The organism is Mycobacterium sp. E2327, from assembly GCF_001672675.1.
In the GTDB taxonomy this organism is placed as follows: domain Bacteria; phylum Actinomycetota; class Actinomycetes; order Mycobacteriales; family Mycobacteriaceae; genus Mycobacterium.
In genome coordinates, this window is record NZ_LZKE01000242.1 from 57033 (window position 1) to 112184 (window position 55152).

Sequence of the window (55152 nt, forward strand, 5' to 3'; positions counted from 1 at the left end):
AGACCGATTACAGCAACTTGCTGATCAAGGCCAGCGACATCGGCGGCGACTTCACCACTCCCCAACCGCCGGTGCTCAACCCGAACAACGCCGCGGGCGTCGCGCAACTGTTCGCCAATGCCGACAACAGCCGCCGGATCGGCGACACGATCCTGATCGTCGCCGATCCGAAGGTGGCCGCGGCGGGAGTCGAGAACACCAAGGCCAACTACGCGGGCAAGGTCAGCGGGACCTGGCAGCCGATCGATATCGGCTCCAACGGCGCGATGATCTCCGGCACCGCTCCGGGCAATTCCCAGGCCATCACGGTGCTGCTCTTCAACGAGGGCAAGGCACTCGTCAACCTCGAATTCGACAGCGCGCCCAACGATCCCATCGACCCAGGCGTCGCGACCGATGTCGGCCGCAAGCAGGACGCGGCCATCAAGGGCGGATTGCCCGCCTAACCCGCGCGGAAGGTCTTGCGCGCGGAATGCCTTGCGCGCGAGGCGCTCAGGCCACGACCTGAATGGGGTCGCCGACGTTGACCTGGTTGAAATACCAAGCGGCATTATCCGGGCTGAGGTTGATGCATCCGTGGCTGACGTTCGCGTGGCCCTGCGAATCGACCGACCACGGGGCCGAGTGCACATACACGCCGCTCCAGGTGACCCGGACGGCATACTGCGCCGTGATCTTGTATCCCTCGGGCGAACTCAGCGGGATGCCGATGGTCCGCGAGTCCATCACCACGCTGCGTTCCTTTTCCAGGGCGGTGAAGTTCCCGATCGGAGTGGGACGGCTGGGCTTGCCCATGGATGCCGGCATCGTGCGCAGCACTTCGCCGTTGCGGCTGACGGTAAAGGTGTGCCCGGACAGGCTGGCAACGCCGAGCAACTCGTCACCGGTGTCGAAACCCGTCGTCAGGGCCTGCACACCGACCGAGACGTGGCTATGCGTGGGCCAGTAGTGGTCGGGAACCCACTGGACGACGTTGTTCTCGACCCACTCGAAGTGGCCGGGCATGCCGCTCGGCGACGTGACATGGATGGTCCGTTCGGCGGCGACGCGGTCGGTGGCCGGCGCGGTGAACGTGACCACGACCGGGTGCGCCACCCCCACCAGGGCGCCGTTAGCCGGGGAAACTGAGGCAACCCCCGGGACCGGCTCGGGCAGCGGGACGGCGGCCACGCTGCGGGCGCCACTGCCCAACGCGCCCATGCCGATGATCGCTACCATAACGAACAGATAACGAACCGCTTGACGCATGGCGCTTACCCTTTGCGATGGATGGACGGACACAACGATATTCTACTGGTTGTCGGCGCATTCCGGTTTTCAGCAAACATCGATATGTTCGCTGGACCCGGTTCCCGCCGCCGTCGCCGCCCCGCTGCGGCCCGGATGACGACCCCGCCCTCGCCCGAAAAGCGTGAAACCGTCGGCGGCCGTGCAGAACCGATGACGGCACAACGGCTTTCGCGGTAGCAAAGGCCGAAAACCCCGGCGGGACGCCCGGCGCGCCGTGTTAGCCTCAGCCAGGCCGGTGCCCCCAAGGCCCAGCCCGAACACCGAGGAGCCCGCGGGTGCTTTTCCGTCAACTGGAGTACTTCGTTGCGGTCGCCCAGGAGCGCCACTTCGCCAGGGCGGCTGAGAAGTGCTACGTGTCGCAGCCCGCGCTGTCCGCCGCGATCGGCAAGCTCGAACGCGAGCTCAACGTCACGCTGATCAACCGTGGCCACAGCTTCGAGGGCCTCACGCCCGAGGGTGAGCGACTGGTCGTGTGGGCCAAACGGATTCTCGCCGAACACGACGCGTTCAAGGCCGAGGTGCACGCCGTCCGATCCGGCATCGCGGGGACGCTTCGGCTGGGCACGGTGCCCACTGCCTCGACGACGGCGTCCCTGGTTCTCTCGGCGTTCTGTTCGGCGCATCCGCTGGCGAAGGTGCAGATACTGTCCCGGCTGGCCGCCACCGAGCTGTACCGGCGCCTGCGCGAGTTCGACTTGGACGCCGCAATAGTGCACTCCGCCGCCGACGACGCCCACGACGTGAACCTGGTGCCGCTCTACGAGGAGCACTACGTGCTGCTCTCGACGGCCAGCATGCTGCCCGCCGGGGCGTCGACGCTGACCTGGCCCGAGGCGGCGCAGCTGCCGCTGGCGCTGCTGTCCGCCGACATGCGGGATCGCCAGATCATCGACGAAGCCTTCGCCGGCCAGGGGATCACCGTGACCCCGCAGGTCGAAACCGACTCCGTCGCTTCGCTATTGGCACAGGTGGCCACCGGCAATTGGGCCTGCATCGTGCCGCACACCTGGCTGTGGACGTCCCAGCTGGGTACGGAAACCCGAGACATCCGCGCGGTCGAGATGGTCGAGCCGGCGCTCAAGGCCGAGATCGCGCTGGCCACCAACGCTTCCGGGCCGGGCTCACCGGTCGCGCGTGCGCTCACTGCGTCCGCGCAACAGTTGCAGCTGGGCGAGTTCTTCGACGCGCAACTGTCGGGCATCACGCGCCGGCGCTGACCACCGCCGGCGACGTGGCCGCGCTGCTCGGGTTCAGGCTTGCCAGATGCCCGCTTTCCACGCCGGCCGTCGGGTCGAGTTCGCAGTCGATGACCGACGGCCCCTTGCCGGCGATCGCTTCGGCCAGCGCCGCGCGCAGCTCGGCGGGGGCGGTGACGTGATATCCCTTGCCGCCGAAGGCCTCTGCGATCAGCTCGTGACGCGCCCGCCCGTTCAGCACGGTCGGCGCGGGATCCGGCCCCGTCGCGGCCGAGCCGGCCGGCGCCTCGTCGCCGCGGTAGACGCCGCCATTGTTGAGGATGACGACGGTCACCGGCAGCCGGTAGCGGCAGATCGTCTCGACCTCCATCCCGGAAAACCCGAACGCGCTGTCACCCTCGATCGCGACGACGGGGTCGCCGGTCTCCACCGCCGCGGCGATGGCGTATCCCATGCCGATGCCCATCACCCCCCACGTGCCGGTGTCGAGCCGGTGCCGCGGCGCCTCCATGTCGATGACGTTGCGGGCCAGGTCCAGCGCGTTGGCGCCCTCGTTGACCACATAGACCCCCGGATTTTCCTGCAGCACAGAGCGAATGGCGCCCAGCGCGTTGTAAAACCGCATGGGGTGCGGGTCTTCGGCGAGCCGCTCAACCATCTTTGCCTCGTTGCGGGCTTTGCGCTCGGCCAGCTCGTCGACCCATTCGGTGGGCGCGACGACGGGTTCCGCGGCCACCGCGTCGCACAGGGCCGACATCACCGAGCCGATGTCACCGGCCAGCGGCGCCTCGATCGGCCGGTTGCTGTCGAATTCCGAAGCCGCGATGTCGATCTGGACGAACTTGGCGTCGCGGGACCATTGCGGCGACTCGCCGTGGCCGAGCAGCCAGTTCAGCCGGGCGCCGACCAGCAAGACGGCGTCGGCACGCGCGATCGCCAGCGAACGCGCGGCCGCCGCCGACTGCGGGTGCGAGTCGGGCAGCAGCCCTTTGGCCATCGACATCGGCAGGAACGGAATCCCGGTGTCCGTCACGAACTTCCGGATCGCGTCGTCGGCCCGCGCGTATGCGGCGCCCTTGCCGAGGACGATCAGCGGTCGGCGCGCCCGCCTCAGCACCTGCAGCGCGCGATCGACCGACTCCGGTGCCGGCAGCTGTCGCGGAGCCGGGTCGACCACCCGCCACACGGTCGCCGCCGCCGCGGACGCCTCCAGGGCCCGACCCAGAACATCGGCGGGGATGTCGAGGTAGACGCCGCCCGGCCGACCGGAGACCGCCGTGCGAATTGCGCGCGCCACGCCGCGCCCGATGTCCTCGATCCGGCCGATCCGGTAGGCGGCCTTGGCGAAAGGCCTTGCGGCCTCGAGCTGGTCGAGGTCCTGGTAGTCACCGCGCTGCAGGTCCACCATCGCGCGATTGCTGGAACCCGAGATCTGGATCATCGGGAAACAGTTCGTGGTGGCGTTGGCCAGCGCGGGCAGGGCGTTGAGAAATCCCGGACCCGACGTCGTCAGGCACACGCCTGGGCGGCGGGTGAGGAACCCCGCGGCGGCGGCGGCGTTGCCGGCCGAGGCCTCCTGCCGGAAGCCGATGTAGCGGATGCCCGACGCCTGGGCGGTGCGGGCAAGGTCGGTGATCGGGATGCCGACGATCCCATAGATGGTGTCGACGTCGTTCGCCTTGAGGGCATCGACGACGAGGTGAAAGCCGTCGGTCATACCTGTCATGGTGGCGACCTCCTGGTGAGTTACCTACGGTCAGTCATCACTGTCGTCCCGGTGCGCGCAGGTGTCCAAGACTAAGGCGCTATGCAGCGATTCACGCCGTCTATCGATAGTCGGCGGTTATCGATAGTGAGCGGATCGGTATTGGACGGACACACCGGTCGCGCGGCATGGTTCGAGCAGGAGCTTTCCCATCTACCGAAAGGGGCTTGGCGATGAAGACAGGCACTCACACCATCGCCGATCTGGTCGAGGAGGCGGCGAGCCGGCGACCGGACGCACCGGCGCTCGTCGTCACCGCCGGGCGCACCCCCGTCAGCTACCGCGACCTGGTTCGCCTCGTCGACGACCTGGCCGGACAACTGAATCGGGGCGGGCTGTCCGCAGGAGATCGGGTCGCGCTCCGTGCCGGCAGCAACGCCGAGTTCGTCGTCGGGTTGTTGGCGGCGTCGCGCGCCGGGCTGGTCGTGGTTCCGCTGGACCCGGCCCTGCCCGCCGGCGAGCAGCGCACCCGAAGCGAGGCGGTCGGGGCGCGGGCGGTGCTGGTCGACGGCGTCGGCCCCGGCGACGGGGGGGAGCCGGGGCTGCGCCGGTGGCCGATCGCGGTGACCGTCGAGGCCGGCGCGGCGGCGGTGCATCTCGACGCCGCGACGCCGCCGGGGCAAGACGCTTCGACGCCGCAGGGGCTCTGCGAGGACGACGCGATGATCATGTTCACCGGCGGAACCACAGGCGTGCCGAAGATGGTGCCCTGGACGCAGGAGAACATCGCCGCATCGGTGCAGGCGATCATCGCCGGCTACGGGCTGGGCCCGCAGGACGCGACGGTCGCGGTGATGCCGCTCTACCACGGTCACGGGCTGATCGCCGCGTTGCTGTCGACACTGGCGTCCGGGGGCACCGTGCTGCTGCCGGCGCGAGGGCGGTTCTCCGCGCACACGTTCTGGGACGACATCGACGCCGTCCGGGCCACCTGGTACACCGCCGTCCCGACGATTCACCAGATCCTGTTGGAGCGCAACAAGACCGAACAGGCGAGCAACAAGCCGGCCGCGCTGCGCTTCATCCGCAGCTGCAGCGCGCCGCTCACCGCGGAGACGGCCCAGGCGCTACAAGAGACGTTTTCGGCGCCGGTGGTGTGCGCCTTCGGCATGACCGAGGCCACCCACCAGGTGGCCACGACCGGCGCCGGGCAGAGCGAAAACCCCGCCGCCACACCGGGTCTCGTCGGCCGGTCCACCGGGCCCGAAATCCGGATCACCGGACCGGACGGTCGGCCGCTGCCGGCGGGGTCCGTCGGCGAGGTCTGGCTGCGCGGCACCACCGTGGTGCGCGGCTACCTCGGTGACCCGGCGATCACCGCCGCGAACTTCACCGACGGATGGCTGCGCACCGGCGACCTGGGATCATTGTCGCCCGCGGGCGATTTGACGATCCGGGGCCGGATCAAGGAGCTCATCAACCGCGGCGGCGAGAAGATTTCGCCGGAGCGCGTCGAGGGCGTCCTGGCCACGCATCCCAACGTCCTCGAGGTGGCCGTCTTCGGCGTGCCGGACAAGATGTACGGGGAGACGGTGGCCGCGGTGATCGTGCCCCGGCAATCGCCCGCGCCGGCATCCGCCGAGCTGGCGGAGTTCTGCCGCGAGCGGCTGGCGGCCTTCGAGATTCCCGCCACCTTCGCCGAAGCCGCCGCCCTGCCGCACACCGCGAAGGGCTCGCTGGACCGCCGCGCTGTGGCCGACCAATTCGGCCGCGGGAACTAGCCCTGAGGGGCGCGCCGAGATTGCCGTGAAGGTCGCGATTTTGACGCCAGCACAACCAGGGCGGCAATCTCGGCGAAACTACCTGCGCCGACGACGCGTCACGCCGTGGTCTTCACCCGGGCTGCCGCGGACTCGGGCATGGGTTCGTAGCGGGCGAAAGAACGGGTAAACGACGCGGCCCCATGCGCCAGCGAACGCAGGTCGATCGCATACCGCGTCAGCTCCACCTGCGGCACCTCGGCCCTGACCAGCGTGCGTTCGTTCCCCGCGGCCTCGGTGCCGAGCACGCGCCCGCGGCGCCCCGACAGGTCGCCCATCACCGCGCCGACGAAATCGTCGGGCACCAGCACCGAGATCTCGTCGATCGGCTCGAGCAGGGTCACCTTGGTCGCCGCCGCCGCCTCGCGCAACGCCAGCGCGCCGGCCGCCTGAAACGCGAAGTCCGAGGAGTCGACGCTGTGCGCCTTTCCGTCGAACAAGGTGACGCGGATGTCGACCACGGGGTAACCCGCGTGGACGCCCTTTTCCATCTGCGCGCGCACCCCCTTCTCCACGCTCGGGATGAAGTTGCGCGGCACCGCGCCGCCGACCACCTTGTCGACGAACTCGAAACCGGATCCCTCGGGCAGCGGTTCCACCTCGATGTCGCACACGGCGTACTGGCCGTGCCCGCCGGACTGCTTGATGTGGCGGCCGTGTCCTTTTGCCTTGCCGCTGAAGGTTTCTCGAAGCGGGACACGCAGGTCGACCGTGTCCACGGTGACGCCGTACCGGTTGGCCAGCGCGTCCAGCACGACGCCGGCGTGGGCCTCGCCCATGCACCACAGCACGATCTGGTGCGTTTCCTGGTTCTGTTCGATCCGCAGCGTCGGGTCTTCGGCGGCGAGGCGCCCCAGCCCGACGGACAGTTTGTCCTCGTCGGTCTTGGCGTGCGCCTGAATGGCCACCGGCAGCAGCGGTTCGGGCATCGTCCACGGCCGCAGGACCAACGGCTCCGACTTGTCCGAGAGGGTGTCGCCGGTCTCGGCGCGGCTCAGCTTGCCGATGGCGCAGATGTCGCCGGCCACCACGGCGGCCGCGGGGCGCTGCTGCTTGCCGAGCGGGAACGACAGGACCCCGATGCGTTCGTCCTCGTCGTGATCGGGGTGCGAATGCCCGTTCCCGTTCGCAGCGCCGAAGAACGACGCAAAATGGCCCGACACATGAACCGTCGTGTCGGGCCTGATGGTCCCGGAGAACACCCGGACCAGGCTCACCCGGCCGACGTAGGGGTCCGACGTCGTCTTCACCACCTCCGCGAGCAGGGGCGCGTCGACATCACAGGCCAGCGTCGCGTGCGTCGCGCCGTTCGGCGTGAAGACCTCCGGGAGCGGGTGTTCCATCGGGGACGGGAAGCCGCGGGTGGCGACCTCCAGCAGTTCGAGGGTGCCGACGCCGGTGCCGCTGCAGACCGGGATCACGGGGAAGAACGAGCCCCGCGCGACGGCCTTCTCCAGGTCCTCGATGAGCACCGACTCGTCGATCGATTCGCCGCCGAGATAGCGGTCCATCAGGGACTCGTCCTCGGACTCCTCGATGATGCCCTCGATCAGGCTGCCGCGCGCCTCCTCGATCCGGTCGGCGTCCGCGGGGTCGGGCGGCTGCGTGGTGCGTCTGCCGCCCGAATACAGGTAGCGCGTCTGCGACAGCAGGCCGATCAGGCCTTCGCAGGACGGTGAGCCGATCGGCAGATACAGCGGTAACACCTTGTCGCCGAACGCGTTTTGCGCCGCGGCCAGCGCCTCGGAATAGTTTGCCCGCGCGTGATCGAGCTTGGTGATCACCACGGCGCGTGGCATGCCGACCTGGCTGCACTCCTGCCAGAGCGACTTGGTCGGCTCGTCGACGCCTTCGTTCGCGGCGATCACGAACAGCGCGCAGTCCGCGGCGCGCAACCCGGCACGCAGCTCGCCGACAAAGTCGGCGTACCCGGGCGTGTCGACCAGGTTGATCTTGATGCCGCCGTGCGACAGGGACGCCACGGCGACGCCGACGGAGCGCTGTTGGCGGATCTCGGCGTCGTCGTAGTCGCAGATGGTGCTGCCCTCGGTGACCGACCCCGGCCGGGTCAGCACGCCGGCGGCGACCAGCAGCGCCTCGACCAGGGTGGTCTTGCCGCCGCCGGAGGGCCCGACCAGGACCACGTTGCGAACATCGCCCGGACCGTTCGCCGTGGGAGCGGCCGCCACGCCCAGGGAAGTGTTCGCCTTGTCCGCCATGACTTTCCTCCAGTTCCGCCGCGCTGAGGCGTCCTGCAGCGCGGTGTGGTGCAGACCACAGGACGCCTGTAGGCAACTTTTCCCCCAACTGCCGCCCAACACAAGGCCACCGCCCAGCCACAATTGGGGGCGGGGTTTCCCACCAGATCGGTGCCGACGGCCGTCGGGTCAGGCGTGCCAGCCCGACCAGCGCCGCACCGTGACCGCGATGACCGGGCCGTCCAACGAAACCGATTGATACTGGGGGTATTTGGCGCGCAGCAGCCGCAAGCCGGTGTCCATCGCCGCGCCGTCGCTGTGGATGGAGGCGAGACCGTCGGCGCGGACCCACCACAACCGCGCCCAGTCGTCGGCGTAGTGGTCGACGAGCAGGCTGACCTGTGGGTTGCTTTCGATGTTGGCCAGGCGCCGCAGCCGTCGCGTCATCTTGGGTTTCGCGTCGACGGCCGTGTAGATGACGTCGTGCCCGCCGGGCGCGGCCTCGTCGACGGCGAAGACCACCGGCACCAGGTGCGGCGCGCCGTCGGGCGCGGCGGTGGCCAGGCGGGCTATCGGGGACTGTGTGAATCGGGCCTTCGGGTCGAATTCGCCCACCGCCTCAGATTAGGGCCGGCGCCGCGTTAGGTTAACCGCATGCTGGCCGAGACCCAGATCACCAACCTCCTGTACCGCTACGCCGAATGCATCGACGCCGGTGACCTGGCGGGCGCGGCCACGCTGTTCGAACACGCCCGCATCAGGATCGGCGGCTCGGACGCCGAACCGGACACCGTCGACGCGGCCCGGCTGCTGGGGATCTGGAAATCGCTGATCGTGCTTCATCCGGACGGGACGCCGCGAACCAAGCACGTCACGACCAATCCGATCATCGAGATCGATGAGGGGGCCGGCACCGCGAGTTGCCGCAGCTACTACACGGTGCTGCAGCAGACCGACGAGCTACCGCTGCAGACCATCGTCACCGGCCGCTATCACGACCGATTCGAACGCGTCGACGGCCGGTGGCGGTTTTGCTATCGCGATCTCACGCTCATCGACATGGTCGGCGACGTCAGCCGGCACCTGGCCCACCCCATCGCGCCGGCCCAAGGGGCCTGACCACTGTTGCGAATAGCTATCTGCATTACGGTTATACACATCGAGTCGTGTTACCCAGACCGGGAGGCTGGGCCAAATTCTGGTTCTTACTGCGTCGCAGGAGGTGACGGTATGAGCAAATGGCACCACCGCTCCGTCTGGTGGTCATGGCTGGTCAGCGTGCTGGCCGTGGTGGGGCTGGGCCTGGCCGCGGCGCCGGCGTCGGCGTCGCCGACCCACGACCGGCCCCTCGCACCGCTGGACCCGTCGGGCATCGTCGGCAGGGTCGGGCCCCAGGTCGTCGACATCAGCACCAAGTTCGGCTACAACAACGCCGTCGGAGCCGGGACCGGCATCGTCATCGATCCGGGCGGCGTCATTCTCACCAACAACCACGTGATCTCGGGGGCCACCGACATCAACGCGTTCGCCGTCGGCAACGGCCAGACCTACGCCGTCGACGTCATCGGCTACGACCGGACCGCGGACGTCGCGGTCCTCCAACTCCGTGGGGGCGGCGGCCTGCCCGCCGCCAACATTGGCGGCGGGGTCGCGATCGGCGAGCCGGTCGTCGCGTTGGGCAACGCGGGTGGTCAGGGCGGCACGCCAAGCGCGGTGGCCGGTAAGGTCGTCGGGCTCAACCAGAGCGTGTCCGCGACCGACACGCTGACCGGTGCGGAGGAGAACCTGGGCGGGTTGATCCAGGCCGACGCGGCGATCAGGCCGGGTGACTCGGGCGGCCCGATGGTCAACGAAGCCGGCCAGGTGATCGGGATGAACACCGCGGCCACCGACAGCTACAAGATGTCCGGCGGCCAGGGCTTCGCCATCCCGATCGGCACCGCGATGGCGGTCGCCGGACAGATCCGGTCCGGCGCCGCGTCGAACACCGTGCACATAGGCCCGACGGCCTTCCTGGGCCTGGGCGTGACCGACAACGGTGGCAACGGCGCCCGGGTCGAACGCGTCGTCGGCAGCGGTCCCGCGGCGGCGGCCGGAATCTCGGCCGGCGACGTCATCACCGGGTTCGACAACATCCCGATCACCGGGGCCACCTCGATGACGGATGTGCTCGTCCCGCATCATCCCGGCGACACCGTCACCCTGCACTGGCGCGCCAAGGGGGACGGCGATCGCAGCGGACCGGTGACGCTGGCGGACGGGCCTCCGGCCTGATGCCGCGCGGATAATGACCGCCTTCCGCCGGATTCGCTTGCGGCACATGGGGATTGGTCGCTCGCTTGCGGTCGTGATTCCCGAGTTGCCGTGTCGGGTACACGTGGCATCGTGGAATTGATGAACGACGCAAGAGACGCAGTCGAGCACGATCCCGCGGGGGGCAGTCACGTCGAGGGGGGCGTGGTCGAGCATCCGAACGCCGAAGATTTCGACAATGCTGCCGCGCTGCCCGCCGATCCGACCTGGTTCAAGCACGCCGTCTTCTACGAGGTGCTGGTCCGGGCGTTCTTCGACGCCAACGCCGACGGGTCCGGTGACCTGCGGGGGCTGATGGAACGCCTGGACTACCTGCAGTGGCTCGGCATCGACTGCATCTGGCTGCCCCCTTTTTACGATTCGCCGCTGCGGGACGGCGGCTACGACATCCGGGACTTCTATAAGGTGCTGCCCGAGTTCGGGACGGTCGACGACTTCGTGGCGCTGCTGGACGCCGCCCACGAGCGGGGCATCCGGGTGATCACCGACCTGGTGATGAACCACACCTCCGAGTCGCACCCGTGGTTTCAGGAGTCCCGGCACGACCCCGACGGGCCGTACGGCGATTACTACGTGTGGAGCGACACCAGCGACAAGTACACCGACGCCCGCATCATCTTCGTCGACACCGAGGAATCGAACTGGACCTTCGACCCGGTCCGCCGCCAGTTCTACTGGCACCGGTTCTTCTCCCACCAGCCCGACCTGAACTACGACAACCCGGCCGTCCAGGAGGCCATGATCGACGTGCTGCGGTTCTGGCTCGGCCTGGGCATCGACGGGTTCCGGCTGGACGCGGTGCCCTACCTTTTCGAACGCGAGGGCACCAACTGCGAGAACCTGCCCGAAACCCACGCCTTCCTCAAAAAGGTCCGCAAGGTCGTCGACGACGAATTCCCCGGCCGGGTGCTGCTGGCCGAGGCCAACCAATGGCCGGCCGACGTCGTCGAGTACTTCGGCGACGCCAGCACCGGAGGCGACGAATGCCACATGGCATTCCACTTCCCGCTGATGCCGCGCATCTTCATGGCGGTGCGCCGCGAATCGCGGTTCCCGATCTCGGAGATCCTGGCGCAGACGCCGGACATCCCGGACATGGCGCAGTGGGGGATCTTCCTGCGCAACCACGACGAGCTGACGCTCGAGATGGTCACCGACGAAGAGCGCGACTACATGTACTCCGAGTACGCCAAGGACCCGCGGATGAAAGCCAACGTCGGCATCCGCCGGCGGCTCGCACCGCTGCTGGACAACGACCGCAACCAGATCGAGCTGTTCACCGCGCTGCTGATGTCCCTGCCCGGCTCGCCGGTCCTCTACTACGGCGACGAGATCGGCATGGGCGACGTCATCTGGTTGGGGGACCGCGACGGGGTGCGCACGCCGATGCAGTGGACACCGGACCGCAACGCCGGCTTCTCGAAGGCCAACCCGGGGCGGCTGTACCTCCCGCCCAGCCAGGACTCGGTGTACGGGTATCAGGCGGTCAACGTGGAGGCGCAACGCGACACCTCGACGTCGCTGCTCAACTTCACCCGGGTGATGCTGGCGGTGCGAGGGCGGCACAAGGCTTTTGCGATCGGAAGATTCGAGGAACTGGGTGGGTCGAACCCGTCGGTCCTGGCGTTCGTGCGCCACGCGGCGGACGACGGGGACACCGTGCTGTGCGTGAACAACCTGTCCCGGTTCCCCCAGCCGATCGAACTGAACCTCCAGCAATGGAGCGGCTGCACACCAGTGGAGCTGACGGGGCATGTGGAGTTTCCGCGCATCGGTCACCTGCCCTACCTGCTGACACTGCCGGGACACGGGTTCTACTGGTTCCAGCTGACCGGATGTGAGGAGAACGCATGACGACTCAGCCAGTCAAGCTGCCCTGGTCTGAGTGGCTTCCGCAGCAACGGTGGTACGCGGGACGCAACCGCGAGCTGTCGAGCGCCGAGCCCGGCGTCGTCGTGCCGCTGCGCGAGGACCTCGACCTCGTCCTCGTCGACGCCCGGTACACCGACGGTTCCTCGGAGCGTTACCAGGTGATCGTCCGTTGGGACTCCGCGCCGGTGTCCGAGTACAGCACCGTCGCCACCATCGGCGCCGCCGACGACCGCACCGGTTTCGACGCGCTGTACGACACCGACGCGCCGCGGTTTCTGCTCTCGCTCATCGACGCGGCCGCCGTGCGCGGCTCGTCCGGTGACCAGGTGGCGTTCACCAAAGAGCCCGATGTCGAGCTGCCGCTGGAGGCGCTGCCGCACGTCTCCGACGCCGAGCAGAGCAATACCAGCGTGATCTTCGATCGAGACGCCATGTTCAAGGTCTTTCGGCGGGTCAGCAGCGGCATCAATCCCGACATCGAGCTGAATCGGGTGCTCGCGCGGGCCGGCAACCCGCACGTGGCGCGGTTGCTCGGCACCTACGAGATGGTCCCGTCGGACGGTGACCCGTGGCCCCTGGGCATGGTGACCGAATTCGCGTCGAACGCCGCCGAGGGCTGGGCCATGGCCACCGCCAGCGTGCGCGACCTGTTCGCGGAGGGCGACCTGTACGCCTACGAGGTCGGCGGTGACTTCGCCGCCGAATCCAACCGGCTGGGTGAAGCCGTGGCGTCCGTGCACGCCACCCTGGCGGAGTGCCTTGGCACCGCCGACGCCACGTTCCCGGTCGACACCGTGCTGGCGCGGCTGTCGTCAACCGTCGCGAAGGTGCCCGAACTCGAGGAATACGCGGCGACGATCGAGGAGCGATTCCAAAAGCTCGCGGGCGAGACGATCACCATTCAGCGGGTGCACGGCGACCTGCACCTGGGGCAGGTGCTGCGCACACCGGAAAGCTGGCTGCTGATCGACTTCGAAGGCGAACCGGGACAGCCGCTCGACGAGCGGCGCGCGCCGGATTCGCCGTTGCGCGACGTGGCCGGGGTGTTGCGGTCGTTCGAGTACGCGGCCTACGGGCCGCTGATCGACCAGGGTGCGGACAAGCAACTGGCGGCGCGCGCCCGCGAATGGGTCGAGCGCAACTGCGCCGCGTTCTGCGACGGCTACGCGGCGGTGTCGGGCACCGACCCGCGCGATTCGGCGCAGCTGCTGGCCGCCTACGAGCTCGACAAGGCGGTGTACGAGGCCGGCTACGAGGCGCGACACCGCCCGGGCTGGCTGCCGATCCCGCTGCGATCCATCGCCCGGCTGACCGCGGCGTAGCGCAAACATAGGTATTTCCTATGTGCCACCTGCGATTTGGGTGTGCGTCTGACAGCATGTTTGTGTGGCGAGTGAAACTTTCAACAGTGAGGCACGGTTGTCATGGCTGCTGGCCGGGCTGGCCGGCGTGCTGGGAGCGACGGCATTCACCCATTCGGCCGGATATTTCGTCACCTTCATGACCGGCAATGCCCAGCGCGCCGCGCTGGGCTTTTTCCGCGGTGACGTGGTGCTCTCGGTATCGGCGGCACTGCTGATCGTGTGCTTCGTCGCCGGCGTGGTGATCGCGTCGGTGTGTCGCCGGCATTTCTGGGTCGCGCATCCGCACGGCCCCACCGTCCTGACGACCTTCAGCCTGCTGGCCGCCACCGTGGTAGACGTGCGCGACGAGGGCTGGGAGGAAAATCTCCTCGATTTCGCGCCAATCATGTTGGTCGCCTTTGCTATTGGCGCGTTGAACACGTCGTTCGTCAAGGACGGCGAGGTGTCCGTGCCGCTGAGCTACGTGACCGGGACGCTGGTCAAGATGGGCCAGGGCATCGAACGCCACATCGCCGGCGGAACCGCGGCGGACTGGCTCGGTTACTTCCTGCTGTTCAGCAGCTTCGTCCTGGGCGCCGTGGTGGGTGGCTGCATCAGCCTCGTCGTCAACGGCACCTGGATGCTGGTGGTCGCCACCTCCGTGTGCGCGCTGACGACCGGATACACCTACTTCCACCAGGATCGCCGGGCGCTGTTGAATGACCGGTCAGAAAAGCAGCATCGGCAGCAGCGCTGACCGGTGCGCTACTGCCGATGCCGGCTTTGGGGGTGTCAGGTGGCCGGTTGTGCCGGTTGCGCCGGTTGCGCGGTCGTGTTGACGGCGTTGAGCACCTGGATGATGTCCGGCTTCATGGCAACCAACTGCTGGTTCCAGTAGGGCCACGAGTGCGTCCCGTTGGCCGGGAAGTTGAACACCCCGTTGCGTCCGCCCGCGGCCACGTAGTTGTTCTGGAAGGTTTCGTTGGTGCGCAGCGTGAGGCCTTCCAGGAACTTCGCCGGCATGTTGTCGCCGCCGAGGTCGCTGGGGGTGCCGTTACCGCAGTACACCCAGACCCGCGTGTTGTTGGCGACCAGCCGCGGAATCTGGACCATCGGGTCGTTGCGCTTCCACGCCGGGTCGCTGGACGGACCCCACATGCTGTTGGCGTTGTAGCCGCCGGAGTCGTTCATCGCCAGACCGATCAGGGTGGGCCACCAGCCCTCGGACGGGTTGAGGAAGCCGGATAGCGAAGCGGCATAGGGGAATTGCTGCGGGTAGTAGGCGGCCATGATCAGGGCCGAACCGCCCGACATCGACAGACCCACCGCGGCGTTGCCGAACGGCGACACCTGCTTGTTGGCCTGCAGCCACCCGGGCATCTCCTGGGTCAGGAACGTCTCCCACTTGTAGGTGTAGTTCTGGCCGTTGCCGGACGACGGCTGGTACCAGTTGCTGTAGAAGCTGGACTGCCCGCCGACGGGCATGATCACCGACAACCCGGACTGGTAGAACTCCTCGAAGGCCGGGGTGTTGATGTCCCAGCCGTTGTAATCGTCCTGTGCCCGAAGGCCGTCGAGCAAGTACACGGCGTGCTGTCCACCGGGCTGGAACTGCACCTTGATGTTGCGGCCCATCGACGGCGATGGCACCTGCAGGTATTCCACCGGGAGTCCCGGCTTCGAGAACGCCCCCGCGGTAGCCGCGCCGCCGACGGCGCCGACCAGACCCGACAATAGGGCAGCCCCCACGGCCGCGATGGCCAGCCGGCGTGGCATCCTCGCCGCTGCGCCACGCACCTTCCGCACCTCTTCGATGAACGACATAGCTCCCTACCCATCCCAACTTTCATCGTTTGTTCGATGCCGCACGACTACGGTCGAATCTGTTCGCCTGCGCAGTGAAACACAGGGGGAGGGCGTAATTCGTCTGTCGCGGCCGCGTTCGGAGATCGCGGTTGGCTAACGATTGGGAGTCGGCCGGGAATCGTCACGTTCGGGTCACGAATGGCTCACGAAACCGTGCCGGTGGCGCCCCTACGCGACGAGCCGGCGCAAAAGCGTTGAAGCCGTGGCGATTCCGATCAGCGCCGCCAACACCAGCACGATGAAGTCGGCCGGGTTGTACGGGGTGCCGATCAACAGCGCCCGCAGCGCGTCCACCTCGTAGCTGAGCGGGTTGACCTTGCTCAGCGCGTGCAACCAGGTGGGCATCACGTCGACGGGGTAGAGCGCGTTGGACGCGAAGAACAACGGCATCGTGATGGCCTGGCCGATTCCCATCAGGCGGTCGCGGGACAGGACCAGGCCGGCCAGCGTCATCGACAGGCAGGCGAAGAACGCCGCGCCGAGCATCACCACGGCCATCGCCGCCAGGATCCGCAGCGGATTGATGGTCAGGCCGATGTTCATCAGGTACGCCAGCGCCATCACGCCGACCACCTGGGCGACCGACCGCACCCCGGCCGCGAACGCCTTGCCGGTGATCAGCGCCGACGCGGGCGCCGGCGTCACCATCAGCTTGGCCAGCACGCCGGCGTCGCGGTCCCAAATGATCTGTATGCCATAGAAGATCGAGATGAACAGCGCCGACTGCGCGATGATCCCGGGCGCCAGGAACGCGAGGTAGGACACCGACCCGGTGTGGATGACGTGCAACTTGGAAAACGTCGTGCCGAAGATCAGCAGCCACAGCGCGGGCTGCACCATCCGGGTGACCAGTTCGGTCCGGTCGTGCTGCAGCTTCTGCAGTTCCACGATCGCGAACGCCCCGACCCGCGCCAGCGTCGCCTGGACCCGTTGCCACCCGCGCGGGGCGCGAACCAGGGTGGCCGCCGGGGCTTTGGGTGCGATGTCAACTGGCACGGCTGGCAACCTTTCTGCTGGAACGGATCTCACGGAAGGAGCCCGACGATTCCGCCTGGCCGGACAGGTCCTCCGCCGCGTAGTGGCGGAACACGTCCTCGAGCGTGGCGCCGGGCGACACGGTGGCCTTCAGCTTCGCGGGTGTGCCCACGGCGCGCAGCCGGCCGCGGTGCATCAGTGCGACCCGATCGCACAGCGCGTCGGCCTCCTCCATGTAGTGGGTGGTGAGCAGCACCGTCATGCCGAACTGGGCCTGCATGCTCCGCACCTGCTGCCAGACACCATCGCGGGCGATCGGGTCCAGCCCCACCGTCGGCTCGTCGAGCACCAGCAGCGACGGGCGGTTGACCAGCGCCTGCGCCACCTCCAGGCGGCGCACCATGCCGCCGGAGTACGCCCCGGCCCGCCGGTCGGCCACGTCGAGAAGTTCCATGGCGGCCAGCGCCTGTTCCACCCGTTCGGCCCGGTCGGCGCGCGGCACCCCGTAGAGCCGCGCGAACCACTGCACGTTCTGCCGCCCGGTCAACGCGGGCTCGACCGAAAGTTGTTGGGGCACATAGCCGATGTTGCTGCGAATGTCGATCGTCTGGCGGCGGGTGTCCATGCCGAAGATGCGCAACTCGCCGCGCTGCACCGGCGTCAACGTGGTGAGCATGCGGACCAGCGTCGTCTTTCCGGCGCCGTTGGGTCCCAGCAGGCCCATCGTCTCGCCCGGGCGCACCTGCAACGTCACGTTATCGACGGCGGTGAACTGGTTGTACCGGTAGGTCAGGTTCCGGCCGTCGATCGCCATCGGCAGTCGTTCGCTCATGATTGCCGCTCCTGAAGTAGTCGGGTCATGGTGTCAAGAACCTCCAATCCCTTTGTCAGGGACTCGATTTGATCTTCGTCGAGCTCGCCGAGTACCTCGGTGACCAGTGCCCGGCGCGCGGCCCGAGACGCGTCGACGAGCTGCTGGGTGGGTTCGGCGAGCCGCAGCTGGCCGACGCGGCGGTCCGATTCGCCGACGGTCCGGATCAGCAGTCCGTTGCCGGCCAGCTTGGAGACCAAGGTCGACGCGCTGTTGGGCACCAGGCCGAGCTCCGCCGCGGCGGCGCTGACCGAGATCCCCGGTCGCCGTCCGACCAGCCACAGCAGCTCCGCCTGGGCCTCGGACAGCCGCGCGGAGTCGAACCCGCGGCCGGCCGACCGGCGAAGTTGCCGGCGAAACCTGCCGACGACGCCGAACAGCTCGGCGGCCACATCGGACTTCACTGCCCCCATATACCTCTGTTTACGAGCTAAATATGGGTGTGAGCTGTGTGGGGGCTAGCTCCCAGCTACTTTTCGAGCGAATGCAGGACCACGTCGGTCAACGTCCCGTTGTCGACGCCGGCGGTCATGTAGCTGCAGAACGGTTGCCGGCGACGATCCGTGGGCGAACCCGGATTGAGCAGGCGCAGTCCGGTGTGCGTCGTCGTATCCCACGGGATGTGGCTATGGCCGAACACCAGCACGTCGCGGTCGGGGTAGAGCCGCGACATCCGCGCGTCCCGGCCGGCCGCGGCGCCGGTCTCGTGGACCACGGTCAGGCGCAGACCGTCCAGCGTGGCATCGGCACGCTCGGGCAGCCGGGCCCGCAACGCCGGCCCGTCGTTGTTGCCCCAGCACGCGACCAGCCGCGCGGCCCGGGTTTCCAGCGCGTCGAGCAAGTCGGTCGAAACCCAGTCGCCGGCGTGCACCACCACATCGGCCGCGGTGACCTCGTCCCATATCCGCGCGGGCAGGTCGCGGGCGCGCCGCGGGACGTGGGTGTCGGCAATCAGCAGCAGCCTCACGCCGCCATCTTGCGCTACCGCTCGCCGTCCTGGCTGCGGGCCTCGGCGCCCGTCTCACCCGCGTCGAAGGTGTCGTCGGAACCGGCCGCGCCCACGTACGACCCGTCGTCGCCTTCGGCGGCGCGTGATCGAGCCTCGTGCACTTCGGGCTCGACGTCTTCCTCGGCCCTGTGGCCCTTGTTTTCCGGCATGGGATCCAGGTTTCCCGCGCAGCGGCGCGCGAAACGGCGATGATCGGCTCCGATAGGGTGCATGCGGGCATCGACAGCATCCCGAGGAGGACCAATGCGCACCTTCGAATCAGTAGCGGACCTCGCCGCGGCGGCGGGCGAGACGATCGGGCAGAGCGACTGGGTGACCATCACCCAGGAAGACGTCAACCTGTTCGCCGACGCGACCGGCGATCACCAGTGGATCCACGTAGACCCGGAACGGGCGGCGGCCGGTCCGTTCGGCAAGACCATCGCCCACGGTTTCATGACCCTTTCGCTGCTGCCGCGGCTGCAGCACGAGATGTACACCGTGCAAGGGATCAAGCTCGCAATCAACTACGGCCTCAACAAGGTTCGCTTCCCCGCCCCGGTGCCGGTCGGCTCGCGCGTTCGCGCGCAGAGCTCGCTGGTCAGCGTCGACGACCTGGGTGACGGCGCCGTGCAGGCGACGGTGTCGACCACCATCGAGATCGAGGGCGCGCCCAAGCCGGCGTGCGTCGCCGAAAGCATCGTCCGCTACATCTCCTGAACACAGGCGAGCAGACGCAGAATCGCACCAAAACCGGTGGGCGAGTGCGATTCTGCGTCTGCTCGCGGTTAGAACTCGGCGATCGAGTGTTCTAGGCGCTCGGCCAGCCTGGCTTCGGCCTCGGCCCGCCGGGTCGGGATGTGCGCAGACGGGAAAGGCGTTGTCATGGGCTGGTATTCGCGCAGCGTCCGCCGGGCGACCGTCATCTTGTGCAGCTCGGTGGCGCCGTCGGCGATGCCCAGTGATTCGGCCGCGACCAGCATCTTGACGAACGGCATCTCGTCGGAGACGCCCAGCGCACCGTGCAGGTGCATCGCCCGCTGCGCGACGTCATGCAGCACCTGCGGCATGGCGACCTTGACCGCCGCGATGTCGCGGCGCACCTTCTGGTAGTCGTGGTGCTTGTCGATCAGCCACGCGGTGCGCAGCACCAGCAGCCGGAACTGCTCGATCTGGATCCAGCTGTCGGCGATCTTCTCCTGCGTCATCTGGAAGTCGGACAGGTGGCCGTGCCGGGTCTTGCGTGACACCGCCCGCTCGCACATCATGTCGAATGCCTTGCGCGCCAAGGCGATCGTGCGCATCGCGTGGTGGATGCGGCCACCGCCGAGTCGCGTCTGCGCGATCATGAACGCCTGGCCCTCGCCGCCCAGCACGTGATCGGCCGGCACCCGCACGTCGTTGTAGCGGACGTAGCCGTGCGAGCCGTGCTTTCCCGACTCGCCGCCGACGCCGACGTTGCGGATGATCTCGATGCCGGGCGTCTCGCCGGGAACGATGAACAACGACATCTTGTCGTACGTGCGGGCGTCGGGTTTGGTGACCGCCATCACGATGAAGAACGACGCGTGTTTGGCGTTGCTGGAGAACCACTTCTCCCCGTTGATGACCCAGTCGTCACCGTCCTGGGTCGCCGTTGTCACGAACATCCCCGGATCCGAACCGCCCTGCGGCTCGGTCATCGAGTAGCACGAGGTGATCTCGCCGTCGAGCAGCGGCTGCAGGTAGCGCGCCTTCTGTTCGTCGGTGCCGAACAGCGCGAGGATCTCGGCGTTGCCCGAATCGGGCGCCTGGCAGCCGAAGACCGAAGGTGCCCACCGGGAGCGTCCGAGGATCTCGTTGAGCAGCGCCAGCTTGACCTGACCGAAGCCCTGACCGCCGAGCTCGGGCCGCAGATGCGCGGCCCACAGGCCCTGGTCCTTGACCTGCTGCTGCAGCGGCCTCAGGATCGCCATCATCTCGGCGTTCTTCTTGTCATACGGGTCGAGCGCGACCAGATCGAGCGGTTCCAGCTCGTCGACCATGAACTTTTCGACCCAGTCCAGCTTCGCCTGGTATTCCGGGTCAGTTTCGAAGTCCCACACCGTGGCCAACCGTTCCCCGGCGCAGCGCCGCACCGGACTCGTTGATGAAGCCACACCATCCTAAATGGCGGTGGCGGGGGATCAGCGGTCGCGGCGGGTCTCGATGACGCGCTGCGCGATGTCGACGAGCTTCTCCTGGCTCTCCTGGGAAAGCGCCCGCAGCATCTCGAAGGCGCGCACGTCGTCCACGCCGTAGCGTTCCATGATGATGCCCTTGGCCTGACCGATGCGGTCTCGGCTGGACAGCGCCGATTCCATGTGCTCACCGTGGCGCCCCGCCGTGATCGCCGCGGCCGCATGCGCGGCGAACACCGATCCGATGGTCTCGGCTTCGGTGTCCCACACGCCGGCGCCGAAGCTGAACAAGTTCAGCGCGCCGGCCGTGCGGTCGGCGGTGTACAGCTTGAACGACAGGCTGCCGAGCACACCGTGCGCCACGGCCGCCGGGGCGTAGCGGGGCCACCGGGGCTCGTTGCGCATATCGTCGGCCCGAACCACCGTTTGTTTGAGGGCGGCGTCGGCACACGGCCCCTCGCCCAAGTCGTGCTGCAGCTTGTCAAGCTGGGCGACCAGGCTGTCGGTGTCCGCGAGAGACGCGAAATCCCCACCCTTTTGCACCAGCAATACGCCGGCGATGTCCGCCGCCGGTATCAACTGCACCGCCGCCGCTGTCACATCGGCGAGCACATGCTCGAGCGCTCGAGGCGCGGCCATCTCGCGGGACAGCTGCGCCATGCGCTCGGCCAGCTGGTGTTTGGCGCCCAAGTTCGAAACATTCATTAATCGGGTCCTACCTTCGTCCGCAAGTCGCGGCCATGGTCGGTTACGAGATTTGCTGTCGCCAGCGTTTCGTCACATAGCTCAGGGGTACCCGGCGTCGACCAGGACTATCGCAAATTCCCCGGGAGGCCCAATGTTCGTGCATAACAAAGATCTTCAATTCGAGGTGCGAGTCAGCGAGCCGGATCCCCGGTTTGCCACGCTCCTGCAGGAGCAATTCGGCGGCGCCAATGGCGAGCTCAAAGCCGCAATGCAGTACTTCACCCAGGCCTTTGCCCTCCGGGGCAAAAACCCCAAGATGTACGACCTGTTCATGGACATCGCCACGGAGGAACTCAGCCACTTGGAGATGGTCGGCTCGATGATCACGATGCTGCTCGACGGGCTCAACGACAACTTGAAAATCGCCAACGAGAAATGCGATTGGATGCCCGCGGTGGCCAGCGGCGATGGCCGCGACCAGATCATCCACCAGGTGGCGGTCAACCCGCTGTATTTCGCGCTGAACGGTGGCACGCCCGACGTGAGCAACTCGCAGGGGGTGCCATGGATGGGCTCCTACGTCAACGCCAACGGCGATCCGACGGTGGACCTGCGCAGTAACCTGGCCGCGGAGTCCCGGGCGAAGATCGTCTACGAGTACCTCAAGCAGTTCACCGACGATCCCGGCGTGCAAGACACCTTGACGTTCTTGATGACCCGCGAAGTCACCCACTACCAGCAGTTCACCGCGGCGCTCAACGAGCTGCCGGTGAACTTCCCACCGGGACAGCTGCCGGCAGATCCCCGCTTCCAGAACGTGGCGTTCAACATGTCCAACGGTGGCGGCGAGTCGATCCGCGGGCCGTGGAACCAGGGGCAGGGACCGTGGCCCGAGGGCATGGAATGGGAGTACGTGGAAAAGCCCGAACAGCAATGGCTGGGGGGTACCGGCCGGCAAAACAAGGGCGCCGAGCAGAACCCGTCGGGGTCACCGGCCGTGAACGCCGAGAAGCCGTTCACCCACGAACAGCGCACTCCGACAAGCTGATTCAAACCAACGAAGGCCGGGCGCCGATCCATTCGACGCCCGGCCTTCGAATACCTGGCCTAATGAACCTGCGGATCGGGCGGGTTGTCCTCGGCGCGACCGGTGACGGCATCGCGCACGTGGTCGACGACCGCCGCGCCCATGCCGACCGTCTTCAACACGGCCGGGTTGGGCGGAGTGGCCGGGTGCGGGCGGGTGGGCGCCATTTTCTTTGCGGCCTCTAGCTTTTCGCCGATCTTCTCCAACTCTTCCCGGCTGATCGCCACCTCGACCTGCGGCCAGACCTGTTCTTGCTCATAAGCGATGTGTTCGCGGCCGGCTTTGACGAATTCCTGCAGCGCCTCGTGGTAGTCGGCGTCTCCCGGCTTGCCGTCCTCCAGTCGCTGCAGCAGCTTCTTTCCGGCCTGCTCCTGCTCGATCGCCTTGTCCGCGAGCGAGTCACCGATCGCGCGGCGCACCGCCGGCCAGAAGAACTGTTCCTCGATCGCTTCGTGCTGCGACTCGGCGATGATGAGGTTGTTCACTATGGTCTCGAGGCCACTGCTCTGGGCGCCCGAGCCCGAGGGTGCGCCGTCCAGCGTTTCCAACAGCCCGAGCACGCTCTGATGGTCCTGACGAAGAAAAGTGATCGCGTCCATGCCTTGCCTTCCAGTTGGGCTTGTCACTCGAAGTGGCCTGCGAATACCCGGGATTGGGACCGTCAAACGACTAGCAACGACTAGCGGAGTCTGGGCAAGACGTTGCCGCCGTAAAAGTTGATCGCGGTGACGGGGTCGTCCTGGGGGAAGTGCATAAACGGGATTGCTCCGGCGTCGAGAACCCTTTGCACGGCGCCGATGTGGGCCGCGGGATCGGTGCCGACCGCCCAGTTCGCCAGCACCTTGTCGATGGGATTGGCCTCGGCGGCGCGTTGGATCTCGACGGGGTTCGGTTGGTCGACGGCGCCGGCGGTGAACCGCCACAGCGTCGCGGCGCGGGCGGCCACGTCGTTGTTGCCGACGACCGCGAAAAGTTCGGCGCGCTTACCCAAATTGGCGGCGTCCCGCCCGGAGGCCTGGGCACCCGCGCCAAATGCGGCGAGCAACGTCGGGTTCGTCAAGTCGTGGGCCTGGGTGATCCAGCCGTCGCCGTACTGACCGGCCAGCTTCGCGCTCTTGGGCCCGCTGGCGGCAACGAAGATCGGGGGCGGCGTCGGTGGTGTGTCGTAGAGCTTCAAAGCGTTCGTCTGAAAGTAGCTGCCGGCAAAGGAGATTCGCGAACCACTCCACAGCTGGCGGATCAGCCCGATCGCCTCGACCAGTCGGTCGTGACGCTCGGCGTAATTTCCGAACGCAGTTGTGGTGGCCTGTTCGTTGAGCCGTTCACCGGTGCCCAATCCCAGGAACACCCGTCCGGGGTTAAGGATCGCCAGCGAGGCGAACGCCTGGGCCACCGTGGCGGGCTGATAGCGGTAGGTCGGGCAGGTCACCCCGCTGCCGAACGAGATTCGGCTGGTCGCGCTGCCGACCAGGGCCAGGGTCAACCACGGGAACATCGAGTGGCCCTCGTCGTCCTGCCACGGCTGGATGTGATCGCTGGCCCACACGTACTGAAAGCCGGCTTGCTCGGCCGCCCGGGCCTGCGCGACCAGTTGGTCGGTGCGGAACTGCTCGTGCGAGAGCACCACCCCCACGCCCTTGCCCGCCGCCGGCGGCGGCGCGGTCGGTTTGCCGCGGTCGGACCCGGGCTTCCCACAGGCCTGCGGCACTCCGACAGCGCCCAGCGCGCCCACGCCGGCGGCCATCCGCCCGAGCTTTCGCCGCGAGATGCCGCTCACCGGACCGGCATACCCGTCATGCTGCTCGCCACACCCACTAACGTGGCGTGGGTGGCACCGCAGGCGCGCCCGGCGCGCAAAGCCGACATCCGCGAACTGTCACGCACCCTGGCCCGCGCGTTCTACGACGACCCCGTCACCACCTGGATGCTGCCCGACGAGAACGCGCGGCCCGCGCAGCTGATCCGGGTGTTCGCGACGTTGACGCGCCGCCACCATCTGGCCGGCGGCGGCGTTGAGGTGGCCGGCGACGGGCCCGGCGTCGGCGCCGCGGCCCTGTGGGATCCGCCGGGTCGCTGGCGGCAGTCGCGCTGGGAAGAGCTGGCGATGCTGCCGAGCTTTATTCGGGTCTTCGGGTCGGATTCGGCGAGGGCGCGCACGGTGCAGGAAGTCATGAAGCGGGACCATCCCGAGGAACCGCACTGGTATCTCGCCGTGATCGGGAGCGACCCGGCCGTCCGCGGGCAGGGCTTCGGCCAAGCCCTGATGCGCTCCCGGCTGGACCGCTGCGATGCCGAATACTGCCCGGCCTATCTCGAGTCGAGCAAGCCCGAAAACGTGCCGTACTACGAGCGTTTCGGCTTCACCGTCACCCGCGAGATCCAGTTGCCCGACGGCGGCCCGACGCTGTGGGCGATGTGGCGGGACCCGCGGTAGAACGGTGCCTAAGAAATCGGCACGTTGGTCGGCCCACTGGCCATGTATTGGTATTGCGGGCAGTAGGCGGTGATGGCCGACGCGGTGAATGACGCGCTGTCGGCGTTGGACCAGTTGGTATAACCGGCCACGCCGGCTACGACATCGTTCATCGGTTCGCCCGGGTTGGCGGCGAGCTGGTCGCACACGTAGGCCCTGGCCAGGAACATCGCGTTGTCGACGGTGCCGTATTGGATGCCGTTGCCGTCGAGGGCCTGGAGGAAGGAGTCGTCGGCGGAGTCGGCCAGGACCGGCGGCGCAAACCCGATTCCGCCGATCACCGCCCCGGCCGCCAGGATGGCCGCTGCGACCGGAGATGCGCGGAAGAACATGTGCTGAGACTCTCTCGCTGAGTGAATTTGCCCGGAAGATCGCAGCGTATGCGCCTGCGGGGTCGGTCACATCGGAAATTGCGAAAGTTTAATCGCCGGGGCCAGGGGCAACCGATCCGTATGGCTATCGACAACGGCGACTTTCCCGAGGAGGGCGGTCCCGGCGACACCCTCAACCCGAGCGAAGGCACCGACTCCGACGAGCTGCGCAACGACGACGGCGACATCGTCGTAGACCCGCCCGAGGGCTGGAGCGAAGCCGACCGGTTCGGGATGACGGCCCGCGAGGAGCGGGAGGGCGAATCCCTCGACCAGCGGCTGGCCGAAGAGGAGCCGGACGTATTCACCGGCGCACCGCCGTCGGTCGATGCGACCGATGACGGCGGCCCCGGGCGCGCCCACCGGGCCCAAATCGACGGCACTCCCGAGGACGGCGAATCGCTGTACGAGGTCGTCGACGAACAGACCGATGTTTAGTGCTCGGTTGTTCACTCCGTTGACGAACTGACCGTCGCTAGGGAGCGCTTCGCCAGCCGGCGATGCCGATGGTGATCATCCGCAACTGCTTGACGGCGAGCCGCCGAATGTCTTCCAGTGCCTCGGTGGTCTGAGCGTCCTCGATCGCCTCGGCGATGACGATCATCGCGTTCACGAACAGGGTCGCCAGGACGTTGAGGTCCTCGGTGCTCCACTCGTTGAGCCTGTTGAAGCGGGCCAGGTCGGTGGCCAGTTCGGAGGTGATCAGCCGCAGCTCGGTGCGAATGGCGTAGCGCAGCACGGTGACCCCGCCCGAGCGTTCCCGATAGATGAACCGCCAGTGCTCGCGGCGATCGGTGATGCTGGCGATGACGGTGTCGACCGAGGACTCGATCACCCGGTTCGGATCCAGCCGGCCGGTCCGCGCACCGCGCAAGGTGTCGCGCAGGGTGCGAAACGATTCGTCGATCAGCACCAGCCCGAGGGCCTCCATCGACTCAAAATGACGGTAGAAGGCCGCGGGCACGATCCCGACCTCACGGGTCACCTCGCGGAGGCTCAGGCTGGAAAAGCTGCGGTCCTGCAGCAGCTTGAGGGCCGCGGCGATGATGGCGCGGCGCGTGGCCTCCTTGCGCTCCTCGCGCGACGGGTTCTCGCGTGAGCGCTCTCGACCCGAGCGATGCGGGCGTGAGCTAGGAGTACGGCTGTTCACTATGTGAACCCTACCACAAATGTGCACTAAACCCTTGACTACCTGCGGTGGCCGGACGCACGGTGTACATATGTTCACTCAAACTTCGACCCGGAACCTCGCGCAAACCCTGCGCAAGCGCGTCCTGGGCTCAGACCTGTTAGACCTCCTCACCGGTCCGCACGGTGTGGACCGCTACACCGAGCTGGTGGCGCCGACCTGGACGCTGGGCGAGGCCCGCGCCAAGGTCGTGGACGTGCGCCGCACCACCCCGCGCAGCGTCACCCTCGCGCTCGCCCCTAACGAGGCCTTCGCGTCGACCCACACGCTCAAGGCGGGCCAGTACGTCAACCTCGCCGTCGACATCGACGGTCGGCGCCACACCCGCTGCTACTCGCCGGCCAACGCCGAAGGCAGCGCCAACCTCGAGCTGACGATCGGTCACCACGACGGCGGGGTGGTGTCGAGCTATCTGTACGAACGGGCCCGCCGCGGCATGGTGGTCGGCCTGGCCGGGATCGGCGGTGACTTTGTCCTGCCCGAGGCGCGCCCGCAGCGGATCCTGTTCGTCTCCGGTGGAAGCGGCATCACGCCGGTGATGGCGATGCTGCGCACGCTGATCGCCGAGCACCATCGGGGCGAGGTCGCGTTTGTGCACTACGCCCGCACCCCCGCGGAGGCGTGCTACCGCGAGGAACTCGCCGCCCACGACGATCGGCCCGGCGTGCGCGTGCTGCACGGCTACACCCGCTCGGGCGCCGGCGACCTCGCCGGGCGCTTCGGGCCGGAGCACCTGGCCGCCGCGATGCCCAACCCCGATGTGGTGTTCGCCTGCGGGCCAACGGCTTTGGTCGAGGCGGTGCGGGAGCACTGTGACAACGTGTACACCGAGAGCTTCGTGCCGCCCGTCTTCGACGCACCGGCGAACCCGTCGGGCGGTCGAATCATGTTCGCGGACAGCGGGATCGACGTCGTCGACGACGGTCGCTCGCTTCTGGAGCAGGCCGAATCGGCCGGCCTGACGCCGCAGAACGGCTGCCGGATGGGTATCTGTCACACCTGCACGCGGCGCAAGACCGCCGGAACGGTGCGCAACCTGATCACCGGCGCGGTGTCGACCCAACCCGACGAGGACGTGCAGATCTGCGTGTCCGTGCCCGTCGGTGACGTCGACCTGTCTCTCTAGGTTCCGAACCTTGAAAGGAAGAGCCATGACACAGAACACGATCACCCTGACCCCCGAGCAGGCCGAGGCATTCGGCCGCGAACTCGACGCCATCAAGGAACGCGTGATGGCGGACCTGGGCGAAGCGGACGCCGACTACATCCGCCGGGTCATCAAGACCCAGCGCGCGCTGGAGGTCGGCGGACGCGCGCTGCTGTTCCTGCCGCCGGCGTGGCCGCTGGGCACCGCGATGCTGGGCGTGTCGAAAATCCTCGACAACATGGAAATCGGGCACAACATCATGCACGGCCAGTACGACTGGATGCGCGACCCCGCGATCTCGGGCCGCACGTTCGAGTGGGACACGGCCTGCCCCGCCGATCAGTGGCGGCACTCGCACAACTACATGCATCACACCCACACCAACATCGTGGGGATGGACCGCGACATCGGCTACGGCATCCTGCGGATGAGCGAAGACCAGCGTTGGCACCCTTACTACCTGGGCAACCCGGTCTACGCGTTCCTGCTGATGGTGCTGTTCCAGTACGGCGTCGCGCTGCACGAGCTGGAAACCGAACGCATCCGCTCCGGTGAGATCCGGCTGCGCGACAAGCGTGAGGTGCTGCAGGAGATCTGGAAGAAGACCCGGCGCCAGACGCTCAAGGACTACGTCGCCTTCCCGCTGCTCGCCGGGCCGTTCGCGCCGTTCGTCTTCGCGGGCAACCTCTCGGCGAACCTGATGCGCAATGTGTGGTCGTACATGATCATCTTCTGCGGCCACTTCCCGGACGGCACCCAGGAATTCACCGTCGAGGAGACCAAGGACGAATCCCGCGGCATGTGGTACTTCCGCCAGGTCCTGGGATCGGCAAACCTGACCGGGGGCAAGCTGTTTCACCTGCTGTCCGGCAACCTGTCGCACCAGATCGAGCACCACCTGTTCCCGGACATGCCGGCTCGCCGGTACGCCGAGATCGCACCCGAGGTGCAGGAGATCTGCCGGCGCTACGGCATCCCCTACAACCGCGGCCCGCTGGCGCGGCAGTTCGGCACCGTCGTCCGCAAGATCGTCAAGCTGACCTTCCCGGACTCTTGGGTGCGGAAACCCAGTGGGGACCACCCCGCCGATCGGCTTCCGGTCGCCGCATAACGTATGAGTCCCGTTCGGTCCCGAGGCATTGCCTCGGGACCGTTCGGGGGGACAATGAGGTCCGTGGAATGGACCGGCGCACGCTACGCGGACACCCCCACGGTGGAAGCCTCGACGTGGATCGACGCCGACCCGGAGCGGGTGTGGGATCTGGTCTCCGACATCGAGCTGATGCCGACGTTCAGCAGCGAGCTGAAGGCGGTGGAGTGGGCCGACGGCTCGGACCGGCCCCGAATCGGCGCCCGCTTCGTCGGACACAACGAGCACGACGCGTTCGGCCAGTGGAGCACCACCTCGCAGATCGTCGCGTGCGATGCGCCACGCGTATTCGCCTGGGCCGTGGGCGAACCCGACAATCCCTCAGCGACCTGGCGATTCCGGTTGACGCCCCGCGACGGCGGCACCCTGCTGAGCTTTTGGATGCAGATGGGACCCGGGCGGTCCGGGCTGTCGGTGGCCATCGACTCGATGCCGGACAAAGAGGAAAAGATCGTCTTCGTGCGCATGCGGGAGTTCGAGGGCGCGATCGGCAAGACGCTCGCCGCGCTCAAGAGGCTCGCCGAGCACGGGGTGCGTTGATGCGCACCGCGACGACGGTGGAATTGTCCCGCGCCGCAGCCGAAGTCGTCGAGTTTGCCGTCGAGGCGGAAAGGCTGGGCCTCGACGTGTGCTGGGTGGCCGAGGCCTGGGGCGCCGACGCGCCCTCGGCGCTGGGCTACCTCGCGGCGCGGACCGAGAGGATGCTGCTCGGTTCGGGCGTCCTGCAGCTCGGCGTCCGGTCGCCCGTCATGGTCGCCCAGACCGCGATCGCGCTGTCGAACCTGTCGAACGGGCGGTTCCTGCTCGGGCTGGGGGCCTCGGGTCCGCAGGTGATCGAGGGCCTGCACGGCGTGGCGTTCGACCGACCGCTGGCGCGGATGGCCGAAACCGTCGACATCGTGCGGCAGGTGTTCGCGGGGGACAAGATCTCGCACTCGGGCAAGGAGTTTCAGATTCCCCGGCCCGGCGGTGAGGCGGTGCCCATGCGACTGTCGACCCGCGCCGAGCACGCCATTCCGATCTACCTGGCGGCGCTGTCACCGGCGATGCTGCGGCTGACCGGGCGCATCGCCGACGGATGGCTGGGCACCAGCTTCGTTCCGGAGGGCTCCGACGACGCGTATTTCTCCCACCTCGACGACGGGCTGGCGGCCGCGGGCCGCACGCGCGCCGACGTCGACATCTGCCAGGGAGCCGAGGTCGCCTTCGCCGCCGACGAGGACGAGCTGCGCGGCATGATCGCGGGCCGCAAAAAGGAGCTCGCCTTCAGCCTCGGCGGCATGGGGTCGTCGAGCACCAATTTCTACAACCAGGCCTACAGCCGGCAAGGCTGGGCCGACGTCGCGGCCGAGGTTCGAGAGCGGTGGCAGCGGGGCGACCGAGACGGCGCGGCCGGGTTGGTGACCGATGAGATGGTGCTGGCCACCACGCTGATCGGAACCGAGGAGATGGTCCGCGCGCGGCTCGAGGTCTGGCGCGACGCCGGCGTCGACACTGTGCGGCTGTATCCCGCCGGGGAAACGCTAGAGGCCAAGCTGGGCACTCTGGGCCGAGCCATCGAGCTGGTCCGCGAGGTCGCGTAGTTTCACGAGTTTCACCTCGGGCCGCGCCGGCACACCGTCGGCCAGGAACCACCGGAACGCGAGGTTGCCGCGCGGATAGTCCAGCGTGGTCAGCGAATTCGGGTGGGTTGTCATGCCGCGGGACAACACGATCGTCACTGTGCCATCGCCGTTGAGCACGGCGCTGCTGCCGTTGATGGAACACCGGGCATCGGCCGCGCCATAGGTGGCCATGAACTGGTTCCACACCACCATGTTCCAGAACCGGCAGGCCGGCGGCCGGTGCGTGATGACCAGCGCCTCGTCGTCGTCGAGCACGAAACTGCCGTAGGAATAGCACGCGTCACGTGCCGACCAGCCGAAGTTGGCGTCGGGCACCTGGTAGGGATCGGCGAATTCGTTTGCCGCATGGGCGGTCTCGTGCCCGAACGCGTGCTCCTTGTCCGCTCGAGTGCCGACGGCCAGCGGCACGATGGCGAACATCGTGCGCAGCCAGGTGGCCGCCGCCCGCAGGCTCGCCGCGGTCTCGGCGTCGCCATGCTGGATCGGATCGGGCTCGTCGAGCGCCTCGATGTTCCACACGACCGGGCGGCCGGTCAGCGGGTCGGCCTGGTAGTCGCGGGTCATCAGCACGGCCGCATCCGGTGTCGGGGGGAATTCGAAGCTGAAGTTGCCGTCGGCGTCGACATCGAGGTCGCTGTCGCGGACGATCGCGACGACCCGGTCCGACCACGCTCCGGGCGAGGGTTCGTTGTAGGCCGTCACCGAAAAGTACACGCTGTCACCGCGATTGCCGCTGATGCGGTAGCGCCGCTTCGGGTCGACCGGGCACAAGAAGTAGTAGGCGTCGGTGTTGTCGCCGCCCCACCGACGGTCGCGCCGAAACGGCGTGTTCACCGCGACGAACTGCGGGCGGCCCGGCTCGGGAAACAGGTAGGCGTCGAAGGCCACGCCCAGTGTGGCGGCAAGCATGCGGTAGCCGTCGGCGATGTGGCGATCGTCGGTGACGGCGCGGTCCCCCTCGAGGAAGGAGCGGTCAAGGGTGCCGAGCGCGGCGAGCAGCTCCTGCCACGCGGCCGTCGAGTCGTGCGTCATGTGCTGATTCCCTTCAGTAGCAGCGTGGTGGTGCGGTCGACCCACGCGTCGTCGAGTTCCTTGGCGCGGGTGAGCAGGGCGACCAGAATCAGGCCCGCGACGGCCTCGGCGAGTTCGGCGGCGCTGACGTCGGCCCGCACCTCGCCGCGGGCGGCCGCGGCCTGCAGCCACTCGGCCAGGCCACCGGCGATGACGTCGGCGAACCGCTCCAGCAGCGCCGAATGCAGGGTCGGGTCGGCGGCCATCTCGCCGACCAGCCCCGGCAGCGCCGCGCGGGCTGCCGGCGTCGTCAGGAAAGCCATTGCGCGGCGGACCATTTCGCGCAGGTCGTCGGGCGGCGACCCGGTGTCGGGAATCGCGGTCGCGGCGCCGATCGGGAACACCGCCTCGTGCACCAGGTGCGCCTTGCTTGGCCAGCGCCGGTAGATCGCGGGCTTGCTGGTGCCGGCCCGCTCGGCGATGGCCGAGACCAACAGGCCCGAGTAACCGGTTTCCGCGAGAAGTTCGACGGTCGCGCGCAGCACGGCGGCGTCGATACGCAGGTCACGGGGTCGGCCGAAGTCTATCGTCATTACGAAACTCAGAGTAACATAAGTCGCCGTGACCGAAGCCGTTCGCTCAGTTCCCCTCGACGACCTGGCCCTGCCCCGATTTGGTGCCGAGGCCCAACAGATCCTGGACATGATGGCCACCATGGCCGCGGACTGTCCGCTCAATGCCGGCGCCCTGCACTTGCGCGCCAGTGCCGATACCGGCCTGGACGATTTCGGCGCGGACGACTACCGAGAACGACTCGACGTCTACCTCGCCGACCTGAGGTCCATCGACGGGCTGCATCCGGCCGGGGCGGTCAACTTCTTCGCGCAGTTGGTGCAACTGCTGAAGAACCGGCTGCTGTTCACCGACCTGCTGCGCCGGCATCCCGAGATCGACGACATCGACCTGCAACCGCCGATCGTGATCGCCGGGTTGCCCCGCACCGGCACCACCCACCTGCACAACCTGCTCGCCGCGGCGCCCACGTTTCGCACCATGCCGTACTGGGAAAGCGTCGAACCGTTTCCCTTGCCGGCTGAGGAGGGAATCGAGCCGGATCCACGGCGCACCCGGATGGACGTCGGGGTCTCGGTCATCAACACGGTGATGCCCCACTTCCCGCTGATGCACGAGATGACCACGGACCACGTGCACGAGGAAATCCAGCTGCTCGCCAACGACTTCTCGACGATGCTCTTCGAGACCCTCGCCGAGGCGCCGCGCTGGCGCGGCTACTACCAGGCGCACGATCAGACGCCCCATTACCGCTACCTGGCCAGGCAGCTCAAGGCCATGCAGTTCCTGCGCGGCGGGCGGCGCTGGCTGCTCAAGTCGCCGCAGCATCTCGAGCAGGTGCCGGTGCTGGATCGAGTTTTTCCCGGCAGCATCGTGGTGTTCACGCATCGCGATCCGGTCCCGGTGGCGCTGTCGATGATCGCGATGATCACCTACTCCGCGCGCATGCACCGCTCGCCCGTGCCGGTTGGGCAGATCGCGGAGCAGTGGGTCGACCGCCTGGATCACATGCTGAGCGCGCTGGTCCGCGACCGCGACACGATCGGCCCCGACCGCTCGGTCGACATCCGCTTCGACGACTTCATGGCCGACGAGCTCGGTGTGGCCGAGCGGGTGTACGGGCTGGCCGGCGAACCGTTCACCGACCAGGCACGCGCGGCGGTCGCCGGCTACCTGGCGGGGCATCAGCGCGGCCGGCTGGGCAACGTCGAGACGTCGTACGAGATGTTCGGGTTGACGGAGGACGCCCTGCGACAGCGCTTCGCGCCATACGTCGACCGGTTCTTAAGCTGAGGCGGCGGTCGGCTACGTTTTCAACTCATGGTCGCTATGCCCGCGTTGAACGGTGTCGAACACAGGTACGTGGAACTCGGTGACGGGTTGACGATCCACGTCGCCGACGCGGGCCCGGCAAATGGGCCGGCGGTGATGCTGGTGCACGGCTTCCCCCAAAACTGGTGGGAATGGCACGATTTGATCCCTCCGCTCGCCGCCGACGGCTACCGGGTGCTGTGCCCCGACCTGCGCGGCGCGGGCTGGAGCTCGGCGCCCCGCTCGGACTACCGCAAGAACGACATGGCCGACGACCTCGCCGCGGTGCTGGACCGGCTGGGGGTCGCCACGGTCACGCTCGCCGCCCACGACTGGGGCGGCCCGATCGCGTTCATCATGATGCTGCGCCACCCGGAAAAGGTCACCGGCTTCTTCGGCATGAACACCGCTGCGCCGTACCTGAAGCGCGACATTACGATGCTTCGCAACATCTGGCGGTTCTGGTACCAGATCCCGATCATGCTGCCGGTGATCGGTCCGCGGGTGATCGGCGATCCCAAGGCCAGGTTCTACCGCCTGCTCGCGTCCTGGGTCGGCGGGGGATACCTGGTGCCCGAGGACGACGTCCGCTTCTACATCGAGTGCATGCGCCAGCCGGGGCACGCGGTGGCCGGTTCGAAGTGGTATCGCACTTTCCAGACGAAGGAGGTGCTGGGCTGGATGCGCGGCGAATACGACGACGCCCGCGTCGACGTGCCCGTCCGCTGGCTGTGTGGAACGAAAGACCCGGTGCTGACACCGGACCTGGTGGACGGATACGGCGACCGGATAAGCGATTTCAAGGTCGAGCTGGTCGACGGCGTGGGCCACTGGATCGTCGAGCAGCGACCCGAGCTGGTGCTCGACCGGCTGCGCGCCTTCCTTCGCGGCGAAACGTAAACCGCTGCAGCGCTATTCGACGCCGATAGTGACTTCGGTGGACTTGATGAACACCGTCGCGGGCTGACCGACGGCCAGTCCGAGGTCGACCGCCGCGTCCTTGGTGACCGAGGACGTGACGATCTGATCGCCGCCGTCGAGCTTCACCTTCACGATCGCCATCACGGCGCCGAGGTCGACCTCGGTGATGGTTCCTTTGAGTTGGTTCCGGGTCGATAGCCGCATCGCATCCTCCGTCTGTGGTTTCTGCGAAGAGCCTAGGCCGGCGACGATGCCCGCCGCGGAGTGGCGGGAGGAGGAGGCGGGCAATCGAGCCTAGGCACGCGGCCCGAGCAGGGCTATGGACGCGTCCACTGCCGGCTCGACGATCCCGCGCACCGGTTTGCCGTCCTCGACGGCCAGCGCGGTGAGCTCGCGCAGGCCGCCCAACAGGATCACGGCCAGCGGCGCGGTCAGCGGCGGCAGCTCCGCGCGCCGGAATCCCGGGCTGGCGCTGAGGTCGATCAGCAGGTTGGACAGCAGCTGCACCCCGCGGCGCTGGACCGGGCGGGCGACGGCGCCCAGCGACGGGAGCTCACGAATCAAGCTCAAGGTGATCGCCGGGCGGGCCTCCATGTGCCCGACATAGGCCTCGACGGCCTGGCGAATCTGCAGATGCCAGTCGGCCTCCGGGTCGACGGCCGCGGCGATGTTCTCGCCCAGGCTCTCAATGTCGGCCCGCAGCAGCTCCAGGAAGCACTCTTCCTTGCTCGCGAACTGGTCGTAAAAGGTGCGCTTGGACGTGCGGGCGTGGCGGACGATGTCGGCGACCGTGCTGGCGCGGTAGCCGCGCTCGCCGATCGAGGCGGCGAGGCCGTCGAGCAGCCGGAGTCGAAAGGGATCCGATGACGGGTCGGCCACGACCGCGTCGTCAACCGCTGATGTCACGGCCGCCCCCTTCGGTGAATACGGACCTTGTCAGGCTTGGTACCACAGAGTACCGTATCGGGAAAGGTTTTGGTACACCGCGGTACCGCTCCCGAACCCGGGGAGAGATAAGGGGAGCAGCAAGGCAATGAGCGACGTCGTGACCGCCCCGTCGGGGACCCCCGCCGTCAGAATGCCGCCGACGGCCCGAATCCCAAAGCCGCTGTCCGGCATCGGCTTCGCGATCTCGCGGCGCGGGATGATCAAGCGGTTGGCGCGCCGCTACGGCAACGTCTTCACCCTTACCATCCCGATTTTCGGTCGCGCCGTGATCGTGTGTGACCCGCAGCTGGCGAAGCAGGTGTTCACCACCAGCCCCGAGGAGCTCGGCAACATTCAGCCCAACCTGAGCCGGATGTTCGGCTCCGGTTCGGTGTTCGCGTTGGACCGCGACGAGCACCGCCAGCGGCGACGGTTGCTGGCGCCGCCATTCCACGGCAAGAGCATGAAGAACTACGAGGCCATCATCGAAGAGGAGACCCTGCGCGAGACGGCCAATTGGCCGGAGGGCCGGCCCTTCCCGACCCTGGACTCGATGATGCGCATCACGCTCAACGCCATCCTGCGCGCGGTCTTCGGCGCCGACGGCGCCGAACTGGACGAGCTGCGCCGTCTCATCCCGCCGTGGGTCACCCTGGGCTCACGCTTAGCCGTATTGCCGAAACCCGAACGGACATATGGCCGGTTCACCCCATGGGGCCGGCTGGACTGGTGGCGACGCCAATACGACGTCATCATCGACAAGCTCATTGCCGACGAGCGGGCCGATCCGAACTTCGCCGAACGCACCGACGTGCTCGCGCTCATGCTGCGCAGCACCTACGACGACGGTTCCCCCATGTCGCACAAGGACATTGGTGACGAATTGCTCGCGCTCCTGGCGGCCGGGCACGAAACGACGGCGGCCACGCTGGCGTGGGCGTTCGAGCGGGTGACCCGCCACCCCGACGTGCTGGCCGCCTTGGTGGAGGAAGCCGACAACGGCGGAAACGAGCTGCGTCAGGCAACGATCCTGGAGGTCCAGCGGGCCAGGACGGTCATCCTCTTCTGCGCCCGCCGCGTCTTTCCGCCAACCTTCCAGCTCGGTGAATGGGTTCTCCCCCAAGGTGATTCGATCATCGTGAGCATCTCGCAGATCCACGACGATCCCGACATCTATCCCGACCCGGAGCGCTTCGACCCGCAGCGCTACATCGGCGGCAAGCCATCCACGTTCGCATGGATCCCGTTCGGTGGGGGCACCCGCCGCTGCGTGGGGGCCGCGTTCGCCAACATGGAGATGGACGTGGTGTTACGAACGGTGCTGCGCGACTTCACGATCGAGACCACAACGGCGCCGGGGGAGCGCTGGCACTCCCGCGGTGTCGCCTATACCCCCAAGAACGGCGGGCGCATCGTCGTCCACCGGCGGCGGGCCGCAGGGGGTTGAATCAGCTGCCGGCCGCTGCTCGGCGCGGCAGCTTCCAGCCGGGCCGCACGAAGTGGCAGGTGTACCCGTTGGGGTAGTGCTGCAGGTAGTCCTGATGCTCGGGCTCGGCTTCCCAGAAATCGCCCGCGGGGCTGACCTCGGTCACGACCTTGCCCGGCCACAGGCCCGACGCCTCGACGTCGGCGATGGTGTCCAGCGCGACCCGCTTCTGCTCGTCGTCGACGTAGAAGATGGCCGAGCGGTAGCTGGTCCCGATGTCGTTGCCCTGGCGGTTCTTCGTCGTCGGATCGTGGATCTGGAAGAAGAACTCCAGCAGCGTGCGGTAATCGGTGACCGCAGGGTCGTAGACGATTTCGATGGCTTCGGCGTGCGTGCCGTGATTGCGGTAGGTCGCGTTGGGGACGTCGCCGCCCGTGTAGCCGACCCGCGTAGAGATCACGCCGGGTTGCTCGCGGATCAGCTCCTGCATGCCCCAGAAGCAGCCGCCGGCGAGAATCGCCTTTTGAGGATCCGTCATGATTGCCCCTCCTTGCCCTCTCGCACCGCAACCCGAAGCGATCCTCCGATTATTCCGCATCGCCGCCGTGGCTGGCGACCGCGGGCGATGCTCGACAAACGTCAATAGAACGTGTTCTAGTTCTGGCATGACTACCGCCACGTTCTCGCACAGCGAACTCGCCGCCGCCTTCGAGAAATTCGAGGAAACGGTCGCCCGGGCCGCCGAGACCCGGGACTGGGACGCCTGGGTCGAGCAGTACACGCCGGACGTCGAATACATCGAGCACGCGGCGGGCACCATGCACGGTCGCGACGAGGTGCGCGAGTGGATCAAGCAGACGATGACCACCTTCCCCGGCAGCCACATGGTCGCGTTCCCCACGCTGTGGTCGGTCATCGACGCGCCCACCGGGCGGGTCATCCTCGAACTGGACAACCCGATGCGCGACCCCGGCGACGGCAGCGTCATCAGCGCCACCAACATCACGATCATCACGTATGCCGGCGACGGCCTGTGGAGTCGTGAAGAAGACATCTACAACCCGCTGCGTTTCCTGCGGGCGGCGCTGAAGTGGTGCCGCAAGGCGCAGCAGCTGGGCACCCTCGACGACGACGCCGCGCGTTGGATGGAACAGAACGGCGGGCAACAGTGAGCGCGAAACCCAAGCTCGTCATCGGCGCCAACGGCTTTCTGGGTTCGCATGTGACCCGCCAACTCGTCGCCGACGGCGCCGACGTGCGGGTGATGGTGCGCCCGAACGCCAACACCCGCAGCATCGACGACCTGCAGGTCAGCCGCTTTCAGGGCGACGTCTTCGACACCGACACGGTGCGCGAGGCGATGGACGGCGTCGACGACGTCTACTACTGCGTCGTCGACACGCGCGCCTGGCTGCGCGACCCGTCGCCGTTGTTCCGCACCAACGTTGACGGCCTGCGCAACGTCCTCGACGTCGCCGTCAAGGAACCGGGCCTACGCAGGTTCGTCTTCACCAGCACCTACGCGACGGTGGGCCGGCGACACGGGCACGTGGCGACCGAACAGGACGTGATCGACCCACGCGGCCTGACTCCGTATGTCCAATCCCGGGTCCAGGCCGAAGATTTGGTGATGCGCTACGTCGCCGAGGCCGGGCTGCCCGCCGTCGCGATGTGCGTCTCGACGACGTACGGCAGCGGGGACTGGGGCGGCACCCCGCACGGCGCGTTCATCGCCGGCGCGGTCTTCGGCAAGCTGCCCTTCCTGATGAACGGCATCCAGCTGGAGGTCGTCGGCGTCGACGACGCCGCGCGGGCCATGATCCTGGCCGCCGAGCGCGGCCGCATCGGGGAGCGATACCTGGTCTCCGAGCGGATGTTCGCGCTCAATGACGTCGTCCGAATCGCGGCGGACGAGGCGGGCGTGCCGCCGCCGCGACGCTCGATTTCGGTGCCGGTGCTCTACGCCCTGGCCGCGATGGGCACCCTGAGGGCGCGACTCACCGGCAAGGACTCCGAACTCAGCCTCAAGTCGGTGCGGATGATGCGCGCCGAAGCCCCCGTCGACAGCAGCAAGGCGATGCGCGAATTGGGCTGGCAGCCGCGCCCGGTCGAGGAATCGATCCGCGAGGCGGCCCGGTTCTGGGCCGCCCTGAAGGGAGCGCAGTCCGCTCGATCCGCGACGAAGGACAGCACCGCCGCCCAGGCCGACTAGCCTGCGCCCGTCGTCGGTTCAGTTCGCGGGCCGCGGCGGCAAGGTCGTGACGACCGCGTCGCCGGCCGCGGCGGACGAGGAGAGATGCAGCGGATGCAGCGGCAGTTCGCTCGTCTGCGTCAACGCGGCCTGGTGTTGCAGGATGATGCCCTCGCGCAGCGCCCACGGGCTCACCTGCACGGTGGGAATCTGCAGGTAGCGCAGCGTCTCGAGGGCCACGATCGCGCCGGCCAGGATCTGTCCCGCCCGCGCCGTCGACACGCCGCGCAACCGGGCGCGTTCGGCCGGGGTCATCCGTTTGAGCCGGGGCAGGCAGCGAGCCAGGTCCGCGGTCGCCAGGGTGCGGCGAACGAACGGGCCCTTGCGCATCTTGGGGGCGCCGCACAACCGCGCCAATTGCCGGAACGTCTTCGACGTCACGACCACCTGGCCCGGTTTCCCCTCCCAGATGATCCGGTCGGCGACGTCACCGAGCTCGCTCTCGACGCGTTTTCGTAGCGCCTTGAGCTGCTTGCCGGAGGGCACCGGCGCGGAGCCGAAGAACTCGCGGGTGGCGCGGCCGGCCCCCAGCGGAAACGAGAGGGCGAAGTCGGGCGCCTGGTCCCGACCGAAGGCCAATTCCATCGAGCCCCCGCCGATATCGATGATGAGCATCCGCCCGGCCTGCCATCCGTACCAGCGGCGGACGGCACCATAGGTCAGGCGAGCCTCTTGCTCCCCGGAAAGCACCTGCAACCGAATCCCGCACCGATCTTCGATGTGGTCCAGCACCGCTTCCCGGTTAGAGGCATCGCGAATCGCGGCCGTCGCGAACGGGTACAGCCATTCGACATCGAAGTCGCGCGCCGCGGAAATCGCTTGCTCCACGGCGGAAGTCACATGGGCGATGCCTGATTTGGAGATCGAGCCGTCCTCGCCCAGCTCCTCGCCGAGGTGGGTGTGCTCCTTGACGGCGCGAACCGGGAGCGGCGGACTGCCCGCCATCGCGTCGACCACCTGCAGCTGCGCCGAATTCGAGCCGACATCGAGAACTGCGAGTCTCATAGCGAGCGCATACCCTCGGATGTTCGACCTAAGCAGAGCAGGCGGGAAGTCTTGGGCACGGCCTGGTGTTGCAACCTGCATCCGCGTCTGAGGAGGAACCCATGACCCACCCGGAAATCAAAGAACCGAGCGCCGGGCATCCGATCACCATCGAGCCGACGAAAGGCCGGGTGCAGGTGCGCGTCAAGGGCGAACTCGTCGCCGACACCACCGCGGCGCTGGAGCTGCGCGAAGCGAGTTTACCTGCCGTGCAATACATTCCGATAGGCGACGTGGTCTCCGACCGGCTCACCCGCACGGATACCAGCACGCACTGCCCGTTCAAGGGTGACGCCAGCTACTACAGCGTGACCACCTCCGCGGGCGAGACCGTCGTCGACGCGATCTGGACGTACGAGCAGCCCTACCCCGCCGTCGCGGCGATCGCGGGGCACGTCGCCTTCTACCCGAACAAGGCCGAGATCTCAGTAGCCCCCACTGGGTGATTTGGGCAGCGCGCGCTCCTGCGCGCGCGTGTCGCTGTATTCGCGCATCGAGACGATCAGCCCGTCGCGTATCTCGAAGATGCACGCGAAGGGGCTGTCGTATTCGACCCCGTCGGTGTTGGTGCCGAACGCCTGGGCCTCCACCACCACCGTGTCGCCGTCGGCGAAGCAACTGCGCAGCTCGACGGTGAGATCCAAAGTCCGTTTGCGCCACTCGACCGATTGCCGCAATGTCGCCTTGTCGAACGATATCCGGGTGTAAAGGCTCCAATAGGTGAAGTCGTCGCTCAGCAGCGAAAAGCCCTCGTCCAGGTCGGCACCCTCGGTCAGGCTCTGCAGGAACATCCAGGCGAGCTCCGTGTGCGGGCCATCGAATGGCGTCATCACATCGCAATATTGTCGTGGGACATCGTTGCCGGTCAAACAGCATGGTCCTTGGAGCTCGCTGTGACTGAAGATTGCAGAGTGAACGGGTGAAGAACGCGCGGACGGTCACCTTCCCCGGGGCGGCCAGCTTCGGGCACACCCTTGCGCCCCTGCGGCGCGGTCCGCGCGACCCGTGCTTCCGGCTGCCCGGCGACGGCACCATCTGGCGGACCAGCCTGCTGCCCAGTGGGCCCGTCACGGCGCGGATCAGCCGCGCCGCCGCCAACGCGGCCCATTGCGAGGCCTGGGGCGGTGGTGCTCAGGAGTTCATCGAGATGCTGCCCGCGGTGCTGGGCGCCGATGACGACGCGTCGGACTTCGAGCCGCGCGACCCGATCGTTGCCGCCGCCCACCAACGCGTCCCGCACCTGCGGCTGGGCCGCACCGGACGCGTGCTGGAGGCCCTGATCCCGGCCATCATCGAGCAGCGAGTGCCGGGCGCCGACGCGTTCCGCTCCTGGCGCGTCCTGGTGTCCAAGCACGGGACCCCCGCGCCCGGACCGGCGCCGACCGGGATGCGGGTGCCGCCGTCGGCCGAGGTGTGGCGGCACATCCCGTCGTGGGAGTTCCACCGCTCCAACGTCGACCCGAGGCGGGCGCAGACGGTGGTGGGTTGTGCGCGGCGGGCGGCCTCGCTGGAGCGGCTGGTGTCGCGGCCGGCGGAGGAGGCCCGCCGGGCTTTGACCTCCCTGCCCGGGGTCGGTGAGTGGACCGCCGCCGAAACCGCGCAGCGCGCATTCGGTGACGCCGACGCCGTCTCGGTGGGCGACTATCACATCCCCAAGATGATCGGCTGGACGCTGCTGGGCCACCCCGTCGACGACGCCGTGATGCTCGAGCTGCTCGAACCGATGCGCCCCCACCGCCACCGGGTGGTCCGGTTGCTGGAGGCCAGCGGGCTGGCGTACGAGCCGCGGCGCGGCGCCAGGCTGCCGGTGCAGCAAATCCACACCCTCTGACCCACGGTGTTTTCCAAGTGGGTCTTCGGGTACCCAGCAGGGCAGTACCGTGTGCGAACCGCAGGGAAGGAAGCTAGGGAAAGCAATGACTCAGTTCACTATTCCGGGATTGACCGACAAGCAGGCGGCGCGACTGACCGAACTGCTGCAAAAGCAACTGAGCACCTATAACGATCTGCATCTGACGTTGAAGCACATCCACTGGAACGTGGTGGGCCCGAACTTCATTGGCGTGCACGAGATGATCGATCCCCAGGTGGACGCGGTGCGCAACTTCGCCGACGACGTCGCCGAACGCATTGCGGCACTTGGGGCTTCGCCGCAGGGCACGCCGGGCGCGATCATCAGGGATCGCTCGTGGGACGACTATTCGGTCGGCCGCGACACGGTCCAGGCGCATCTGGCCGCGCTGGATCTGGTCTATAACGGCGTCGTCGAGGACATCCGCCAATCCATCGACGAGACGGACGAACTCGACCCGGTGACCCAGGATTTACTGATCGGGCAGGCGGGACAACTGGAGAAGTTCCAATGGTTTGTCCGGGCGCATCTGGAAAGCGCGGGCGGCGCGCTGGCCCATGAGGGCGCGAGCACCGAAAAGGACGCGGCGAGCAGCGCGCGGCGCGAGTCTTAGCTATCCGCGGATGAGTCGCCTTCGGCGACCGTCGAGGGCTGAGGCGCGCGCTCGGCCGCGGCGGCTTCCCGGTTGAGCCGCTGCGCCTCGTAAATGGTGACGTTGCTGCGCGACAGCACCAAAGCCGCAATCCCGACGGCGAGGATCGCCCCCGGCACCACCGAAAACGAGCCGGTCATCTCGGCGACCATGATCATGATCGCCAGCGGTGCGCGCGCGACGCTGCCGAAGCACGCCATCATCCCGACCACCACGAAGATGCCGGGCTCGTGCGGCACCCCGGGCAGCCCGGACAGCTCGCCCAGCCGCCACACCGCGGCCCCTACGAACGCGCCGATCACGATCCCCGGTCCGAACAGGCCGCCGGATCCGCCGGTACCGATCGACAGCGACGTGGCCACGATCTTGGCGATCGGCAGGACGACGACGACCCACAGCGGGATCGCCAATAGCGACGTGCGGTCGGCCGCCAGCTGGGCCCAGCCGTAGCCACTGCTCAGGATCTGCGGGAGCAGCAGTCCCAGCAGCCCGACGAGCAGTCCGCCCAGCGCCGGCTTGAGCACCGCCCCGCCGGGCAGCCGCTGGGTCAGCCGCACGGTGGCATGGAAGGTGCGGGCGTACAGGTAGCCGACCGCCGCCGCGACCAGACCGATCACCACGAACCACAGCAGCGGCCACGCCTTCTCGAAGCGGTACTCGGCATCGATGTAGCCGAACAGCGGATCGAAGCCCAGGAATGCCCCGAGCACCGCGTAGGCCGTGCCCGAGGTGATGAAGCCCGGGAGCAGGTAGCGGTAGTCGAAGTCGTCGCGGTAGGGGATCGACGCGGCCAGCACCGCCCCACCCAGGGGTGCCGCGAAGATTGCGCCGATGCCGGCGCCGATGCCCAGCGCCACCGCCGTCCGACCGTCCTCGTCGGAGAGGTTCAGCCGCCGGGCGAGCAGCGAGGAGAAGCCCGCCGAGATTTGCGCGGTCGGGCCCTCGCGGCCGGCCGAGCCGCCCGAGCCGATGGTCAGCGCGCTGGCCACCATCTTCACCAGCACGGCACGAAAGCGGATGGCGCGGGGATTGCCGTGGACGGCCTGGATGGCCTCGTCCGTGCCGTGGCCGGTGGCCTCCGGGGCCAGCTTCGCCACGACCAACGCGGACAGCAACGCGCCGCCCGTCGTCACCAGCGGGATGGCCCACGCCCGGCTGAAGCCCGTCGACCCGTGGGCGCCACCCTCCCCGACGGGCGTCGGGATGTGGTAACCGGCCAGGTAGCCAAGCAGAAACTCGGCGGTGTACTTCAGCGCGAAGTAGAAGACAACAGCGCCCAGGCCGGCGATGACGCCGATCGTGACGCCCAGCAGCAGCCACTTCTGCACGTAGCCCGACTTGCGAATCGATGCCCCGAAGCGGCCACCTGCGGCACGGGCCGGGGCTTCCGCGGGCTGGGATTCCTCATCCGTCGATTCTTCCCCGGGCACCACGTCATCTTAGGCAGAGGGGAATAACCGGACTTCGGTCCGGTTATAGGGATAGCTCTAATCAAGGAGGTAGACATGCCGGCTATAACCGCCGACACCCTGACGCTGCCGCGCGTCGGCGCCCCAGGTCCCGCCGACACCGAACGGCCCGTCCGGTCGATCACCACCGGACCACGCGGCTACGAGGGCGAGGGTTTCCCGGTGGTCCGCGCGTTCGCCGGGGTCAGCACCGCCGCCCTGGACCCCTTCGTGCACATGGACCAGATGGGCGCGGTGGAGTACCAGCCGGGTGAACCCAGGGGCACCGATTGGCATCCGCACCGCGGGTTCGAAACCGTCACCTACATGATCGACGGCAAGTTCGCGCACCAGGATTCGCACGGCGGTGGCGGCCTGATCACCGACGGCGCGACCCAGTGGATGACGGCGGGTTCGGGAATCCTGCACATCGAGACGCCGCCAGCCGAACTGGTCGAAAGCGGCGGGTTCTTCCACGGCGTCCAGCTCTGGGTGAATCTGCCGAAGCGGGACAAATTCGCGGCACCCCGATACCAGGCCATCGAGGGCGGCGACGCGGGGTTGGTGGCGTCGGACGACGGCGGGGCCCTGGTCCGCATCGTCGCCGGTGAGATCGGCGGTCAGCGCGGTCCGGGGATCACCCACACGCCGATCACGCTGGCGCACGCGACGATCCAAAGCGGCGCCCGGCTCAACATTCCGTGGCGGCGCGATTTCAACGCGCTGGTTTACGTGCTGTCCGGCGACGGATACGTCGGTCCGGTGCGCCACCCGATCCGCTCGGGCCAACTGGCGGTGCTCGGGCCGGGCGACCGGATCACCGTGGGCGCCGACCGGCAGGCGATCGATGTGCTGCTGCTGGGCGGTCAGCCGATTCGTGAGCCGGTATTCCACTACGGGCCTTTCGTGATGAACACCCGCGCCGAATTGATCGAGGCGCTAGAGGACTACCAGGCCGGAAAATTCGGCACTATTCCGCCAAATGCGCTAATGCCCCACCGTGGCGGTGGCACACTCTAGAAATGCCGCAAACGGCGAGTCGCCGGCCGGGACGTCCCCCCGCCGCAAAGGCGGACGAGACGCGACAGCGGATCATGCAGGCGGCTCGCCTGGTATTCGCCGAGCGCGGCTACGACGGCGCGACGTTCCAGGCGATCGCGGCCCGCGCCGACCTGACCCGACCGGCGATCAACCATTACTTTTCGACCAAGCGGCTCTTGTACCGCGAGGTGTTGAAGCAGACGAACGCCCTCGTCATCGGCGCGGGGATGCGGCAGGCGGAGGGCGAGAAAACGCTGACGGGCCGGCTCACGGCGTTCATCACCGCCGCGGTGCGGGCAAACTCCGACAATCCCGCCGTCTCGGCATTTCTGATTGCCGCGGTGCTCGAGTCGCAACGGCATCCGGAATTAAGCGGAGCTGAAATTGATTCGGTCAAAATTAGCCGCGAATTTCTGGCGTCGGCGGTCAACGAGGCAATCGAGCGCCGAGAGGTCGCGCCCGATATCGACGCGGCCGCATTGGTCGAGACACTAATAATCGTGCTTTGCGGTGTCGGGTTTTACGCCGGCTATATCCGCAGCTATGAAGAGATCCTCGCGATCAGCGACGTGCTGCGCCGGCTGCTGGAAGGCGCGCTCTGGCGGCCGGAGGCCTGACCCGGTCGGGTGCAGTGAAGTTGCGCACAAAGCGCATAGGCTAACTAACTTATTCGGTAGCATGGTTGCGTCATGACTGATGTGGACGCCTCCTTACCGCCTTCCCTTCGGACCGACGGTGACAGCTGGACCATCACCGAACTCGTCGGCGCCACCGCGCTCGGGGTGGCCGCTGCGCGCGCCGCGGAAACGGCCGGTCCGGACCCGCTGATCCGTGACGAGTTCGCCCGCCTGCTGGTGTCGTCGGCCGGTGACGCCTGGGCGCGGCTGGCCGACCCCGAGCTGGCCTGGCTCGACGGCGATCCGCAGGGGCAACGCGCGCACCGGCTCGGCATCGATTACCAGGCGGTGCGCACCCACTTCTTCGACGAATACTTCGCCGAGGCCGTCAACGCCGGGATTCGGCAGGTTGTGATCCTGGCCGCCGGGCTGGACTCGCGGGCCTACCGGCTGAACTGGCCACCGGGCACCGCGGTGTACGAGATCGACCAGCCCAAGGTGCTCGAGTACAAGACCCGAACGCTGGAACAGCACGGCGCGGTGCCGACCGCGACCCGGCGGCCGGTTCCGGTGGATCTGCGCGACGACTGGCCCGCGGCCCTGACCGCCTCCGGCTTTGACCGCACCCAGCCCACCGCGTGGCTCGCCGAGGGCTTGCTGCCGTACCTGCCGAGCGACGCCCAGGACCGGCTGTTCGAGATGTTCACCGCGCTCAGTGCGCCGGGCAGCCGGGTCGCCATCGAGGCGTTCGGCATGAACTCGCGAAGCAATTCGCAACGCTGGCTGCGGATGCGGGAGCGGCTCGGCCTGGACGTCAACGTGCAGGCGCTGACCTTCCACGAGCCCGACCGCACCGACCCCATTGCCTGGTTGACCGACCACGGCTGGCAGGTGGACGCCGTGAACAACCGCGACGAGATGGCCCGATTGGGCCGCCCCGTTCCCGATGACCTGGACGACGAGGCCGTCCGCAGCACGCTGCTGCGCGCGCGTCTCGGCGGATCGAACAGCTGATGAAGGAGCAAGCAACGCGATGAGCTCACTGCGCACCCACGACGACACCTGGGACATCAAGACCAGCGTCGGCAGCACCGCGGTCATGGTGGCCGCCGCCCGCGCCGTCGAAACCGAACGGCCCGACCCGCTGATCCGCGACCCGTACGCCCGGCTGCTGGTCGAGGGCGCCGGCGCCGGGGTCTTGTGGGAGGCGATGCTGGACCCGGAGATCGCGGCCAAGGTCGAGGCCCTCGACGAGGATTCCGCGGCCCACCTGCACCACATGCGGGGCTACCAAGCGGTGCGGACGCACTTCTTCGACACCTTCTTCGCCGACGCCGTCGCCGCCGGGATTCGCCAGATCGTCATCCTGGCGTCGGGGCTGGACTCGCGCGCCTACCGGCTGGACTGGCCGGCCGGCACCACGGTGTACGAGCTCGACCAGCCCGAGGTGCTGGCCTACAAATCCACCACCCTGGCCGAAAACGGCGTGACCCCCGCGGCGGACCGCCGCGAGGTGGCCATCGACCTGCGTCAGGATTGGCCGGCCGCGCTGCGCGCCGCCGGCTTCGACCCGACGCAGCGCACGGCGTGGCTGGCGGAGGGGCTGTTGATGTACCTGCCCGCCGAGGCCCAGGACCGGTTGTTCACCCTGATCGGCGAGCTGAGCCCGGCCGGCAGCCGGGTTTCGGCCGAAACCGCACCCAACCACGCCGACGAGCGGCGGCAGCAGATGCGCGAACGCTTCAGGAAGGTGGCCGACGAGATCGGCCTGGAGGAGACCGTCGACGTCGGGGAGCTGATGTACCGCGACGACCACCGCGCGGACGTCGCGGAGTGGCTCAACGAACACGGCTGGCGCGCGACGGCCGAGCACTCGATCGACGCGATGCGCCGGCTGGGCCGCCTGATCGAGAACGTCCCGATGACCGACGACAAGGACGCGTTCTCCGACTTCGTGATCGCCGAAAGGCTGTAATGCCGCGTACCGCGGACGACTCCTGGGACATCGCCACCAGCGTCGGGGCGACCGCGGTGATGGTCGCGCTGGCCCGCGCCGCCGAGACCGCAAGCGCCGACCCGCTGATCTCGGACCCGTTCGCCGAGGTGCTGGTGTCTACTCCCGAACTCGAGGGGGTTCGGGAGCAGGTCGCCGCCTGGTGGACGCCGGATCCCGACGACGAGGCCGCGGATTTCACGGTCGACTCCCGGCACATGATCAATTACCAGGCGGTGCGGACTCATTTCTTCGACGAGTACTTCGCCGAAGCGGTGAGCGCCGGGATCCGCCAAGTGGTTATCCTTGCGGCCGGTCTGGACTCGCGGGCCTACCGGCTCGACTGGCCGGACGGCACCGTCGTCTACGAGATCGACCTGCCCAAGGTGCTCGAGTACAAGGCCGAGACGCTCGCCGCGCACGGGGCCGCCCCGGTCGTCGACCGGCGACCGGTGCCCGTCGACCTGCGCCACGACTGGCCCCAGGCGCTGCGCGACGCCGGGTTCGATGCGACCCGTCCGACGGCATGGCTCGCCGAGGGGTTGCTGCCGTTTTTGCCGGCGGCCGCGCAGGAGGCCATGTTCGCCTCCATCGACGCGTTGAGCGGACCGGGCAGCCGGGTGGCGGTCGAAATCTTCGGCGTCGACGGGGAGAAGCGGCGCGAGGCCGAGCAAAGGTGGCAGGAGTTGCGGGACAGACGCGCGGCGCGCGGCCAGGACACCTCGTTCAACCCCTTCGACCTCTGGTTCGACGACGAGGGACGCCCCGAGCCCGCCGACTGGTTCGCCGCCCACGGCTGGGCGACGCGTACGGTGTCCGCGCGCGACGAGGGCCTGCGGCTGTGCCGCGCGCCGCAGTCGGAGGAGCGGCCGTTCACGAACAGCTTCGTGACGGCAAGCAAACCTTGAGCTAGGGCGGATCCTTCCTAACTGCTCCCCCAACCGGATGGTTAGGATCGCGGTTATCACCGATGAGCGGCCACCCGCACTGCAGCGGGCGACTCTGCTCGGGAAGGACAATGATGACCACCGAATCGGTTGCACAGAAAGCGTCGGAATCCACCCAATCCACGAACGGCGCGCCCGCTCAGACGGTCGACATCCCCGCCACGGTGGCACGGCTCCGCAAGACATTCGCCTCCGGGCGCACCCGCGACGTCGAGTGGCGCAGGCAGCAGCTGCTGCAACTGCAAAAGCTGATGGAGGAGAACGAGGAGACGATCGGCGCCGCCCTCGCCGCGGATCTGGACCGCAACAAATTCGAGTCGTACATCGCCGACATCGCGACGACCGCCGGTGAAGCGAAGTACGCGGCCAAGCACCTGCGGAAGTGGACGCGCCGCCGCTACCAACGGCTGGAGCTGCCGCAGCGGCCCGGGCGCGGCTGGATCGAGTACGAGCCCTACGGCACCGTGCTGATCATCGGCGCCTGGAACTACCCCTTCTACCTGACGCTGGGTCCGGCCGTCGGGGCGATCGCCGCGGGGAACGCCGTCATCCTGAAGCCGTCGGAAATCGCCGCCGCGTCGTCGCGGTTGATGGCCGAGCTGGTGCCGCGCTACCTGGACAACGACGCGATCACTGTCGTGGAGGGCGACGGTGCGGTGAGCCAGGAACTCATCGCGCAGGGCCTCGACCGTGTGATGTTCACCGGCGGCACGGAGATCGGCCGCAAGGTGTACGAGGGCGCGGCGCCCCACCTGACCCCGTGCACGCTCGAGCTCGGCGGCAAGAGCCCGGTGATCGTGGCCGCCGACGCCGACGTGGACGTCGCGGCCAAGCGGATCGCGTGGATCAAGCTGCTCAACGGCGGGCAGACGTGCGTCGCGCCCGACTATGTGTTGGCCGACGCGAAGATCCGCGACGAACTCGTCGACAAGATCGGTGCGGCCATCACGAAGATGCGCTCCAAGGAGCAGCAGGGAATTCGTATCGTCAACCAGCGCCAATTCGACCGGATCAGCGGTTACCTCTCGGAGGGGGACGGCAAGGTCACGGTCGGGGGTGCCTGCGACGCGTCGACGCTGCGGATCCAGCCGACGGTCGTCGTCGATCCCGACCCGGACGGCCCGCTGATGCAGAACGAGATCTTCGGGCCGATCCTGCCGGTGATCACGGTCCAATCCCTGGACGAGGCAATACGTTTCGTCAACTCGCGGCCAAAGCCGTTGTCCGCGTACCTGTTCACCAAGGCGAAAGACGTCCGCGAGCGGGTGATCAAGGAGGTGCCCGCCGGCGGCATGCTGGTCAACCACCTGGCGTTCCAGGTGTCGACGGCCAAGCTGCCGTTCGGCGGCGTCGGTGCCTCGGGCATGGGCGCCTATCACGGCAGGTACGGCTTCGAGGAGTTCAGCCACCGCAAGTCGGTGCTGACCAAGCCGACCCGACCCGACCTGTCCAGCTTCATCTACCCGCCGTACACCGAACGGGCCTTCAAGATGGCTCGCAGGATGTTCTGAGGCGCCGCCGCACCAAATCGCTTGCTAGATCCAGTGTTTCACACCAGAGAGGAACCTTATGCCCGGAGTGCAGGATCGCGTCATCGTCGTCACCGGAGCCGGTGGCGGGTTGGGGCGTGAATACGCCCTGACCCTCGCCAAGGAGGGCGCCAGCGTCATCGTCAATGACCTCGGCGGGGCACGTGACGGCACCGGCGCCGGCCACAACATGGCCGACGAGGTGGTCAAGGAGATCAAGGACGCGGGGGGCCGGGCGGCGGCCAACTACGACAGCGTCGCCGAGCCCGAGGGCGCCGAGAACATCATCAAGACGGCGCTCGACGAATTCGGCGCCATCCACGGTGTGGTGAGCAACGCCGGGATCCTGCGCGACGGCACGTTCCACAAGATGACTTTCGAAAACTGGGACGCCGTGCTGAAAGTGCATTTGTACGGCGGCTACAACGTCATTCGCGCCGCCTGGCCGCACTTCCGCGAGCAGAGCTACGGTCGTGTCGTCGTCGCCACCTCCACCAGCGGGCTGTTCGGCAACTTCGGCCAGACCAACTATGGGGCGGCCAAGCTCGGCCTGGTCGGCCTGATCAACACGCTGGCGCAGGAAGGGGCCAAGTACAACATCCACGCCAACGCGCTCGCCCCGATCGCGGCCACCAGGATGACTCAGGACATCCTGCCGCCCGAGGTGTTCGAGAAGCTCACGCCGGATTTCGTTGCGCCGGTGATGGCGTACCTGTGCACCGAGGAATGCGCCGACAATGGGTCGGTTTTCATCGTCGGTGGCGGCAAGGTGCAGCGCACCGCGCTGTTCCAGAATGAGGGCGTCACCTTCGACCAGCCGCCGTCGGTGCAGGACGTCGCCGCGCACTGGGCCGAGATCACGGACCTCTCCGCAGCGCAAAAGGCCGGATTCAAGCTGTAAGGCCATGAAAGCCTGTGTGGTGCAAGAGCTGTCCGGTCCGGACGGCATGGTCTTCACCGATATCGATGACGTCAGCGCCGACGGCAACCACGTCGTCATCGACGTTCGCGCCGCAGGGGTGTGCTTTCCGGACCTGCTGCTGACCAAGGGCGAGTACCAGCTGAAGCTGCCCCCGCCGTTCGTCCCCGGCATGGAAGCCGCCGGCGTGGTGCGGTCCGCGCCGGACGGCTCCGGCTTCCGGGTGGGCGAGCGGGTCTCGGCCTTCGGAATCCTGGGTTCCTACGCGGAACAGGTGGCCGTCCCAGTGCCCAACGTGATGCGCAGCCCCGCGGAACTCGATGACGCCGAAGCCGTTTCGCTGCTGGTGAACTACAACACCATGTACTTCGCGCTGTCCCGCCGCGCCGCCATGCGGCCGGGCGACACCGTCCTGGTGTTGGGTGCCGCCGGCGGGGTGGGCACCGCGGCCATCCAGGTGGCGCGGGCGATGGGCGCGAAAAAGGTGCTGGCCGTGGTGCACCGCGAGGCCGCGATCGACTATGTCGGCGCGCTGGGCGCCGACCTGGTCGTGCCGCTGGCCGACGGCTGGGCGGACCGGATACGTGACTACACCCAGGGCCGCGGCGTCGACATTGTCGTCGACCCGATCGGCGGCCCGGCTTTCGACGACGCGATCCGGGTCTTGGCGATCGACGGCAAGCTGCTGGTGATCGGCTTCGCCGCGGGCGGCATTCCGACGGTGAAGGTGAACCGGTTGCTGCTGCGCAACGTCAGCGTGGTCGGCGTCGCGTGGGGCGAATACCTCAACAGGGTCCCCGGTTCGGCCGCCCTGTTCGCGTGGGGGCTGAGCCAATTGGTCTTTCTCGGGCTGAAACCTCCTCCGCCGCAGCGTTTCCCGCTGTCGGAGGGACAGGCCGCGCTACAGTGCCTGGCCGACGGGGGGGTGCTGGGCAAAGTGGTGCTCGAGCCCTAGTGGTCAATGGCGATCAGATCGGGGCGGGGTTCGGCGCCCCGGTCAAGATCGTGAGTAGTGCCTTCTGGATGGTTAGGAATTCGAAACCGCCCGCGAGCGTGGTCAATCCGACGCTGGCGGCGATCGGATCACCGAACGCATCCATGAGCCCATGAACGGGGTCGCCGTTGACGGCTTCGATGATGCCGTTCAGGAACAAGTTGGCGTCGTACGACGGAAGGGTGATCGCCAGGGCCGTCGCGATGTCGGCCGTCGGGAGCAGGGTTCCGTAGGCGGTCGAGAAGTCGGTCGTCAGGGTGCCGACGAGGTTGGTGTTCGCCGACTCGATGCCCTGAATGACGCCGGTGACGCTCGTCGGCATCGATGCCGAGGTGGGCAGGGCCAGCGCGGCGAGGGCCGACGACCCGGCCCCCGGAAGGGAGCCCGCCAGGGCCGACAGGTCATTGGTGAAGGCGCCGACTCCCTGCTGGGTGCCGCTGATCAGGAGGGGCCCCAGCGCCGTGGTCGCGCTGAGCGGCGGCAGGAATCCGAACGGCGTCGGTACATCGGCTGGGCTCGTAGACCAACCCACGTTCGGGTCGCCGTAGCCCCAGTTAATGAGCGCCTTCAGGTCCGGCTGGAGCAGGTCCGCGAGCGGGTTGCCGATGATCGGGAATGCCCGCAGCGGCTCCAACAGCGGCAGGTTCTCGGTTTGAATCATGTAGTAGTGAGTCATCGTGGGCGCCCCAGACTGACCCAAGGGGACAGCCGTAGCGAGCTGAGAGGGCGTCAGAAACAGATATGACCCGTGCACATAAGAGATGCCCAACAAGGCGTTGAGGTCGGCGAGGAAGTCGATGGGGTAGCGCGGGAAGTCCGCGAAGCCGTCGTATTCGAGCGTCCAAATATTGGTCGGGAAATCGTTGCTGGGCGTCGAGGCGCCGAACGTGATCCCCACACTGGGAATGCTCAGACCGGGAAAGCGCGACAGCAGGCCACCGTTGGGATTCGCCGGATCGCCGGTGAGCGTGAAGAAAGCATTCGACGAGTTGTACCCTTCGGCAAGAAGTTTCGGCATTTCCATCGAGGCGATGATCGCGCTCTGCGAAACCCCGAAAACGGAAACCACCTTCGCGCTGGGCGCCGGGCCGAGCACCGAGGTGATCGCGACGTCCAGCGCCCCGACGCCGCGGGCGAGCGAGATGTCCAACGTCAGGTCCTTGGTTCCGAAGATCGGGTACAGACCTTCCGCCGTGGAGACAGCCGTAAGGACGTTCGTCGGCAGCGTGTGGAAGTTCGACAGGTACAGGCTGTAGGCCTGGTTCATGAAATCCGGCGGCGGTATCGCAAAGCCGCTGCCGGACATGATCAGAATGGCATCGACGGTGGGGTCCGCCGCCTGGCTTACCGCAGTGAACGCCGGGGCCGCGGCCCCGCCGGTGAGGCCGAGCGCGGCGGCCACCTGGGCTTCGGCTTGCGCGTAGGCGTTGCCGGCGGCGCTCAAAGCGGCAACGAACTGATCGTGGAATGCGGTCGCCCGCCGCAGCAGCGCCTGGTACTCCAGTCCGTATGCGCCGAAGAACCGCGCCGCGATGGCGGACACCTCGTCTTGGGCCGCCGCCGCCAGACTCGTGGTGGACGCGGCGGCGGCCGCCATGGCCTCGTTGATTGCCGATCCTATTGCCGAAGCGTCAGCAGCGGCCGTCGCCATGATCTGGGGATGCGCGATCAAGCTCGTCATCGGCTTCTCTTTCTGGGCGCATTCGTGTTAGGTGCCGACGAGGTCGCCAAAGCCGATGACCGGCCACTTCGCTGGACCGGCACGCAGCCAGCTTAGGAGCGCTCGCGTGCCGATGTCGAGGTCTTGTACCCGATCTGGATCTAGTCCAGGGATCGGCAGCGAGATCCTATTCTGCTGGGCGACAACTCAATTAATGCCCTCGGATCTGTAAACGCGTATGCCGCAACGGATCAGAAGGGGCCGGGATGCGGCGTTCCGGTGAAGATCGTTTCGGCGGAATTCACGATGCTCAGGAATTCGAAGCCACCCGCGAGGGTGAACAGACCCACATCGGCGGCGATCGGTCGGCCGAAGGCGTCCATGAGGCCCTGAACGGGATCCACCGTGATCGCTTCGTTGATGCCGTCCAGGAACAAATTGACGTCGTAGGAGGGGACCGATACCGCGAGTGCCGTCGCGATGTCTGCCGTCGGAAGCAGCGTCGCATAAGCGGTCGAGACATCGCCCGCGATCGTGCCGGCGATGTTGCTGTTCGCCGACTGGATGGCCTGAATGACGCCGGTGATCGTCGTCGGCATCGACGCCGAAGAAGGCAGCGTCAGCGGCGGTAGACCTGTGCTGCCCGTTGACGCGGCCGAAGCAGCCAGGTGCGACAGGTCGTTGGCGAAGGCGCTGACGCCCTGCTGGGTGGCGCCGGGCAGGAGCGTCGCCAGTTCCGTCGTTGCGCTCAACGGCGGCAGGAACCCGAAGGGGGTCTGCACATTTGACGGGCTGGTCGAGTAGCCGAAGTTGGGATCGCCGTAGCCCCAGTTGACGAGGAGCTTCAGGTCCGGCTGGACCAGGTCGGCCAGCGGGGTTCCGATGACGGGGATGGCCCGTATGGGCGTCAACAGCGGCAGGTTCTCGGTGCGAATCAAGTGGTAGTCGGTCATGCTGCCGGGAGTGTTGAAAGGCGCGGACGCCGATCCGGGCAGTAAGAAAGAATTCGCGAGTTGTGACGCCGACAGAGTGGGGTAGGTGCCGTGCACGAACACGATGCCGGCCAGGGCGTTGAGGTCGGAGAAGATGTCGATCGGGTAGCGCGGGAAGTCCGCGAAGCCGTCGTATTCGAGCGTGTAGATGTCGGTGTGAAAAAGATTGCTGGGTGTCGAAGTACCGAACGTCAGGCCCAGGCTGGGAAGGCTCAGACCGGGGAATCGCGCGAGGAGGCCGCCGTTCGGATTGGCCGGGTCACCGAGCAGGTTGAAGAAGATCTGGTTAGACGTGTAGCCCTCGGCGATGAGCTTTGGCATCGCCAAAGACGCGATGATCGAGCTCTGTGAGTAACCCAAGACGGCGATGGGGCCACCGGTACCGGGAGTCGGGAGGGCAGTCGCGATCGCGTTGTTCAGCTCCGTGACCCCACGGGCCAGGGAGATGTCCAGCGTCAAGTCCTTGACGCCGGTGTACGGGTACAACCCCTCCGCCGTTGAGACGGCGGTCAACGCATTGATGGGGACGCCGGTGAACTGGGTCAAGTAGCGGTTGAAGACGTTCGTCATGTAGGTCGTCGAGGGCGTCGCCGTGCCGCTGCCGGTCATGATCAGAATGGCGGTGACGGCGGGGTCCGCCGCCTGGGTTACCGCTCCGAATGCCGGGCCAGCCGACGCTCCGCTTGTCAGGCCGAGCGATGCGGCGATCTGCGCTTCGG

General features: G+C 67.6%; 58 protein-coding genes (2 of these 58 running past the window's edge). 32 read left to right on the forward strand and 26 right to left on the reverse strand.

What is annotated here, in order from left to right:
• Positions 1 to 446, forward strand: partial view of a hypothetical protein gene (locus tag A5712_RS27845; protein ID WP_068113071.1) — the 3' portion only. The gene continues 163 nt to the left of window position 1, outside the view; the window shows 446 of its 609 coding nt (coding positions 164-609); its start codon lies beyond the left edge, outside the window; the stop codon is at positions 444 to 446.
• Between the two features lie 46 nt (positions 447 to 492).
• Here A5712_RS27845 and A5712_RS27850 read toward each other — a convergent pair whose 3' ends face one another.
• Positions 493 to 1248 carry a L,D-transpeptidase family protein gene (locus A5712_RS27850; RefSeq protein ID WP_068113075.1) on the reverse strand — a complete coding sequence of 252 codons (756 nt, stop codon included), beginning with the start codon at positions 1246 to 1248 and terminating at the stop codon, positions 493 to 495.
• Between the two features lie 317 nt (positions 1249 to 1565).
• Here A5712_RS27850 and A5712_RS27855 point away from each other — a divergent pair, with 317 nt between their 5' ends.
• Positions 1566 to 2507 (forward strand): LysR family transcriptional regulator, encoded by a 942-nt coding sequence (locus tag A5712_RS27855; RefSeq protein WP_068113078.1) that lies wholly within the window; start codon positions 1566 to 1568, stop codon positions 2505 to 2507.
• Here A5712_RS27855 and oxc read toward each other — a convergent pair.
• A complete protein-coding gene (gene oxc / locus A5712_RS27860) occupies positions 2491 to 4212 on the reverse strand; it encodes an oxalyl-CoA decarboxylase (RefSeq protein WP_068113081.1) in 1722 nt (573 codons plus the stop codon). The two genes, A5712_RS27855 and oxc, sit on opposite strands and share 17 nt — an antisense overlap.
• A 212-nt stretch (positions 4213 to 4424) precedes the next feature.
• On the opposite strand from oxc, the gene A5712_RS27865 reads away from it, so the two are divergent.
• Positions 4425 to 5972, forward strand: coding sequence for a FadD7 family fatty acid--CoA ligase (locus A5712_RS27865; protein WP_068113084.1), 1548 nt, complete (start codon positions 4425 to 4427; stop codon positions 5970 to 5972).
• A 98-nt stretch (positions 5973 to 6070) separates the two neighbouring features.
• Here A5712_RS27865 and A5712_RS27870 read toward each other — a convergent pair whose 3' ends face one another.
• A complete protein-coding gene (locus tag A5712_RS27870) occupies positions 6071 to 8230 on the reverse strand; it encodes an elongation factor G-like protein EF-G2 (protein ID WP_068113087.1) in 2160 nt (719 codons plus the stop codon).
• A 168-nt stretch (positions 8231 to 8398) separates the two neighbouring features.
• Positions 8399 to 8824, reverse strand: coding sequence for a TIGR03668 family PPOX class F420-dependent oxidoreductase (locus tag A5712_RS27875; RefSeq protein ID WP_068113090.1), 426 nt, complete (start codon positions 8822 to 8824; stop codon positions 8399 to 8401).
• A gap of 39 nt (positions 8825 to 8863) precedes the next feature.
• Here A5712_RS27875 and A5712_RS27880 point away from each other — a divergent pair, with 39 nt between their 5' ends.
• From A5712_RS27880 to A5712_RS27900, 5 genes are all read left to right on the forward strand, one after another.
• The gene (locus tag A5712_RS27880) at positions 8864 to 9328 is read left to right on the forward strand and encodes a nuclear transport factor 2 family protein (protein ID WP_068113093.1); all 465 of its coding nucleotides are present in this window, start codon (positions 8864 to 8866) and stop codon (positions 9326 to 9328) included.
• 111 nt (positions 9329 to 9439) lie between these two features.
• Positions 9440 to 10483 (forward strand): S1C family serine protease, encoded by a 1044-nt coding sequence (locus A5712_RS27885; RefSeq protein WP_068113097.1) that lies wholly within the window; start codon positions 9440 to 9442, stop codon positions 10481 to 10483.
• Positions 10484 to 10603: 120 nt separating this feature from the next.
• Complete coding sequence (treS, locus tag A5712_RS27890; protein ID WP_068113292.1) at positions 10604 to 12376, forward strand: maltose alpha-D-glucosyltransferase; 1773 nt, start codon at positions 10604 to 10606, stop codon at positions 12374 to 12376.
• On the forward strand, positions 12373 to 13716 hold the full coding sequence (locus A5712_RS27895) for a phosphotransferase (RefSeq protein ID WP_068113099.1): 1344 nt from the start codon (positions 12373 to 12375) through the stop codon (positions 13714 to 13716). Before treS ends, A5712_RS27895 begins: the two co-directional genes overlap by 4 nt.
• A gap of 64 nt (positions 13717 to 13780) precedes the next feature.
• Positions 13781 to 14494, forward strand: a complete 714-nt coding sequence (locus tag A5712_RS27900; RefSeq protein ID WP_068113102.1) for a YoaK family protein — start codon at positions 13781 to 13783, stop codon at positions 14492 to 14494.
• 35 nt (positions 14495 to 14529) lie between these two features.
• On the opposite strand, the gene ag85C is transcribed toward A5712_RS27900, so the two are convergent.
• The 6 genes from ag85C to A5712_RS31555 all read right to left on the reverse strand — a co-directional run bounded on the left by ag85C (position 14530) and on the right by A5712_RS31555 (position 18607).
• Positions 14530 to 15561, reverse strand: a complete 1032-nt coding sequence (gene ag85C, locus A5712_RS27905; protein WP_068113105.1) for a diacylglycerol acyltransferase/mycolyltransferase Ag85C — start codon at positions 15559 to 15561, stop codon at positions 14530 to 14532.
• A 210-nt stretch (positions 15562 to 15771) separates the two neighbouring features.
• Positions 15772 to 16599 (reverse strand): ABC transporter permease, encoded by an 828-nt coding sequence (locus A5712_RS27910; protein ID WP_231982265.1) that lies wholly within the window; start codon positions 16597 to 16599, stop codon positions 15772 to 15774.
• Positions 16589 to 17410, reverse strand: coding sequence for an ATP-binding cassette domain-containing protein (locus tag A5712_RS27915; RefSeq protein ID WP_068113108.1), 822 nt, complete (start codon positions 17408 to 17410; stop codon positions 16589 to 16591). Before A5712_RS27915 ends, A5712_RS27910 begins: the two co-directional genes overlap by 11 nt.
• On the reverse strand, positions 17407 to 17862 hold the full coding sequence (locus tag A5712_RS27920; protein ID WP_068113111.1) for a MarR family winged helix-turn-helix transcriptional regulator: 456 nt from the start codon (positions 17860 to 17862) through the stop codon (positions 17407 to 17409). Before A5712_RS27920 ends, A5712_RS27915 begins: the two co-directional genes overlap by 4 nt.
• A gap of 56 nt (positions 17863 to 17918) precedes the next feature.
• The gene (locus tag A5712_RS27925) at positions 17919 to 18416 is read right to left on the reverse strand and encodes a metallophosphoesterase (RefSeq protein ID WP_068113113.1); all 498 of its coding nucleotides are present in this window, start codon (positions 18414 to 18416) and stop codon (positions 17919 to 17921) included.
• A 14-nt stretch (positions 18417 to 18430) separates the two neighbouring features.
• Positions 18431 to 18607, reverse strand: a complete 177-nt coding sequence (locus tag A5712_RS31555) for a hypothetical protein (protein ID WP_197519518.1) — start codon at positions 18605 to 18607, stop codon at positions 18431 to 18433.
• A 94-nt stretch (positions 18608 to 18701) separates the two neighbouring features.
• Here A5712_RS31555 and A5712_RS27935 point away from each other — a divergent pair, with 94 nt between their 5' ends.
• Complete coding sequence (locus A5712_RS27935; RefSeq protein ID WP_068113120.1) at positions 18702 to 19157, forward strand: MaoC family dehydratase; 456 nt, start codon at positions 18702 to 18704, stop codon at positions 19155 to 19157.
• Positions 19158 to 19225: 68 nt separating this feature from the next.
• Here the strand turns inward: A5712_RS27935 and A5712_RS27940 are convergent, their stop codons facing one another.
• Positions 19226 to 20521 (reverse strand): acyl-CoA dehydrogenase family protein, encoded by a 1296-nt coding sequence (locus A5712_RS27940; RefSeq protein ID WP_068113299.1) that lies wholly within the window; start codon positions 20519 to 20521, stop codon positions 19226 to 19228.
• Between the two features lie 81 nt (positions 20522 to 20602).
• The gene (locus A5712_RS27945; protein WP_068113123.1) at positions 20603 to 21301 is read right to left on the reverse strand and encodes a GAF and ANTAR domain-containing protein; all 699 of its coding nucleotides are present in this window, start codon (positions 21299 to 21301) and stop codon (positions 20603 to 20605) included.
• A gap of 133 nt (positions 21302 to 21434) precedes the next feature.
• Here A5712_RS27945 and A5712_RS27950 point away from each other — a divergent pair, with 133 nt between their 5' ends.
• Positions 21435 to 22331: a manganese catalase family protein gene (locus tag A5712_RS27950; protein ID WP_068113126.1), complete on the forward strand. Its 897-nt coding sequence runs from the start codon at positions 21435 to 21437 to the stop codon at positions 22329 to 22331.
• A 59-nt stretch (positions 22332 to 22390) separates the two neighbouring features.
• On the opposite strand, the gene A5712_RS27955 is transcribed toward A5712_RS27950, so the two are convergent.
• Complete coding sequence (locus A5712_RS27955) at positions 22391 to 22969, reverse strand: hemerythrin domain-containing protein (RefSeq protein WP_068113130.1); 579 nt, start codon at positions 22967 to 22969, stop codon at positions 22391 to 22393.
• Positions 22970 to 23049: 80 nt separating this feature from the next.
• Positions 23050 to 24147: a F420-dependent hydroxymycolic acid dehydrogenase gene (locus A5712_RS27960; protein WP_068113134.1), complete on the reverse strand. Its 1098-nt coding sequence runs from the start codon at positions 24145 to 24147 to the stop codon at positions 23050 to 23052.
• 51 nt (positions 24148 to 24198) lie between these two features.
• On the opposite strand from A5712_RS27960, the gene A5712_RS27965 reads away from it, so the two are divergent.
• Entirely contained in the window at positions 24199 to 24804 is a 606-nt protein-coding gene (locus tag A5712_RS27965; RefSeq protein WP_068113303.1) for a GNAT family N-acetyltransferase, read from the forward strand.
• 8 nt (positions 24805 to 24812) lie between these two features.
• Here the strand turns inward: A5712_RS27965 and A5712_RS27970 are convergent, their stop codons facing one another.
• Positions 24813 to 25175: a DUF732 domain-containing protein gene (locus A5712_RS27970; protein WP_082973700.1), complete on the reverse strand. Its 363-nt coding sequence runs from the start codon at positions 25173 to 25175 to the stop codon at positions 24813 to 24815.
• Positions 25176 to 25295: 120 nt separating this feature from the next.
• On the opposite strand from A5712_RS27970, the gene A5712_RS27975 reads away from it, so the two are divergent.
• Positions 25296 to 25652, forward strand: coding sequence for a hypothetical protein (locus A5712_RS27975; RefSeq protein ID WP_068113137.1), 357 nt, complete (start codon positions 25296 to 25298; stop codon positions 25650 to 25652).
• 37 nt (positions 25653 to 25689) lie between these two features.
• On the opposite strand, the gene A5712_RS27980 is transcribed toward A5712_RS27975, so the two are convergent.
• Entirely contained in the window at positions 25690 to 26364 is a 675-nt protein-coding gene (locus A5712_RS27980; protein ID WP_068113139.1) for a TetR family transcriptional regulator, read from the reverse strand.
• A gap of 70 nt (positions 26365 to 26434) precedes the next feature.
• Here A5712_RS27980 and A5712_RS27985 point away from each other — a divergent pair, with 70 nt between their 5' ends.
• The 4 genes from A5712_RS27985 to A5712_RS28000 are packed head-to-tail and all read left to right on the forward strand — an operon-like array spanning position 26435 to position 30283.
• Entirely contained in the window at positions 26435 to 27529 is a 1095-nt protein-coding gene (locus A5712_RS27985) for a ferredoxin reductase (RefSeq protein ID WP_068113142.1), read from the forward strand.
• Positions 27530 to 27554: 25 nt separating this feature from the next.
• Positions 27555 to 28661, forward strand: coding sequence for an acyl-CoA desaturase (locus tag A5712_RS27990; protein ID WP_068113143.1), 1107 nt, complete (start codon positions 27555 to 27557; stop codon positions 28659 to 28661).
• A gap of 54 nt (positions 28662 to 28715) precedes the next feature.
• A complete protein-coding gene (locus A5712_RS27995; RefSeq protein ID WP_193376383.1) occupies positions 28716 to 29240 on the forward strand; it encodes an SRPBCC family protein in 525 nt (174 codons plus the stop codon).
• Positions 29240 to 30283, forward strand: coding sequence for an LLM class flavin-dependent oxidoreductase (locus A5712_RS28000; RefSeq protein ID WP_068113148.1), 1044 nt, complete (start codon positions 29240 to 29242; stop codon positions 30281 to 30283). Before A5712_RS27995 ends, A5712_RS28000 begins: the two co-directional genes overlap by 1 nt.
• On the opposite strand, the gene A5712_RS28005 is transcribed toward A5712_RS28000, so the two are convergent.
• Together A5712_RS28005 and A5712_RS28010 are read right to left on the reverse strand one after the other, a co-directional pair.
• Complete coding sequence (locus tag A5712_RS28005) at positions 30224 to 31357, reverse strand: DUF1214 domain-containing protein (RefSeq protein WP_068113153.1); 1134 nt, start codon at positions 31355 to 31357, stop codon at positions 30224 to 30226. The genes A5712_RS28000 and A5712_RS28005 overlap by 60 nt on opposite strands.
• Positions 31354 to 31929 carry a TetR/AcrR family transcriptional regulator gene (locus tag A5712_RS28010; RefSeq protein WP_068113156.1) on the reverse strand — a complete coding sequence of 192 codons (576 nt, stop codon included), beginning with the start codon at positions 31927 to 31929 and terminating at the stop codon, positions 31354 to 31356. The genes A5712_RS28005 and A5712_RS28010 overlap by 4 nt, the downstream gene beginning before the upstream one ends.
• Positions 31930 to 31957: 28 nt before the next feature.
• Between A5712_RS28010 and A5712_RS28015 the strand changes: the two genes are divergently transcribed.
• Together A5712_RS28015 and A5712_RS28020 are read left to right on the forward strand one after the other, a co-directional pair.
• A complete protein-coding gene (locus A5712_RS28015; RefSeq protein WP_068113159.1) occupies positions 31958 to 33202 on the forward strand; it encodes a sulfotransferase in 1245 nt (414 codons plus the stop codon).
• Between the two features lie 27 nt (positions 33203 to 33229).
• Entirely contained in the window at positions 33230 to 34120 is an 891-nt protein-coding gene (locus tag A5712_RS28020; protein WP_068113163.1) for an alpha/beta fold hydrolase, read from the forward strand.
• A gap of 12 nt (positions 34121 to 34132) precedes the next feature.
• On the opposite strand, the gene A5712_RS28025 is transcribed toward A5712_RS28020, so the two are convergent.
• Both A5712_RS28025 and A5712_RS28030 read right to left on the reverse strand, forming a co-directional pair.
• Entirely contained in the window at positions 34133 to 34345 is a 213-nt protein-coding gene (locus A5712_RS28025; RefSeq protein WP_067157920.1) for a molybdopterin-binding protein, read from the reverse strand.
• A 90-nt stretch (positions 34346 to 34435) separates the two neighbouring features.
• Positions 34436 to 35020: a TetR/AcrR family transcriptional regulator gene (locus A5712_RS28030; RefSeq protein ID WP_369830443.1), complete on the reverse strand. Its 585-nt coding sequence runs from the start codon at positions 35018 to 35020 to the stop codon at positions 34436 to 34438.
• 154 nt (positions 35021 to 35174) lie between these two features.
• Between A5712_RS28030 and A5712_RS28035 the strand changes: the two genes are divergently transcribed.
• Positions 35175 to 36515, forward strand: a complete 1341-nt coding sequence (locus tag A5712_RS28035) for a cytochrome P450 (RefSeq protein ID WP_068113169.1) — start codon at positions 35175 to 35177, stop codon at positions 36513 to 36515.
• A 1-nt stretch (position 36516) separates the two neighbouring features.
• Here A5712_RS28035 and msrA read toward each other — a convergent pair whose 3' ends face one another.
• Positions 36517 to 37032 (reverse strand): peptide-methionine (S)-S-oxide reductase MsrA, encoded by a 516-nt coding sequence (gene msrA, locus A5712_RS28040; RefSeq protein WP_068113172.1) that lies wholly within the window; start codon positions 37030 to 37032, stop codon positions 36517 to 36519.
• A 127-nt stretch (positions 37033 to 37159) separates the two neighbouring features.
• Between msrA and A5712_RS28045 the strand changes: the two genes are divergently transcribed.
• Together A5712_RS28045 and A5712_RS28050 are read left to right on the forward strand one after the other, a co-directional pair.
• The gene (locus A5712_RS28045; RefSeq protein WP_068113176.1) at positions 37160 to 37666 is read left to right on the forward strand and encodes a nuclear transport factor 2 family protein; all 507 of its coding nucleotides are present in this window, start codon (positions 37160 to 37162) and stop codon (positions 37664 to 37666) included.
• Positions 37663 to 38706 carry an NAD-dependent epimerase/dehydratase family protein gene (locus A5712_RS28050; protein WP_068113179.1) on the forward strand — a complete coding sequence of 348 codons (1044 nt, stop codon included), beginning with the start codon at positions 37663 to 37665 and terminating at the stop codon, positions 38704 to 38706. Before A5712_RS28045 ends, A5712_RS28050 begins: the two co-directional genes overlap by 4 nt.
• A gap of 18 nt (positions 38707 to 38724) precedes the next feature.
• Here the strand turns inward: A5712_RS28050 and A5712_RS28055 are convergent, their stop codons facing one another.
• On the reverse strand, positions 38725 to 39750 hold the full coding sequence (locus A5712_RS28055; RefSeq protein ID WP_068113181.1) for a hypothetical protein: 1026 nt from the start codon (positions 39748 to 39750) through the stop codon (positions 38725 to 38727).
• Positions 39751 to 39851: 101 nt separating this feature from the next.
• Between A5712_RS28055 and A5712_RS28060 the strand changes: the two genes are divergently transcribed.
• The gene (locus A5712_RS28060) at positions 39852 to 40235 is read left to right on the forward strand and encodes a DUF427 domain-containing protein (protein WP_068113185.1); all 384 of its coding nucleotides are present in this window, start codon (positions 39852 to 39854) and stop codon (positions 40233 to 40235) included.
• Here A5712_RS28060 and A5712_RS28065 read toward each other — a convergent pair.
• A complete protein-coding gene (locus A5712_RS28065; RefSeq protein ID WP_068113187.1) occupies positions 40215 to 40622 on the reverse strand; it encodes a nuclear transport factor 2 family protein in 408 nt (135 codons plus the stop codon). The two genes, A5712_RS28060 and A5712_RS28065, sit on opposite strands and share 21 nt — an antisense overlap.
• An 86-nt stretch (positions 40623 to 40708) precedes the next feature.
• On the opposite strand from A5712_RS28065, the gene A5712_RS28070 reads away from it, so the two are divergent.
• Together A5712_RS28070 and A5712_RS28075 are read left to right on the forward strand one after the other, a co-directional pair.
• The gene (locus A5712_RS28070) at positions 40709 to 41620 is read left to right on the forward strand and encodes a DNA-3-methyladenine glycosylase (protein ID WP_068113192.1); all 912 of its coding nucleotides are present in this window, start codon (positions 40709 to 40711) and stop codon (positions 41618 to 41620) included.
• An 85-nt stretch (positions 41621 to 41705) separates the two neighbouring features.
• The gene (locus A5712_RS28075; protein WP_068113194.1) at positions 41706 to 42254 is read left to right on the forward strand and encodes a Dps family protein; all 549 of its coding nucleotides are present in this window, start codon (positions 41706 to 41708) and stop codon (positions 42252 to 42254) included.
• Here A5712_RS28075 and A5712_RS28080 read toward each other — a convergent pair.
• Entirely contained in the window at positions 42251 to 43723 is a 1473-nt protein-coding gene (locus A5712_RS28080; RefSeq protein ID WP_068113308.1) for a chloride channel protein, read from the reverse strand. The genes A5712_RS28075 and A5712_RS28080 overlap by 4 nt on opposite strands.
• A gap of 75 nt (positions 43724 to 43798) precedes the next feature.
• On the opposite strand from A5712_RS28080, the gene A5712_RS28085 reads away from it, so the two are divergent.
• From A5712_RS28085 to A5712_RS28120, 8 genes are all read left to right on the forward strand, one after another.
• Entirely contained in the window at positions 43799 to 44761 is a 963-nt protein-coding gene (locus A5712_RS28085) for a pirin family protein (RefSeq protein WP_068113196.1), read from the forward strand.
• 2 nt (positions 44762 to 44763) lie between these two features.
• A complete protein-coding gene (locus tag A5712_RS28090) occupies positions 44764 to 45399 on the forward strand; it encodes a TetR/AcrR family transcriptional regulator (RefSeq protein ID WP_068113198.1) in 636 nt (211 codons plus the stop codon).
• A 72-nt stretch (positions 45400 to 45471) separates the two neighbouring features.
• A complete protein-coding gene (locus A5712_RS28095; protein ID WP_068113201.1) occupies positions 45472 to 46413 on the forward strand; it encodes a class I SAM-dependent methyltransferase in 942 nt (313 codons plus the stop codon).
• 19 nt (positions 46414 to 46432) lie between these two features.
• Entirely contained in the window at positions 46433 to 47374 is a 942-nt protein-coding gene (locus tag A5712_RS28100; protein WP_068113203.1) for a class I SAM-dependent methyltransferase, read from the forward strand.
• Positions 47374 to 48300 carry a class I SAM-dependent methyltransferase gene (locus A5712_RS28105; protein ID WP_068113206.1) on the forward strand — a complete coding sequence of 309 codons (927 nt, stop codon included), beginning with the start codon at positions 47374 to 47376 and terminating at the stop codon, positions 48298 to 48300. The genes A5712_RS28100 and A5712_RS28105 overlap by 1 nt, the downstream gene beginning before the upstream one ends.
• A 110-nt stretch (positions 48301 to 48410) precedes the next feature.
• Complete coding sequence (locus tag A5712_RS28110; protein WP_068113208.1) at positions 48411 to 49850, forward strand: aldehyde dehydrogenase family protein; 1440 nt, start codon at positions 48411 to 48413, stop codon at positions 49848 to 49850.
• Between the two features lie 58 nt (positions 49851 to 49908).
• Positions 49909 to 50769 (forward strand): SDR family oxidoreductase, encoded by an 861-nt coding sequence (locus tag A5712_RS28115; RefSeq protein WP_068113210.1) that lies wholly within the window; start codon positions 49909 to 49911, stop codon positions 50767 to 50769.
• 4 nt (positions 50770 to 50773) lie between these two features.
• A complete protein-coding gene (locus tag A5712_RS28120; protein WP_068113212.1) occupies positions 50774 to 51742 on the forward strand; it encodes an NADPH:quinone oxidoreductase family protein in 969 nt (322 codons plus the stop codon).
• A 13-nt stretch (positions 51743 to 51755) separates the two neighbouring features.
• On the opposite strand, the gene A5712_RS28125 is transcribed toward A5712_RS28120, so the two are convergent.
• Together A5712_RS28125 and A5712_RS28130 are read right to left on the reverse strand one after the other, a co-directional pair.
• The gene (locus A5712_RS28125) at positions 51756 to 53462 is read right to left on the reverse strand and encodes a PE-PPE domain-containing protein (protein ID WP_068113217.1); all 1707 of its coding nucleotides are present in this window, start codon (positions 53460 to 53462) and stop codon (positions 51756 to 51758) included.
• Positions 53463 to 53692: 230 nt separating this feature from the next.
• Positions 53693 to 55152, reverse strand: the 3' portion of a protein-coding gene (locus tag A5712_RS28130) for a PE-PPE domain-containing protein (protein ID WP_068113218.1). It continues 268 nt past the right edge of the window; only the last 1460 of its 1728 coding nucleotides appear in the window; its start codon lies off the right edge, out of view; it ends in the stop codon at positions 53693 to 53695.

Bases quoted from the DNA above. Each gene is read 5' to 3' on its own strand.
- A5712_RS27885 (WP_068113097.1), top strand. From the start codon at position 9,440: ATGAGCAAATGGCACCACCGCTCCGTCTGGTGGTCATGGCTGGTCAGC.
- A5712_RS27935 (WP_068113120.1), top strand. From the start codon at position 18,702: ATGCGCACCTTCGAATCAGTAGCGGACCTCGCCGCGGCGGCGGGCGAG.
- A5712_RS28125 (WP_068113217.1), bottom strand. From the start codon at position 53,462: ATGACGAGCTTGATCGCGCATCCCCAGATCATGGCGACGGCCGCTGCT.
- A5712_RS28105 (WP_068113206.1), top strand. From the start codon at position 47,374: ATGCCGCGTACCGCGGACGACTCCTGGGACATCGCCACCAGCGTCGGG.
- A5712_RS27915 (WP_068113108.1), bottom strand. From the start codon at position 17,410: ATGAGCGAACGACTGCCGATGGCGATCGACGGCCGGAACCTGACCTAC.
- A5712_RS27870 (WP_068113087.1), bottom strand. From the start codon at position 8,230: ATGGCGGACAAGGCGAACACTTCCCTGGGCGTGGCGGCCGCTCCCACG.
- A5712_RS28000 (WP_068113148.1), top strand. From the start codon at position 29,240: ATGCGCACCGCGACGACGGTGGAATTGTCCCGCGCCGCAGCCGAAGTC.
- A5712_RS28025 (WP_067157920.1), bottom strand. From the start codon at position 34,345: ATGCGGCTATCGACCCGGAACCAACTCAAAGGAACCATCACCGAGGTC.
- A5712_RS27850 (WP_068113075.1), bottom strand. From the start codon at position 1,248: ATGCGTCAAGCGGTTCGTTATCTGTTCGTTATGGTAGCGATCATCGGC.
- A5712_RS28010 (WP_068113156.1), bottom strand. From the start codon at position 31,929: ATGACGATAGACTTCGGCCGACCCCGTGACCTGCGTATCGACGCCGCC.
- A5712_RS27945 (WP_068113123.1), bottom strand. From the start codon at position 21,301: ATGAATGTTTCGAACTTGGGCGCCAAACACCAGCTGGCCGAGCGCATG.
- treS (WP_068113292.1), top strand. From the start codon at position 10,604: ATGAACGACGCAAGAGACGCAGTCGAGCACGATCCCGCGGGGGGCAGT.
- A5712_RS28035 (WP_068113169.1), top strand. From the start codon at position 35,175: ATGAGCGACGTCGTGACCGCCCCGTCGGGGACCCCCGCCGTCAGAATG.
- A5712_RS28085 (WP_068113196.1), top strand. From the start codon at position 43,799: ATGCCGGCTATAACCGCCGACACCCTGACGCTGCCGCGCGTCGGCGCC.
- A5712_RS28020 (WP_068113163.1), top strand. From the start codon at position 33,230: ATGGTCGCTATGCCCGCGTTGAACGGTGTCGAACACAGGTACGTGGAA.
- A5712_RS27955 (WP_068113130.1), bottom strand. From the start codon at position 22,969: ATGGACGCGATCACTTTTCTTCGTCAGGACCATCAGAGCGTGCTCGGG.
- A5712_RS28090 (WP_068113198.1), top strand. From the start codon at position 44,764: ATGCCGCAAACGGCGAGTCGCCGGCCGGGACGTCCCCCCGCCGCAAAG.
- A5712_RS28005 (WP_068113153.1), bottom strand. From the start codon at position 31,357: ATGACGCACGACTCGACGGCCGCGTGGCAGGAGCTGCTCGCCGCGCTC.
- oxc (WP_068113081.1), bottom strand. From the start codon at position 4,212: ATGACAGGTATGACCGACGGCTTTCACCTCGTCGTCGATGCCCTCAAG.
- A5712_RS27865 (WP_068113084.1), top strand. From the start codon at position 4,425: ATGAAGACAGGCACTCACACCATCGCCGATCTGGTCGAGGAGGCGGCG.
- A5712_RS27895 (WP_068113099.1), top strand. From the start codon at position 12,373: ATGACGACTCAGCCAGTCAAGCTGCCCTGGTCTGAGTGGCTTCCGCAG.
- A5712_RS28095 (WP_068113201.1), top strand. From the start codon at position 45,472: ATGACTGATGTGGACGCCTCCTTACCGCCTTCCCTTCGGACCGACGGT.
- A5712_RS28055 (WP_068113181.1), bottom strand. From the start codon at position 39,750: ATGAGACTCGCAGTTCTCGATGTCGGCTCGAATTCGGCGCAGCTGCAG.
- A5712_RS31555 (WP_197519518.1), bottom strand. From the start codon at position 18,607: ATGCCGGAAAACAAGGGCCACAGGGCCGAGGAAGACGTCGAGCCCGAA.
- A5712_RS27950 (WP_068113126.1), top strand. From the start codon at position 21,435: ATGTTCGTGCATAACAAAGATCTTCAATTCGAGGTGCGAGTCAGCGAG.
- msrA (WP_068113172.1), bottom strand. From the start codon at position 37,032: ATGACGGATCCTCAAAAGGCGATTCTCGCCGGCGGCTGCTTCTGGGGC.
- A5712_RS27990 (WP_068113143.1), top strand. From the start codon at position 27,555: ATGACACAGAACACGATCACCCTGACCCCCGAGCAGGCCGAGGCATTC.
- A5712_RS28115 (WP_068113210.1), top strand. From the start codon at position 49,909: ATGCCCGGAGTGCAGGATCGCGTCATCGTCGTCACCGGAGCCGGTGGC.
- A5712_RS28075 (WP_068113194.1), top strand. From the start codon at position 41,706: ATGACTCAGTTCACTATTCCGGGATTGACCGACAAGCAGGCGGCGCGA.
- A5712_RS27880 (WP_068113093.1), top strand. From the start codon at position 8,864: ATGCTGGCCGAGACCCAGATCACCAACCTCCTGTACCGCTACGCCGAA.
- A5712_RS28120 (WP_068113212.1), top strand. From the start codon at position 50,774: ATGAAAGCCTGTGTGGTGCAAGAGCTGTCCGGTCCGGACGGCATGGTC.
- A5712_RS27985 (WP_068113142.1), top strand. From the start codon at position 26,435: ATGTTCACTCAAACTTCGACCCGGAACCTCGCGCAAACCCTGCGCAAG.
- ag85C (WP_068113105.1), bottom strand. From the start codon at position 15,561: ATGTCGTTCATCGAAGAGGTGCGGAAGGTGCGTGGCGCAGCGGCGAGG.
- A5712_RS27970 (WP_082973700.1), bottom strand. From the start codon at position 25,175: ATGTTCTTCCGCGCATCTCCGGTCGCAGCGGCCATCCTGGCGGCCGGG.
- A5712_RS28060 (WP_068113185.1), top strand. From the start codon at position 39,852: ATGACCCACCCGGAAATCAAAGAACCGAGCGCCGGGCATCCGATCACC.
- A5712_RS27920 (WP_068113111.1), bottom strand. From the start codon at position 17,862: ATGGGGGCAGTGAAGTCCGATGTGGCCGCCGAGCTGTTCGGCGTCGTC.
- A5712_RS28100 (WP_068113203.1), top strand. From the start codon at position 46,433: ATGAGCTCACTGCGCACCCACGACGACACCTGGGACATCAAGACCAGC.
- A5712_RS27995 (WP_193376383.1), top strand. From the start codon at position 28,716: ATGAGGTCCGTGGAATGGACCGGCGCACGCTACGCGGACACCCCCACG.
- A5712_RS28110 (WP_068113208.1), top strand. From the start codon at position 48,411: ATGATGACCACCGAATCGGTTGCACAGAAAGCGTCGGAATCCACCCAA.
- A5712_RS27975 (WP_068113137.1), top strand. From the start codon at position 25,296: ATGGCTATCGACAACGGCGACTTTCCCGAGGAGGGCGGTCCCGGCGAC.
- A5712_RS28045 (WP_068113176.1), top strand. From the start codon at position 37,160: ATGACTACCGCCACGTTCTCGCACAGCGAACTCGCCGCCGCCTTCGAG.